The organism is Frankia canadensis, from assembly GCF_900197875.1.
GTDB lineage: Bacteria > Actinomycetota > Actinomycetes > Frankiales > Frankiaceae > Frankia > Frankia canadensis.
In genome coordinates this window covers 1-51,904 of the sequence record NZ_FZMO01000157.1, presented here as the reverse complement: position 1 = coordinate 51,904, position 51,904 = coordinate 1, and the positions used below count along the sequence as shown (strand labels likewise).

23 protein-coding genes and 2 pseudogenes are annotated in these 51,904 nt (G+C 75.1%); 21 read left to right on the top strand and 4 right to left on the bottom strand.

Annotated features, from left to right (window positions below; genetic code table 11):
- From C1A33_RS34930 to C1A33_RS14505, 3 genes are all read left to right on the top strand, one after another.
- A partial coding sequence (locus C1A33_RS34930; RefSeq protein WP_165818388.1) for a type I polyketide synthase occupies window positions 1–13,137 on the top strand: 13,137 nt, incomplete at its 5' end.
- Between the two features lie 67 nt (window positions 13,138–13,204).
- A complete protein-coding gene (locus C1A33_RS36595) occupies window positions 13,205–25,534 on the top strand; it encodes a type I polyketide synthase (protein ID WP_101832045.1) in 12,330 nt (4,109 codons plus the stop codon).
- A gap of 80 nt (window positions 25,535–25,614) precedes the next feature.
- Window positions 25,615–27,081, top strand: a complete 1,467-nt coding sequence (locus C1A33_RS14505; RefSeq protein WP_101832044.1) for an FAD-dependent monooxygenase — start codon at window positions 25,615–25,617, stop codon at window positions 27,079–27,081.
- Between the two features lie 68 nt (window positions 27,082–27,149).
- Here the strand turns inward: C1A33_RS14505 and C1A33_RS14500 are convergent, their stop codons facing one another.
- Both C1A33_RS14500 and C1A33_RS14495 read right to left on the bottom strand, forming a co-directional pair.
- Entirely contained in the window at window positions 27,150–27,923 is a 774-nt protein-coding gene (locus C1A33_RS14500; protein ID WP_101832043.1) for an AfsR/SARP family transcriptional regulator, read from the bottom strand.
- A 219-nt stretch (window positions 27,924–28,142) separates the two neighbouring features.
- Complete coding sequence (locus C1A33_RS14495; protein WP_101832042.1) at window positions 28,143–29,171, bottom strand: 3-oxoacyl-ACP synthase III family protein; 1,029 nt, start codon at window positions 29,169–29,171, stop codon at window positions 28,143–28,145.
- Between the two features lie 376 nt (window positions 29,172–29,547).
- On the opposite strand from C1A33_RS14495, the gene C1A33_RS14490 reads away from it, so the two are divergent.
- The 10 genes and pseudogenes from C1A33_RS14490 (at window position 29,548) to C1A33_RS14445 (ending at window position 42,691) form a co-directional block, all read left to right on the top strand.
- Window positions 29,548–30,354 carry an SDR family NAD(P)-dependent oxidoreductase gene (locus C1A33_RS14490; RefSeq protein WP_165818387.1) on the top strand — a complete coding sequence of 269 codons (807 nt, stop codon included), beginning with the start codon at window positions 29,548–29,550 and terminating at the stop codon, window positions 30,352–30,354.
- Window positions 30,355–30,413: 59 nt separating this feature from the next.
- On the top strand, window positions 30,414–31,700 hold the full coding sequence (locus C1A33_RS14485) for a cytochrome P450 (RefSeq protein ID WP_101832040.1): 1,287 nt from the start codon (window positions 30,414–30,416) through the stop codon (window positions 31,698–31,700).
- Window positions 31,697–31,903 carry a ferredoxin gene (locus C1A33_RS14480; protein WP_101832039.1) on the top strand — a complete coding sequence of 69 codons (207 nt, stop codon included), beginning with the start codon at window positions 31,697–31,699 and terminating at the stop codon, window positions 31,901–31,903. Before C1A33_RS14485 ends, C1A33_RS14480 begins: the two co-directional genes overlap by 4 nt.
- Window positions 31,904–31,969: 66 nt before the next feature.
- Window positions 31,970–35,497 (top strand): annotated as a pseudogene (locus C1A33_RS14475) (type I polyketide synthase); the annotation flags it as partial.
- The gene (locus C1A33_RS14470; protein WP_165818386.1) at window positions 35,494–36,084 is read left to right on the top strand and encodes an acyl carrier protein; all 591 of its coding nucleotides are present in this window, start codon (window positions 35,494–35,496) and stop codon (window positions 36,082–36,084) included. The pseudogene C1A33_RS14475 and the gene C1A33_RS14470, both read left to right, overlap by 4 nt.
- 54 nt (window positions 36,085–36,138) lie before the next feature.
- Complete coding sequence (locus C1A33_RS14465; RefSeq protein ID WP_207770313.1) at window positions 36,139–37,842, top strand: ABC transporter substrate-binding protein; 1,704 nt, start codon at window positions 36,139–36,141, stop codon at window positions 37,840–37,842.
- Window positions 37,842–38,774 (top strand): ABC transporter permease, encoded by a 933-nt coding sequence (locus C1A33_RS14460; protein ID WP_101832035.1) that lies wholly within the window; start codon window positions 37,842–37,844, stop codon window positions 38,772–38,774. The genes C1A33_RS14465 and C1A33_RS14460 overlap by 1 nt, the downstream gene beginning before the upstream one ends.
- Window positions 38,771–39,643, top strand: coding sequence for an ABC transporter permease (locus C1A33_RS14455; protein WP_243407554.1), 873 nt, complete (start codon window positions 38,771–38,773; stop codon window positions 39,641–39,643). Before C1A33_RS14460 ends, C1A33_RS14455 begins: the two co-directional genes overlap by 4 nt.
- Window positions 39,636–41,558, top strand: coding sequence for a dipeptide ABC transporter ATP-binding protein (locus C1A33_RS14450; RefSeq protein WP_101832034.1), 1,923 nt, complete (start codon window positions 39,636–39,638; stop codon window positions 41,556–41,558). Before C1A33_RS14455 ends, C1A33_RS14450 begins: the two co-directional genes overlap by 8 nt.
- 128 nt (window positions 41,559–41,686) lie before the next feature.
- On the top strand, window positions 41,687–42,691 hold the full coding sequence (locus C1A33_RS14445; RefSeq protein ID WP_207770312.1) for an LLM class flavin-dependent oxidoreductase: 1,005 nt from the start codon (window positions 41,687–41,689) through the stop codon (window positions 42,689–42,691).
- Between the two features lie 46 nt (window positions 42,692–42,737).
- Here the strand turns inward: C1A33_RS14445 and C1A33_RS14440 are convergent, their stop codons facing one another.
- Together C1A33_RS14440 and C1A33_RS14435 are read right to left on the bottom strand one after the other, a co-directional pair.
- A complete protein-coding gene (locus tag C1A33_RS14440; protein WP_101832033.1) occupies window positions 42,738–43,178 on the bottom strand; it encodes a nuclear transport factor 2 family protein in 441 nt (146 codons plus the stop codon).
- Between the two features lie 49 nt (window positions 43,179–43,227).
- On the bottom strand, window positions 43,228–44,436 hold the full coding sequence (locus C1A33_RS14435; RefSeq protein ID WP_101832032.1) for a cytochrome P450: 1,209 nt from the start codon (window positions 44,434–44,436) through the stop codon (window positions 43,228–43,230).
- A gap of 273 nt (window positions 44,437–44,709) precedes the next feature.
- Here C1A33_RS14435 and C1A33_RS14430 point away from each other — a divergent pair, with 273 nt between their 5' ends.
- The 8 genes and pseudogenes from C1A33_RS14430 to C1A33_RS35725 form a co-directional block, all read left to right on the top strand.
- Entirely contained in the window at window positions 44,710–45,915 is a 1,206-nt protein-coding gene (locus C1A33_RS14430; RefSeq protein ID WP_101832031.1) for an LLM class flavin-dependent oxidoreductase, read from the top strand.
- Between the two features lie 150 nt (window positions 45,916–46,065).
- On the top strand, window positions 46,066–47,574 hold the full coding sequence (locus C1A33_RS14425) for a DHA2 family efflux MFS transporter permease subunit (RefSeq protein ID WP_101832030.1): 1,509 nt from the start codon (window positions 46,066–46,068) through the stop codon (window positions 47,572–47,574).
- A gap of 61 nt (window positions 47,575–47,635) precedes the next feature.
- Window positions 47,636–48,235: a TetR/AcrR family transcriptional regulator gene (locus C1A33_RS14420; RefSeq protein ID WP_101832029.1), complete on the top strand. Its 600-nt coding sequence runs from the start codon at window positions 47,636–47,638 to the stop codon at window positions 48,233–48,235.
- A 69-nt stretch (window positions 48,236–48,304) separates the two neighbouring features.
- Window positions 48,305–48,628 (top strand): annotated as a pseudogene (locus tag C1A33_RS36590) (LLM class flavin-dependent oxidoreductase); the annotation flags it as partial.
- Window positions 48,629–48,830: 202 nt separating this feature from the next.
- Window positions 48,831–49,286 carry an LLM class oxidoreductase gene (locus tag C1A33_RS36585; RefSeq protein ID WP_243407553.1) on the top strand — a complete coding sequence of 152 codons (456 nt, stop codon included), beginning with the start codon at window positions 48,831–48,833 and terminating at the stop codon, window positions 49,284–49,286.
- A 208-nt stretch (window positions 49,287–49,494) separates the two neighbouring features.
- Window positions 49,495–51,405, top strand: a complete 1,911-nt coding sequence (locus C1A33_RS14410; protein ID WP_101832028.1) for an HAD-IIIC family phosphatase — start codon at window positions 49,495–49,497, stop codon at window positions 51,403–51,405.
- Window positions 51,402–51,653: an acyl carrier protein gene (locus C1A33_RS14405; RefSeq protein WP_101832027.1), complete on the top strand. Its 252-nt coding sequence runs from the start codon at window positions 51,402–51,404 to the stop codon at window positions 51,651–51,653. The genes C1A33_RS14410 and C1A33_RS14405 overlap by 4 nt, the downstream gene beginning before the upstream one ends.
- Before the next feature lie 9 nt (window positions 51,654–51,662).
- On the top strand, window positions 51,663–51,904 hold a 242-nt coding region (locus tag C1A33_RS35725; protein WP_207770311.1), incomplete at its 3' end, for a hypothetical protein.

Genomic DNA, 51,904 nt, shown 5'->3' with positions numbered 1-51,904 from the left:
GCCCACCACCTCCACCACCTCACCCGCCACCACCCCCTCGACGGCTTCGTCCTGTTCTCCTCGCTCGCCGGTGTCCTCGGCAACGCCGGGCAGGCGGCCTACGCCGCCGCGAACGCCGCGCTGGATGCCCTCGCCCAGGCACGGCGGCGGCTGGGGTTGCCCGCGGTCTCCATCGCCTGGGGTCAGTGGGCCGCCGGCGGGATGGCCGGGCGCCTGTCCGCCGCCGACGCGTCCCGCCTCGCCCAGGCCGGCCTCGCTCCGCTCGCGGACGAGGAGGCCACGGCGCTGTTCGACGCGGCCGTGCTCGCCGCCTCGCCACCGGCCCGGACGGACGCACCGCCCGCGGCAGTGGACGCCGCCCTCGTCGCCGCTCGCTTCGACGCCACCACGCTGCATCGGCTGGCGGAACAGGGGACGCTGCCCGCCGCGCTGCGCACCCTGGCACCGGCCCCCCGCCGCCCCGCGGGCCGCGCCGCGAAGGCCGAACCCACCCCGTCATCCTGGGCGCGGCGGCTCGCCCGTCTCGACCCGCAACGGCGGCTGGCGACCCTGGTGACCCTGGTGCGCGAGCAGGCCGCGGACGCTCTCGGCCACGGCGACCCACACCGGATCGACCCGGACACCGCCTTCCGGGACCACGGCCTGGACTCGCTGGGCGCGATCATGTTCCGCAACGCCCTGAGCGCGCGGACCGGCCTCACCCTGCCCGCGACGCTGGCGTTCGACCAGCCGACGCCGACGGCGGTCGCCGGCCTGCTGCTGGAACGCCTCGCCGGCTCGCGGCGGTCCGCCGGGGCCGCCGCGCCCACGTCGGCCACGGCCGCCGACGAGCCGATCGCGATCGTGGCGATGGCCTGCCGGCTGCCCGGCGCGGCGCACTCGCCCGAGCTGCTGTGGCGGCTGGTCACCGACGGGCGGGACGCGATCTCCGCCTTCCCCACCGACCGCGGCTGGGACGTCGGCGCGCTGTGGGACCCCGACCCGGACCGGACCGGCTGCTCCTATGTCCGCCACGGCGGTTTCCTGCACGAGGCCGCGGACTTCGACGCCGGCCTGTTCGGCATCAGTCCGCGGGAGGCGCTGGCGATGGACCCGCAGCAGCGCCTGCTGCTGGAGGGCACCTGGGAGCTGTTCGAGCGGGCGGGCATCAGCGCGGACACGCTGCGCGGCTCCGCCACCGGGGTGTTCACCGGCGTCATGTACGACGACTACGGCACCCGGTTCCGCCGGGCGCCCGCTCAGGTCGAGGGTCATCTCGGGGCCGGCAGCGCGGGCAGTGTCGCCTCCGGGCGGATCGCCTACACCTTCGGGCTCGAAGGCCCCACCCTCACGATCGACACCGCCTGCTCGTCATCGCTCGTCGCCGTGCACCTCGCCGCCCGGGCCCTGCGCGACGGGGAGTGCGACCTCGCCATCGCCGGCGGTGTCACGGTCATGGCGACGCCGGCGACGTTCGTCGACTTCAGCCGGCAGCGGGGGTTGGCTCCGGACGGCCGGTGCAAGCCGTTCGCCGCCGCCGCCGACGGCACGTCCTGGGGCGAGGGACTCGGACTGCTCCTGCTGGAACCGCTCGCGGCGGCGCGCCGCCGCGGCCATCGGGTCCTCGCGCTGGTCCGCGGCTCGGCGGTGAACTCCGACGGGGCGAGCAACGGCCTGACCGCACCCAACGGGCCGGCCCAGGAGCGGGTGATCCGCCGAGCGCTCGCCGCCGCCCGGCTGCGCCCGGACGAGGTCGACGCGGTCGAGGCGCATGGCACCGGCACGACGCTCGGCGACCCGATCGAGGCCCAGGCACTCCTGGCCACCTACGGCCAGGACCGCCCCGCGGGCAGGCCGCTGTGGCTCGGCTCGGTCAAGTCCAACGTCGGTCACACCCAGGCCGCGGCCGGCGCCACCGGGATCATCAAGATGGTCATGGCGATGCGCCACGAGCAGCTGCCGCGCACCCTGCACGTGGACGCCCCCTCCCCGCACGTCGACTGGTCGACCGGCGCGGTGTCCCTGCTGACCGAGGCGGTGCCCTGGCCCGCCGGGGACCGGCCGCGGCGCGCGGCGGTGTCGTCGTTCGGCATCAGCGGCACCAACGCGCACGTCGTCCTGGAGGAACCTCCCGCCGTCCCCGGGCAGCCGTCCCGACCGTCGCCGGACGCGGTACCGGCGACGGCGCCAACACCCGAGACGCCGGAGATACCCGAGACGCCCGAGAGGGCCGAGATACCCGAGGCGGCAGAGACGGCCGCGACGGCCGCGACTTCCGGCACGCCCGTGGCTCCGGCGATTCCCACGGCATCCGGGACGCCGGTGGCTCCGCTGCCGTTCGTGGTGACGGCGGCGTCCGCCGCGGCACTGCCCGGCCAGGCCAACCGGCTGCTCGAACGGCTCGACGAGGCGCCGGCGCTGGATCTGGCCGACCTCGGCCTGACCCTGCTGCGCGGCCGCGTGCCGCTGCCTCACCGCGCGGCTGTCCTCGCGGGCAATCACGACGAGCTGCGCGCCGGGCTGGCGGCGCTCACCCGCGGCGACGCGGCGACGAACGTGGTCCGCGCCGGCGGCCAGCCCGGCGGCGTCGCGTTCCTCTTCGCCGGCCAGGGCAGCCAGCGTCCGGGCATGGGCCGCGATTTGTTCGAGCGGGATCCGGTCTTCGCCGGCGCGCTGCGGGAGGTGGCCGGTCGGCTGGACCTCGGGCTGGAGCAGCCGCTGCTGTCCGTGATGTTCGCCGCCGCGGACACCCCCACGGCGCCTCTGCTCGACCAGACCCTGTACACGCAGAGCGCGCTGTTCGCCCTCGAGGTCGCGCTCTTCCGCTACCTGGAGTCCTGGGACGTGCGTCCCGCGCTGCTCGCCGGACACTCCATCGGCGAGCTCGCCGCCGCGCACGTCGCTGGCGTGCTGACCCTGCCCGACGCGTGCACGCTGGTGCTCGCCCGCGGCCGACTCATGCAGGACCTGCCGGCCACCGGGGCGATGGTCGCGCTGGAGGGCACCCCCGAGCAGGTCGCGGCCGCGCTGGACGCGGCGGGTGTCGCGCGCGCCGTCGACATCGCCGCCGTCAACGGGCCCACCGCCACCGTCGTGTCCGGGGACCGCGACGCCGTCACCGCGCTTGCCGAGAGCTGGCGCGGCCAGGGCCGGCGCGCCAGGTCGCTGCGGGCCAGCCACGCCTTCCACTCCGCCCATATGGACGCCATGCTGGCCCCGTTCGGCGAGACGGCACGGGCCCTGACCTACCACGACCCGGCGATTGCGCTGGTCTCGACGCTCACCGGCACGGTCATCGCCGACGACGAGGTCCGCTCGGCCGACTACTGGGTGCGGCAGGTGCGTGAGACGGTCCGCTTCCACGACGCCGTGCGGACGCTGCGCGCGCAGGCGGCCATGACGTTCGTCGAACTCGGGCCCAGCAGGACGCTGTCGGCCCTGGCCCGTGCTGCCCTGGCCGAAGATCCGGAGACCGACCGGCTCACGTTCCTCCCCACCCTGCCCGACGGCGCGGTCGAGGCCCGTGACGCGCTCGGGGCCGCCCTCGGCGCCCAGCTGCGCGCCTCCCGGCCGCGGTGGCCGCGGGCCGAGGCCCGGTTCGTCGAGCGCGGCGCCCGCGTGGTCCCGCTGCCCACCTACGCGTTCACGCGGACGCGCTACTGGCTGGACGACGACGCCGCCGGCCCGGGCGATCTCGCCGGCGCCGGACTCGAGGCGACCGGCCACCCGTTGCTGCGCGCCGCGCTCACCCTCGCCGACGGCCAGGTCATCCTCAGCGGCCGGCTCGGCCCCTCCCAGGCGCCATGGCTGGCCGACCATGCCCTCGGCGGCACGATCCTGCTGTCCGCCACCACCTTCCTGGACCTGGTCGCCGCCGCGGCCGACCATGCCGGGCGCGGCGCGATCGAGGACCTCGCGCTCGCCGCGCCGCTGGGCCTGCGGGCGGACGGCGCGGTCCGCATCGGCGTGTCGGTCGATCCTCCCGACGCGGACGGCCGCAGCCGGGTCGAGGTGTGGTCACGGCCCGACGACGGGCTCACCGACAGCCCGTGGACCACGCACGCGACCGGAACGCTGCTGGCGGGCAGCGGCGCGCAGACGCGGCCTGTTCCGCCGGCGGGCACCTCGCCCACGGCGGGCACCGCGACCGACGGCTGGGCGCGGGGCCCCTGGCCACCCGCCGGCGCCACCCCGATCCCGGTGGACGGCCTCTACGACGAGGTCGCCGACCGTGGCTACCACTACGGACCAGCCTTCCGCGGCCTGCGGGCGGCCTGGCGGGCCGGCGACGTCCTGTACGCGCAGGTGCAGCTGCCGGAGGGAACCGGCGCCGACAGTCACGCCGTGCACCCGGCGCTGCTCGACGCGGCGTTGCACGCCCAGCTCACGCTGCCACCGCGCGACGACGACCCCCGCCCGCGGCTGCCGTTCTCGTTCGGCGGCGTCCGGCTGCGGGCCGGCGCGGCCACCGCGCTGCGGGTGCGGCTGGCGCCCACCGGGTCGGACACCGTGTCCGTCGACCTCGCCGATCCGGCCGGCACGCCGGTGGGATCGATCGACCGGCTCACGGTGCGGCCCGTGGACGTCGAGCGGTCGGCGGCCAGCCTCGCGCGCGAGGCGCTGTTCGAGCTCACCTGGTTGCCCGTCATCCCCGCCGCCGCATCCCCCGTGCCACGCGGCCCCGTCGAGACACATCTCTGCCTGGCCGTCGAGCGGCCCGGCAGCGGCGACCGGCCGGACGGCGGCCCTGACGGCGCGGACGACGGCGCCGCCCGGGTGCGCGACCACACGCACCGCGCGTGGGCACGGACCAGGGAGTGGCTCGCCCACGCCGACGGGACGTCCACCCTGGTGGTCGTCACCCGGGGCGCGGTCGGCGTCCAGGCCGACGAGGCGCCGGATCCAGCCGGCGCGGCCGTGTGGGGCCTGGTGCGCGCCGCCCAGCAGGAACATCCCGGTCGGCTGGTCCTGGTGGACCTCGATCCGGAGCCGTCGGAGCCGTCGGAGCCGTCGGAGCCGTCGGAGCTGACGGAGCTGACGGAGCTGACGGAGCTGACGGAGTCGGACGCGCGGGTCACCGCGGCCGTCCAGGCGGCGCTGGCCGTCGGCGAGCCCCAGGTCGCCCTGCGCGACGGGCGCTGGCATGTGCCACGCCTGACCCGCGTCCCCGGCCCGGACCGGCCATCCGCCGCGCCGCCGTGGCACCGGGACGGGACGGTGCTCGTCACCGGGGGCACGGGGGCGCTGGGCCGCCTCGTCGCCCGTCACCTGGTCGAGGCCCACGGCGTGCGCCATCTGCTGCTCCTGAGCCGGCGCGGGCCGGATGCTCCCGGGGCGGGCGACGTCACCCGTGCTCTGCGCGAGCTCGGCGCCGAGGTCACGGTGGCGGCCGCCGACGCGGCCGACGCCCCCGCGCTGGCCGCGGTGCTGGCCGCCGTCGACCCCCGCCATCCCCTGACCGGCGTGGTGCACGCCGCGGGCGTGCTCGACGACGCCCCCGTCGACGCCCTCACCCCGGCCCGCCTCGCCGCGGTGCTGCGCCCCAAGGTGGACGCCGCGTGGAACCTCAGCGCGCTGACCCGCACCGCCGACCTGGGAGCGTTCGTGTTGTTCAGCTCGCTGGCCGGCGTTCTCGGCAACGCCGGGCAGGCGAACTACGCGGCGGCCAACGCCGCCCTCGACGCGCTCGCCGCACAGCGTCGCTCCCGCGGCCTGCCGGCCGTCAGCCTGGCCTGGGGACAGTGGGACGGCGACGGCATGGCCGCGCGACTGAGCCCGGCCGACCGCGCCCGCCTCGCCCGCGCGGGCATCGCACCGCTGTCCACGTCCGACGGGTTGGCACTGTTCGACGCCGCGATCACGGCGGGTCCCGCGCTGGTCGTGCCCGTCCGGATCGACACGCCGGCGCTGCGGGCCAGGGCCGCCGCGGGGGCGGTACCGCCGGTGCTCGGCGGGCTCGTTCCCCGCCAGCGGCGTGCCCCCGCGGCGGCGGGCGACCTCGCCGATCGGCTGGCCACCCTGGCCGACGCCGAGCGGCGCGCCGAGCTGCTCGCCCTGGTCCGGCGCCGTGCCGCCGAAGTGCTCGGTCACACCGACGCCGCCGCCATCGAGGCAGACCGGCCCTTTCGCGATCTCGGCTTCGACTCCCTGAGCGTCCTCGAACTGCGCGACGCGCTGTCCGCCGCGACCGGCCTGCGGCTGGCCAGCACCGTCGTGTTCGACCGGCCCACCGCCGCGCAGCTCGCCGCCCACCTGGACGCCGAGCTGCGCGGCGGGCAGCGGACGGTGGCGGTCACGGCCGCCGCGGCGTCCGACGAACCGATCGCGATCGTGGCGATGGCCTGCCGGTTCCCCGGTGGGGTCCGCACCCCCGAGCAGCTGTGGACGCTGGTCGCGCAGGGCACCGACGCCATCAGCGCGTTCCCCGACGACCGCGGCTGGGACGTCGAGCGCCTGTACGACCCCGACCCGGAGCGGACCGGCACCTCCTACGTGCGCCACGGCGGGTTCCTGCACGACGCGGGCGAGTTCGACCCCGCGTTCTTCGCGATCTCCCCCCGCGAGGCGCTGGCGATCGATCCCCAGCAGCGCCTGCTGCTGGAGGTGGCCTGGGAGACGCTCGAACGCGCGCACATCCCACCGGGCGCCCTGCGCGGCTCGGACACCGGCGTGTTCACCGGCGTCATGTACGACGACTACGGCACCCGGCTGGCCGCCGCCCCACCGGACGGCTTCGAGGGGCTGCTCGCCAGCGGCAGCGCCGGCAGCGTCGCGTCCGGCCGGATCGCGTACTCGTTCGGGTTCGAGGGTCCCACCATGACCATCGACACGGCCTGCTCGTCGTCCCTGGTCGCCGTGCATCTCGCCAGTCAGGCGCTGCGCGGCGGCGAGTGCTCGCTGGCCCTCGCCGGCGGCGCGACCGTGATGGCGACGCCGACCACCTTCGTCGAGTTCAGCCGTCAGCGCGGCCTGGCACCGGACGGGCGCTGCAAGCCGTTCGCGGCGGCGGCGGACGGCACCGGCTGGGCCGAGGGCGTCGCGCTGCTGCTGCTCGAACGGCTCTCCGATGCCGAGCGCAACCGCCACCCGGTGCTCGCCGTCGTGCGCGGCAGCGCGGTCAACTCCGACGGCGGTGGCAACGGGCTGACCGCGCCGAGCGGGCCGGCGCAGGAACGCGTCATCCGCCAGGCCCTCGCGAACGCCCGGCTGAGCCCGCAGACAGTGGACATCGTCGAGGCGCACGGCACCGGCACCCGCCTCGGAGACCCCATCGAGGCGCACGCGCTGCTGGCCGCCTACGGCCAGGACCGCCCGGCCGGGCAGCCGCTGTGGCTCGGCTCGGTCAAGTCCAACATCGGCCACACCCAGGCCGCGGCCGGCGCCGCAGGCATCATCAAGATGGTCCAGGCGATGCGTCACGGCGTGCTTCCCCGCAGCCTGCACATCGACGAGCCGACCCCCCATGTCGACTGGTCGTCGGGGGCGATCGAGCTGCTGGCGGACCAGCGGCCCTGGCCCGCGACCGGCCGCCCGCGCCGCGCCGCGGTCTCCTCGTTCGGCATCAGCGGCACGAACGCCCACCTCATCCTCGAGCAGCCTCCCGCCGCGGCGGACGCCCCGCACACCCCCGTCCCGGCCACCCCGGACGGCCCGCCGGCCTCGGCGGCGCATGACGGCCAGCCGGCTTCCGCGCCGGGCCTGCCCGTCGCCTGGTTGCTGTCCACCCGGGACGAGCGGGCGCTGCGCGAGCAGGCCGCCGGACTGCGCGCGTTCGCCGCCGCGCACCCCGACCTTCCCGCCCGCGCCGTGGGCCGCGCCCTGGCGCTGACCCGCACGGCGTTCCCGCACCGCGCGGTCGCCCTCGCCCGGCCCGACGCGACGGCGGGCGAGCTGGTGACCACGCTGGACGCGCTGCGCCGGGGGGAGCCGGCCGCGGGTCTCGTCGCCGCCCTGCCCACGACCGGCGGTGCCGAGCCCGGGCGGACGGTGTTCGTCTTCCCCGGCCAGGGCGCCCAGTGGGCGGGGATGGCCACCGAGCTGCTCGCGACGTCCCCGGTGTTCCGCGCGGCGATGTCCGCCTGCGCCGACGCCCTCGCCCCGCACGTCGACTGGTCCCTGTTCGACGTGCTCGCCGTCCCGTCCGACGCGGCCGAGTCCGCCCAGGCGGACTCCGCCGAGGCACAGTCCGCCGAGGCACAGTCCGCCGCGGGGCGGTCCGCGCCGCCCGGGGCCGCCCACCTGGGGTCCGGCCCGGCCGGACTGCACCGCGTCGACGTGGTGCAGCCGGCGCTGTTCGCCATGATGGTGTCGCTGGCCGAGGTCTGGCGGTCCCACGGCATCCGCCCGGACGCGGTCGTCGGCCACTCCCAGGGGGAGATCGCCGCCGCCTGCGTCGCCGGGGCGCTGTCCCTGTCGGACGCGGCCCGCGTGGTCGCGCTGCGCAGCAGGGCTCTGACCACCCTGTCCGGGCGGGGCGCGATGGCGTCCGTGGCGCTGTCCGCGCGGCACACCGCCGACCTGCTGCGGCGCTGGCCCGGGCACCTCGACGTGGCGGCCGCCAACGGGCCGGCGACCACCGTCATCTCCGGCGCCGCCGAGGCGGTGGCCGAACTGCTGGCCGCATGCGAGGCGGACGGGATCCGGGCCCGGCGCATCCCCGTCGACTACGCCTCGCACTCCCCGCACGTGGCCGAGATCCGCGCACGGCTGCTCGACGAGCTGCGTGACGTGCGGCCGACGCGGGCGCGCGTCGCGTTCTGGTCCACCGTGACCGCGGGCCCCCTCGACGGCACCGAGCTCGACGCCGAGTACTGGTACCGCAACCTGCGCGAGCCGGTCCGCCTGGCACCGACCATCGGTCAGCTCGCCGCCGCCGGTCGCACCGCGTTCCTCGAGGTGAGTCCGCATCCGGTCCTGACCGTGGGCATCGGTGACAGTCTCGCCGACGCGGACGTCGCCGGATCCGTGGTGCTCTCGACACTGCGCCGCGACGACGGCGGCCCCGACCGGTTGCTGACCTCGCTCGCCGAGGCCCATCTGCACGGCCTGCCGGTCGACTGGACCACGGTCCTCGGCGAGGCGCACCTCCCCCACGTCGACCTGCCGACCTACCCCTTCGCCCGGGAGCGGTACTGGCTCGAGCCGCGCGAGCACGCCGGCGGCGGCCTGCGGGCGGCCGGACTGGCCGGCACCACACATCCGTTCCTGGCCGCGGCGGTGCCGCTGGCGGACGGGGGGGTGCTGCACACCGGCCGGATCTCGCTGCGCCAGCAGCCGTGGCTCACGGATCACGCCGTGCTCGGCACCACGCTGCTGCCTGGCGCCGCGTTCGTGGACCTCGTCCTGCACGGCGCGGCGGCGGTGAGGGACGGCGCCGTCGCCGGTACCGGCCCGGACCTCGACGGGCCGGCCAACCTCCTCCTCGAGGAGCTCACCCTGCGGGCCCCGCTCCCGCTGCCCGCCGAGGGCGCGGTCGACCTGCAGGTCACCGTCCGGGCCGCGGCCGAGGACGGGTCTCGCGCCGCCGAGGTGCACTCCCGGCCGGCGGACCTCCCGGACGCCGGGTGGACGTGCCACGCGCGCGCCACCCTGCGGCCCGCCGGGCCCCCGGCCACGGACCCGGCGGCCACGGACGCGCCGGCGCCCGGGTTCGGCTGGCCGCCCGCCGGCGAGCCCGTCGACGTCGCCGAGCTGTACCGGCAGCTCGCCGAGCGGGGGTACGACTACGGCCCCGCCTTCCAGGGGCTGCGCGCCGCCTGGCGGCACACCGACGGGGTGGCCGCCGACGTCGAGCTCGCCGAGGACCAGCGCGGCGACACGGCGGCGTGCGTGCTGCACCCGGCGTTGCTCGACGCGGCCCTGCACGCCTGCGCGCTGGCTGCCAGCACCCCGGACGCCGGCACCCCGGACGCCGGGACCGGGGCAGGCATCGGGCGGATCCTGGTGCCGTTCACCTGGGGCGGCGTGCGGACGGGTGTGGTCGGAGCGGCGGCCGCCAGGGTTCTGGCCAGGGCGACGAGCCCGGACACGGTGGCACTGCGGCTTGAGGACGCCTCGGGACGCATGATCCTCACGGTCGAAGCGCTCACCCTGCGTCCTCTTGATCCTTCCCGGCTGCCCACGACGACGCCCGCCCTGTACGGACTGGACTGGACGCCCGAGCCCGCGGCGGCGTCGCCCGAGCCCGCCATTGCCGCCGCCGGCCCCGTCCTGGTGCTGGGCACCGGCCCCTCGACGACCACCGGATTCGATCTGCTGCCCACGGTGCCCGGCACGGACCTGGCGACCGCGGCCGCCTCGGCCCGGCCGGGCGAGCCGTTCACCGTGCTGGTGCCCTGCGTCGGCCTGGACGCGGCCGCCACACCGGCCCTCCCCGCGGCCACACCGGCCCTCCCCGCCGCTGGGCCGGCCGCCGCGACCCACGACGAACCCGATGCCACGGGCGACGTCGCGTGGCACCGCCCGACGGACCCGGCGCTGGCCGCCCGCGCCCGAGACGGCGCCGAGCGGGCCCGCCAGCTGGTCGCCGCCTGGCTGCACGACCCACGCCTGGCCGCGGGACGGCTGGTGTTCGTCACCCGCGGGGCGGTCGCGGTCCGCGCCGGCGAGCCGGTGACCAGCCTCGCCGACGCCGCGGTGTGGGGCCTGGTCCGCACGGCGACGGCGGAGAACCCCGGCCGCTTCGGCCTCGTCGATCTCGACCCCCGGGGCTCGGCACCGTCCCTGGAGCTGCTCCTGCCCACCGCGGACGAGCCGCAGCTCGCCGTGCGCGGGGACAGCCGCCTGATCCCGCGGCTCGCCCGGATTCCCGACACCGACTCGTTGCGCCCGCCGGCCGGCGCGGCGGGCTGGCGGCTGGAGCTCACCGGCGACGGGCAGGTCGACGGGTTCGTCCTGGCGGCCTACGGCGGCGCCGAGGAGCCACTGCCACCGGGCCACGTGCGCATCGCCCTGCGGGCCGCCGGGCTGAACTTCCGCGATGTGATCCTCGCGCTCGGCATGGTGACCGGCGATGCGAGGCCGCCCGTCGGTGAGGGCGCCGGGCTGGTCGTGGAGGTCGGCCCGGACGTCACCGCGCTGCGCCCGGGCGACCGGGTGGCGGGCCTGGTCACCGGCGCCGGTCCGCTGGTGACCACCGACCAGCGCCTGGTGGCCCGGATCCCGGACGCGATGACCTATGCCGAGGCCGCCACCATCCCCGTCGCCTTCCTCACCGCCTACTACGGACTCGCCGAGATCGCCGAGGTACGCGCGGGCGAGTCGCTGCTGCTGCATGCGGCCACCGGCGGCGTCGGGCAGGCCGCGCTGCAGCTCGCCCGGCTGTGGGGACTGGAGGTGTACGGCACGGCGAGCCCCGGCAAGTGGGACGTGCTGCGCGCGTGGGGCCTCGACGGGCGGCACATCGCGTCCTCGCGCGACCTCGGCTTCGAGGAGGCGTTCCGCGCGGCGAGCGCTGGGCGCGGCGTGGACGTCGTGCTGAACTCCCTCGCCGGGCCGTTCGTCGACGCGTCCCTGCGCCTGCTGGCGCCACGCGGCCGGTTCCTGGAGATGGGCAAGACCGACATCCGCGACCCCGCACGGGTCGCCCAGGTGCGCCCGGACGTGCGCTACCGCGCCTACGACCTCACCGAACAGGGGCCGGACCACGTCAGCGGCATGCTCGGATGGCTGCGCCCGAGGTTCGAGCGCGGCGAGCTCCACCCGCTGCCGGCGGCCGCCTGGGACCTGCGGCGTGCGCCGGAGGCCATCCGCTTCCTCAGCCAGGCCCGCCACGTCGGAAAGCTGATCCTCACGGTGCCGCGGGCGCCGTCGCCGGACGGCACCGTCCTGATCACCGGCGGGACCGGTGTGCTGGGCGCGCACCTCGCCCGACACCTGGTGGCCCGGCACGGGCTGCGCCATCTGCTGCTGACCAGCCGCCGGGGCGTCGCCGCCGACGGGGCCGGCGCGCTCGTCGCCGAGCTCACCGCCGCCGGAGCGTCGGTGCGGGTGGTGGCGTGCGACGCGGCGGACCGCACGGCGCTGTCGGCGGCCCTGGCGGGCATCGCGCCGGAGCATCCGCTGACCATGGTGGTGCACGCGGCCGGTGTCATCGACGACGTGCCCGTCCACGTCCTGGACGCCGACCAGCTCGACCGGGTGCTACGCCCGAAGATCGACGCGGCGTGGAACCTGCACGAGCTGACCAGGGACGCCGACCTGGCGGCGTTCGTCCTGTTCTCCTCGCTCGCCGGCACGCTGGGCACCCCGGGGCAGGCCAACTACGCGGCCGCCAACGCCTTCCTGGACGCCCTCGCCCAGCACCGGCGCGCCGTCGGCCTGCCCGCGGTGTCGATGGCGTGGAGCCTGTGGTCGCACGCCAGCGAGATGACCCGCCACCTCGGCGCCGCCGACCGGGAGCGGATGACCCGCACCGGCGTGCCACCGCTGTCCACGGCCGAGGGGCTGGCGCTGTTCGACGCCGCGATCGACACGTCGCGGGCCGCGGTGGTCACCGCCCGCCTCGACCCCCGGCGACTGCGCGACGCGCCCGCCCATCCGATGCTGCGCGGCCTCGTGACCCCGGGCCGCGCGCAGGACTCCGGCGCCGCGGATCGCGCGGACTGGCCGCGGCGGCTGGCCGAGGCCGCAAGCGAGAACCGCCCGGAGCTGGTGATGAGCCTGGTCCGCGCCCAGGCCGCCGCCGTCCTCGGTCATGCGTCGAGCGACACGCTGCGTCCCGATCAGGCCTTCCGAGAACTCGGGTTCGACTCGCTGACCGCCGTGGAGCTGCGCAACCGGCTTGCCGCGGCCACGGGCCTGCGACTGGCGAGCACCCTGGTCTTCGACCATCCCACTGCCGGCCACCTGGCCGAACACCTGCACGGCGAGCTGTTCGGCACCGACGGCGCGGGCTCCCCCGCCGGCACGGCGGCGGCGCGGGCCGCGGCGGTGCGGGCCGAACTGGACCGGCTGGCGGCCGCCGTCGAAGCGCTGGTCACCGGTCCGGACGACGACCCGGCCGACCCGGGCGCGCGGGAGAACCTCGCCGCCCGGCTGGCGGACCTGCAGGACCGGCTGCGCCAGGCACGAGCGGGCGACCGGGAACAGTCCGTCGCGGGCACGCTCGCCGCCGCGTCGGACGACGAGATCTTCGCCTTCATCGACAACGAGCTCTGAGTCCGGCCGGCTCCGTCGGCTCTCTCGGTGTCTCCAAGCCCCATTTCCTGGAGGGACTGACCGTCACATGGCGAACGAGGACAGGCTGCGGGAGTATCTGCGACGGGTCACCGCCGATCTGCATGAGACCCGCCAGCGGCTGAGCGCCGCCCAGGAGCAGGACCGCGAGCCGATCGCGGTCGTCGCCATGAGCTGCCGCTTCCCCGGCGCCGTCACCTCGCCGGAGGATCTGTGGCGGCTGCTCGACGCGGGCACAGACGCGGTCGGTGAGTTCCCGACCGACCGCGGCTGGGACCTCGAGGGCCTGTACGACCCCGATCCCGACCGCACCGGCACGATGTACGTGCGGCACGGCGGGTTCCTGCGTGACGCCGCCGGCTTCGACGCGGAGCTGTTCGGCATCCACCCGCGGGAGGCCGCGGCGATCGACCCCCAGCAGCGGGTGCTGCTCGAGTCGACCTGGGAGCTGTTCGAACGGGCCCGGATTCCGGCTGCCAGCCTGCGCGACAGCTCCACCGGCGTGTTCGTCGGGGTGATCGCCCAGGACTACGCCCCCGGCCTGGGCCGGGTGCCCGCCGCCCACGAGGGCTACCTGCTGACCGGGAACACCACGAGCGTCGCCTCGGGACGGATCGCGTACACCTTCGGGCTGCGCGGCCCGGCTCTCACCGTCGACACCGCCTGCTCGTCCTCGCTGGTCGGCGTCCATCTGGCCTGTGCCAGCCTGCGCAGCGGGGAGGTGACGCTCGCGGTCGCCGGCGGAGCCACCGTGCTGGGGTCCGCCGGGGTCTTCGTCGAGTTCAGCCGCCAGCGCGGCCTGGCCCCCGACGGGCGGTGCAAGTCCTTCGCCGCCGCCGCCGACGGCACCAACTTCGCCGAGGGCGTCGGCCTGCTCCTGCTCGAACGCCTCGGCGACGCCCGCCGCAACGGGCACGAGATCCTCGCGGTCATCCGGGGCAGCGCGGTGAACTCGGACGGCGCGAGCAACGGACTGACCGCCCCGAGCGGACCCGCCCAGGAACGGGTGATCCGCGCCGCCCTCGCCCGCGCCCGGGTCACCGCCGCCGAGGTGGACGCCGTCGAGGCGCACGGGACGGGCACCACCCTCGGCGATCCCATCGAGGCGCACGCGCTGCTGGCCACCTACGGCCGCGAGCACTCGCCGCAGGCACCGCTGTGGGTGGGCTCCGCCAAGTCGAACCTCGGCCACACCCAGGCCGCGGCCGGCGTCGCCGGAATGATCAAGATGATCCTGGCGATGCGGCATGCACGCCTGCCGGCGACGCTGCACGTCGACGAGCCCACCCCGCACGTGGACTGGAGCGACGGGACGGTGCGGCTGGCGCGGCAGGGACGCCGCTGGGAGGCGAACGGTCGTCCGCGCCGTGCCGCGGTGTCCTCGTTCGGCATCAGCGGCACCAACGCCCACCTCATCCTCGAGGAGGCACCCGCGGGCGCCGGACAGGGCGAGGCCGCGCGGCCGGTCACCGCGGACCGCGCCGCCGCACCCGCGCACCCGCTGCCATGGCTGCTGTCCGCCGGCTCGGCGGACGCGCTGCGAGCGCAGGCCGCCCGGCTGCTCACACATCTGACCGCCGGTCCCGCGGCCTCGGACGGCCCCGCGGCTGACGACACCGCCGTGACCGCCGACACCGCCGCGGCCGCCGACGACGTCGCGCTGTCCCTGGTGGCCACCCGTTCCCCGCTGGACCATCGGGCCGCGCTCGTCGGCGGCGACCGGCCGCAGTTGCTCGCCGCCCTCGCCGCCCTCGCCGACAGCGCGACACCGCCGGCACCGGACGCCCTGCGCACGGACGTGGCGGTGCCGGCCGCGCGCGTCGCGTTCCTGTTCACCGGACAGGGCAGCCAGCGCCCCGGCATGGGCCGGGAGCTGCACGCCGCGTATCCCGCGTTCGCGGCGGCCCTCGACGCCGTCGCCGAGGTCCTCGACCCACATCTGGACCGGCCCCTGCGCACGGTCATGTTCGCCGAAGACCAGTCGGCGGACGCCGCGCTGCTCGGCCAGACGCTCTACACCCAGGCGGCGGTGTTCGCCTTCGAGGTCGCCCTCGCCCGCCTGCTCGAGTCGTGGGGCCTGCGCCCGTCCCACGTCGCCGGCCACTCCATCGGCGAGATCGCCGCGGCGCACGTCGCGGGGGTGCTCACCCTCGCCGACGCGGGCACTCTCGTGGCCGCCCGCGGCCGGCTCATGCAGGCCCTGCCCGCCGGTGGCGCGATGGCGGCTGTGCAGGCCACCGAGGCCGAGGTCCGCCGGACCCTCGCCGACGCGCCGGGCGCGGTGACCATCGCCGCCGTCAACGGCCCGACGGCGACGGTGATCTCGGGTGACGCGGGCGCCGTGGACGCCGTCGCCGGGCAGTGGCGGGAGCGGGGCCGGCGCGTCCGGCGACTGCGGGTCAGCCACGCCTTCCACTCCCCGCACATGGACGGGATGCTCGCCGAGTTCGAGGCCGCCCTCGCGCCGCTGACTCTCACCGCGCCCACCGTCCCGCTGGTGTCCACCCTGACCGGGCGGCTGGCGACACCGGACCAGCTGACCAGCGCGCGGTACTGGGTGCGCCACGTCCGGGAGCCGGTGCGGCTCGCCGACGCCGTGCGGGAGCTGCACGCCCTGGAGGCCACCGCCTACCTGGAGGTGGGACCCGACCGGGCGCTCGCCCCGATGGCGGCCGACACGCTGGCCGAGCAGGGGGTGAGCGCGCCCGTCGTCGCGACCTCGGGCGCCGGGCGGGACGAGCGGAGCACGCTGCTGTCCGCGGTGGCGGCCCTCGCGGTCCACGGGCGCGAACCCGACTGGCCGGCGCTGTTCGCCGGGCGCCCGGCGCGGCCGATCGACCTGCCGACCTACCCGTTCCAGCATCAGCGCCACTGGCTCGAACCGGCGCCGACCGGCGGGCCGCATCCGGCCTCGACCGGCCATCCACTGCTCGGCTCCGCGATCGTCCTCGCCGAAGGCGGCACCACCGTCTTCGTCTCCCGGCTCGACCGGCACTCCCATCCGTGGCTCGCCGATCACGCGATCGGCGGCGTCACCCTGCTGCCCGGCACGGCCGTCGTCGAGACCGTGCTGCAGGCGGGTCTGCGGTTCGGTTCGGCACAGGTCGAGGAGATCGTGCTGCAGGCACCGCTGGTGGTCGACGGGCCCGGCCCGATCGACCTGCAGGTGACCGTCGGGCCCGTCGACGACCAGGGCCGGCGTCCCGTCCAGGTCCATTCCCGCCGCCTGCCCGATCCCGCGGACAGCACCGGCCCGGACCTCGACGAGTCCGACTGGACCCGGCATGCCACCGGCTCCCTCGCGCCCGCCTCGGCGCCCGACGCGGCCGCCGCGCCCCCCGATCCGGGCTCGGCCTGGCCGCCGACGGGCGCCGAGGCGCTGGCGGAGGGAAGCCCCTATGCCTGGCTCGACGAGCAGGGGTACCGGTACGGTCCGGCGTTCCGGCTGGTGCGCGGCGCCTGGAAGCGTGGCACCGAGCTGTTCGCCGACGTCGAACTGCCCGAGGCCGTCACGACGGACGGCTACGGCATCCACCCCGCGCTGCTGGACGCCGCCCTGCACCCCCTCGCCGCCTCGGCCACCGCACCGGCCGAGGCGGCCGCACCGGAGGCGGTGGACGCTCCAGGCGCGACGGCACAGCCGCGGACCCCGACCGCGGGCGTCGACGGCGCGACGGTCCGGCTGCCGTTCTCCTGGTCCGGGATCCGGCTGCACGCCATCGCCGGCACCCGGGTCCGGGTGCGCCTGCGACTCGCCGACGACGGCACGGCGGCGGTGCACGTCGCCGACCCCGGGGGCGCGCCGGTCCTGACCGTGACGGGACTGACCTTCCGCGGCATCCCGGCCGCGGCGCTGGCCGCCGCGGCGGCGCGAGTCCCGGGGCACGACGCCCTGCATGTGCTGGAGTGGACCCCGACCACCCCGCTGGACGAGCCCGACCGCACGGACGCGCCGGCCGCGTGGGTGGGCGCCGACGACGAGCCGGCGCGCCACGCGCTGGCCGCCACCGGCCGCGACGTCACGCCGTACCCGGACCTGGTGGCGCTGGGCCAGGCGGTGGCGGCGGGGCATCCGGCGCCGCGTCTCGTCGTCGTCCGGGCGTCGGCCGAGCCGGGCCAGCCCGCCGCCGCGGCCGTTCGCGCCCTGGCGGCGTCCGTTCTCGGGCACCTGCGTGCCTGGCTGGACGCCCCGGCCCTCGCCACGGCGCGGCTGGTGGTCCTCACCCGCGGCGCGGTCGCGGCCGGCGAGGGGCACACCGACCTGCCCGGCGCCGCCCTGTGGGGGCTGCTCCACGCCGCCCAGAACGAGCATCCCGGCCAGCTCACCCTGCTGGACCTCGACGGGCACGACGACTCGGCCCGGATGTGGCCGGCGGCGCTCGGCCTCGACGAGCCGCGGGTGGCGATGCGGGCCGGGCGTGCGCTGGTGCCGCGCCTTCGGCGGACCCGCGACGTGCCGGCGCTGGCGCTGCCCGCGGGAGAAGGTCGCTGGCATCTCGGCGCGTCCGGCACCGGGATGCTGGAGGGAGTCGCCGTCGTCACCGCGGGGCCACCCGAGCCGCTGGGCCCCGGCGAGGTCCGGGTCCGGGTGCGGGCGGCCGGCCTGAACTTCCGCGACGCGCTGATCGCCCTGGGCATGTATCCGGGCGCGGCGACCCTCGGCAGTGAGGCCGCCGGGGTGGTGGTCGAGGTGGGCGCGGACGTCGCCGGCGTCGCGCCCGGCACGCGGGTGATGGGGCTGTTCGCCGACGCGGTGGCACCCGAGGCGGTCACCGACCACCGCCTCGTCGCCCCGATCCCCACCGGCTGGTCGTACGCGCAGGCCGCGGCGGCCCCCATCGTCTACCTGACGGCGTACCACGCGCTGGTCGGTCTCGCGCGGGTGCGGACGGGGCAGTCGCTGCTGGTCCACGCGGCCACCGGCGGCGTCGGGACGGCGGCCCTGCGCCTGGCCCGCCACCTCGGGCTGCGGGTCCACGCCACCGCGAGTCCGCCCAAGTGGCCGGTCCTGCGCGCGGCCGGCCTGCCACCCACCCACATCTCCTCGTCGCGCACCACCGACTTCGAGGAGACCGTCCGGGCGGCGACCGCGGGCCGCGGCGTCGACGTCGTGCTCAACTCGCTCACCGGCCCCTTCGTCGACGCCTCCCTGCGCCTGCTCGGTCCCGGTGGCCACTTCCTCGAGATGGGCAAGACCGACGTCCGCGACGCCGAGACGGTGCGGGCGGCGCATCCCGGCGTGACCTACCAGGCCTTCGATCTGATGGACGCGGGACCGGACCGGATCGCCCAGATGCTCGCCGAGCTGGGCGGGCTGTTCGAGGACGGCACCCTCGCCCCGCTGCCCGTCACCGCCTGGGACGTCCGCCAGGCACCGACCGCGCTGCGCTTTCTCGGCCAGAGCCGTCATGTCGGCAAGGTGGTGCTCACCCTGCCCCGCGCACTCGATCCGGCGGGCACCGCCCTGATCACCGGCGGCACCGGGGAGCTCGGCGGGCTCGTCGCCCGTCACCTGGTCGTCCGGCACGGCGTACGGCACCTGCTGTTGGCGAGCCGGCGCGGGCCGGCGGCGGACGGGGCGGGGCGGCTGGTGGCCGACCTGGAGGCGCTCGGCGCGCGCGTCACGACCCTCGCCTGCGACGTGGCCGACCGCGCGGCCCTCACCGACCTGCTGGCCGCCGTGCCCGTGGCCCACCCGCTGACCGCGGTCGTGCACACCGCGGGAGTGCTCGACGACGCGCCCGCCGCGACGCTGGGCCCCGACCAGCTGGATCGGGTGCTGCGTCCGAAGGCCGACGCCGCCGTGCACCTGCACGAGCTCACCGCCCACCTGGACCTGGCCGTCTTCGTGCTCTACTCCTCCTTCGCCGGCATCGCCGGGAACCCGGGGCAGGGCACCTACGCGGCCGCCAACGCCATCCTGGACGCGCTGGCCCGGACGCGGCACACCGCCGGGCTGCCTGCCACCTCCCTGGCGTGGGGCCCCTGGGCGCCGTCCGGGGGCATGACCGGCATGCTCGGTGCGACCGGCCTCGCCCGCCTGCGCCGCGCCGGCCTGCGGCCGCTGCGCGCGGCCGAGGGAACGGCGCTGTTCGACGCCGCGCTGGCCGACGGGCGCGCCGAGCTGATCCCGGTCGGCCTGGACCTGTCCCGTCTCGGCGGGAGCGACGTCCCGCCGCTGCTGCGCGCCCTGGTCCGCAGGGAGATCCCGCGGGCGGCCGGCGCGGACGGCGCCGGGGACCTCGCCGGCCGGCTGCGGCGCCTCGCCGCCACCGCCCGCGTCGGCGTGCTCGTCGATCTGGTCCGCGCCCAGGTAGCCGCCGTCCTCGGGCACGGCACCCCCGGCGCGGTTGAGGTCGACCGTCCCTTCAACGCCCTCGGGCTGGACTCCCTCACGGCCGTGGAGCTGCGCAACCGGCTCGGCGCGGCGACCGGCCTGCGCCTGCCGGCGACACTCCTGTTCGACTACCCGACGACGCTCACCCTGGCCGAGCACCTGCTCGCCGAGCTGCTCGGGCCGCGGGCCGACGGCGGCGCCGAACCGGCCACCCACGACCCGGACGGGGACGGGAAGTCCGCGCGGCCCGAGGACGGGGACCCCATCGCCATCGTCGCCATGGCCTGCCGCTTCCCCGGGGGCGTGCGCACGGCCGAGGACCTGTGGCGGCTGGTCGCGCGGGGAACCGACACGATCACGTCCTTCCCCGTCAACCGGGGATGGGACGTCGACGCGCTCTACGATCCCGACCCCGGCCGGCCCGGCCACACCTACGCGACCCGCGGCGGCTTCCTGCACGACGCCGACGAGTTCGACGCGGCCTTCTTCGGGATGAACCCCCGCGAGGCCGTCGCCACCGACCCGCAGCAACGCCTGCTGCTCGAGACCGCCTGGGAGGTCCTGGAGCGGGCCGGCATCGACCCGACCAGCCTGGCGGGCAGCCGGACCGGCGTGTTCGCCGGGGTCATCGCGCAGGACTACGGCTCCTGGGCCCCCCAGACCCCGCCGGAGCTCGAGGGGTACCTGTCCACCGGAACCACCACCAGCGTCGCGTCGGGCCGGATCGCCTACGTCCTCGGTCTCGAGGGCCCGGCGATCACCGTGGACACCGCGTGCTCCTCGTCGCTGGTCGCGCTGCATCTGGCCGGGCAGGCGCTGCGGGCCGGCGAGTGCACGCTCGCCCTCGCCGGCGGCGCGACGATCATGTCGACCCCGCGGTCGTTCGTCGAGTTCAGCCGCCAGCGCGGACTGGCCCCGGACGGGCGCAGCAAGGCGTTCGCCGCCGCAGCGGACGGCACGAGCTGGGGCGAGGGGGTGGGCGTGCTGCTCCTCGAACGGCTGTCCGACGCCCGGCGCAACGGTCATCCCGTCCTCGCGCTCGTGCGCGGCACGGCCGTGAACCAGGACGGCGCGAGCAACGGCCTCACCGCCCCCAACGGCCCCTCCCAGCAGCGGGTCATCCGCCAGGCGCTGGCGAACGCCCGGCTGGCACCGCACGAGGTGGACGCCGTCGAGGCGCACGGGACGGGCACCCCGCTCGGCGACCCGATCGAGGCCCAGGCCCTGCTCGCCACCTACGGACAGGGCCGACCGGACGACGCGCCGCTGCGGCTCGGCTCGATCAAGTCGAACATCGGCCACACCCTGGCCGCCGCCGGGGTCGCCGGGATCATCAAGATGGTCATGGCGATGCGGCACGGCGAACTGCCCCGCACGCTGCACGTGGACGAGCCCTCGCCGCACGTCGACTGGTCGGCGGGCACGGTGTCGCTGCTCGTCGACGCCGCACCCTGGCCCCGCGGCCCCCGCCCCCGGCGCGCCGGCGTGTCGTCGTTCGGCATCAGCGGGACCAACGCGCACGTCATCCTCGAGGAGGCGCCCCCGGACCCCGCCGCGCTCCCGGACCCGGCCGCCCCGGCCAACCCGGCCGACCCGGCGGCGACGTCCGAGGCGCAGGCGACTGCTGAGGTACAGGCGACTGCCGAGGCGGTCGTCGCGTGGCCGCTGTCGGCCCGGGACGGCCTCGCCCTGCGGGCCCAGGCCGACCGGCTTCTGACCCACCTGGACGCCCGGGTGGACACCCCGCCTGACCCGCGGGACGTGGGACGTTCCCTGGCACTGGGCCGGGCCACGCTGGCGTACCGGGCGGTGGTGGTCGCGCCCCCGGGCGAGCTGCGCGCCGGCCTGCGAGCGCTGGCCCGCGGTGAGGACGCCGCGGACGTGCTCACCGGCATCGCGCAGGACGACCCCCGGGTCGTGTTCGTCTTCCCCGGTCAGGGTTCGCAGTGGCCGGGCATGGCCACCGCGCTGCTCGACGGGTCCCCGCGTTTTCGCGCCCACCTGCACGACTGCGCCGACGCCCTGGCCGCGCACGTCGACTGGTCCCTCGTCGACGTGCTGCGCGGGGCGCCCGGTACGCCGGGTCTCGACCGGGTCGACGTCGTGCAGCCCGCTCTGTTCGCCATCCTGGTCTCGCTCGCCCGGCTGTGGCGCGACCACGGCGTCCATCCGGCGGCCGTCGTCGGCCATTCCCAGGGGGAGATCGCCGCCGCGCACCTGGCCGGGGGGCTCACCCTCGACGAGGCCGCACGGGTGGTGTCGCTGCGGGCCCGCGCGCTGGCCGCGCTCGCCCGCGACGCGGAGTCCGGCCGGGGCGCGATGGTCTCGCTGTCCGAACCCGTCGAGCGGGTCCACGCCCGCCTCGCGCCCTGGGCGGGACGACTGTGGGTCGCCGCGGTCAACGGGCCCGCCTCGACAGTCGTCTCCGGCCAGGCTGACGCGATCGACGAACTGCTCGCCGACGCCGGGGACGATCAGCGGATCAGGCGGATCCCCGTCGACTACGCCTCCCACTCGCCGGCGATGGAGGCGCTGCGCGACGACCTCCTCGGCGCCCTCGACGGCCTCACACCCCGATCGGGCGACATCCCCTTCTACTCGACGGTGACCGCCGGCGTCCTGGACACCGCCCGGCTGGACGCCGAGTACTGGTACACCAACCTGCGCTCCACCGTGCGCCTCGACGAGACCGTGCGGGCGTTGCTGGCCGACGGGCACCGGATCCTTGTCGAGTCCGCACCGCACCCGGTCCTGGTCCCCGCGCTGCGGACCACGGTCGAGCACGCCGGTGCCCGCGCCGCCGTGGTGGAGTCGCTGCGCCGCGACGACGGCGGCCCCGACCGCTTCCTGCGCTCGCTGGCCACCGCGTTCGCCCACGGCGCCCGCATCGACTGGGCCGGCGTGTTCGCCGGCGCGGGACGGGTCGAGCTGCCCACCTACGCCTTCGCCCGGCGGCGGTACTGGCTGGAGGCGGCCCCGGGACCGGCCGACGCGAGCGGGCTTGGGCTGCGCCCCACCGCCCACGGCCTGCTGGGCGCCGTCGTCGAGGAGGTCGACGGGGAGGGCACCACGTTCACCGGTCGGCTCTCGGCACGGACCCACCCGTGGCTCGCCGACCACGCCGTCGGCACCACCGTCCTGCTGCCGGGCACCGCGTTCGTGGAGATGGCCGCCCACGTCGCCGACCACCTGGGACACACCGCGCTGGACGAGCTGGTCGTGCGGGCGCCGCTCGCCGTGCCCGACCGCGGCGGGGTTCGGCTGCGGGTGCGGGTGGAGGCCGCGGACTCCGCCGGCAGCCGCCGGTTCGCCGTGTACTCCCGTCCGGACGACGCGGACACGCCCGACGCCAGCGCGCCGGACGGCCTGGCCGACACCCCGTGGATCCGCCACGCGACCGGCCTGCTCGGTGACCGTCCCGCCGGCGCTTCTCTCACCGGCGCGACCCCCACCGGCGCGCCCCCCACCGGCGCCTCACCCGCCGCGACCGGCTCCCCTCGTGACCAGAACGGTGGCGGCCCGGGCGGCGGCGCGCACGACGGCGACGCCTGGCCGCCCCCGGGCGCCATCCCGCTCGACGTCACCGACGCCTACGACCGGCTCGCCGACCTCGGCCTCGACTACGGCGCCGCCTTCCAGGGACTGACCGCCGCCTGGCGGCTCGGCGACGACATCCTGGCGGGGGTGCGCCTGCCCGCGTCCGAGCACGCTCGCGCGCGATCGTTCGTCCTGCACCCCGCCCTGTTCGACGCCGCCCTGCACGCCGTCGCGCTCGCCGGTGTGGGCGAGCCCGCCACGGCCGGCGGGGCCGGCGGCGTGCCGCTGCCGTTCGCGTGGTCGGGGGTGTCGTGGCGGCGTTCGGCGGCCACCAGCGTCCGCGTGCGTCTGGGCCTGCGCGGGCCGGACACCGTCGCCGTCACGATCCTCGATGAGGCGGGTGCGCCGCTGGTCACGGCCGACGCGCTCACCGTGCGGCGCGTCGAACCCGCGCAGCTCCCGCCCGCCGCCGCCTCGCGTGATCCACTGTTCGGGGTCGACTGGCAGGAGCTGTCGGAGCCGGCTCCCACGGCGGAGCCGCCCGCGGGATGGGCTGTGCTCGGCGACGACCTTCTCGAGATCGCCGGCACGTCGGACGCCGACCCGCCGGTGCCGCCGGTGACCCGGTACGCCGACCTCGACGCGCTGCTGGCCGCGGACGGGCCGCTGCCGCCGGTCGTCGTCGTCCCGGTCACCGGCGCCGGCGTCCACACCGAGGCGGGCGCGGGCTTCGGCACGGACGTTCCCGCCGCGGTGCGCGGCGCGGTCGATCGGGTCCTCGAGCTGGTGTCCCGCTGGCAGCGCCAGCCGGACTGCGCCGAGTCCCGCCTGGTGCTGGTGACCCGCGGCGCCGTGCCCGCCCCGGCCGGGCGGCCGGTGACGGACCTGCCGGGCGCCGCGGTGTGGGGCCTGGCCCGCACGGCGCAGACGGAGGTGCCCGCAAGCGTCGTACTGCTCGATGTGGACGCCTCGCCCATGTCGGCCGCGGCGCTCGCCTCCTGGCTGGGCACGGACGAGACGCAGCTCGCGGTCCGCGCGGGAGTCGTGTACGCGCCCAGGCTGGTGAGGCTCACCGCGCCGCGGGACCAGGACCGCCCGCACCCGGACGATCCGGCCCGCGCTGGCGGGGAGGCGCCGGCCCGGGCTGCGGAGGACAGGCCGGGCCGGGCGGCCGAGGACGGGCCGTGGTCGGCGACGGGGACCGTTCTGATCACCGGTGGCACCGGGCTGCTCGGCGGGGAGCTCGCCCGCCATCTGGTCACGGCCCGGGGCGTGCGGCACCTGCTGCTGCTCAGCCGCGGCGGGGCGGCCGGAGCGGACACGCTGGTCGCCGGGCTGCGGGAGCTCGGCGCCGAGGTCGACGCCGTCGCCTGCGACGTGGCCGACCGCCACGCCCTGGCCAGGGTGCTGGCCGGAGTGCCGGCCGCCCACCCGCTGAGCGCCGTGATCCACGCCGCCGGCGTCCTGGACGACGGCGTGCTCACCTCACTGACCTCAGCGCGGGCGGCGGCGGTGCTGCGGCCCAAGGTGGACGGCGCCTGGAACCTGCACGAGCTCACCCGGCACGCGAACCTGCGGGCGTTCGTGCTGGTGTCGTCCTTCGCCGGGGTGTGGGGCAGCGGCGGGCAGGGCGCCTACGCCGCGGCCAGCGGGTTCCTCGACGCGCTGGCGGCCCACCGGCGGGCCGAGGAGCTGCCGGCCACCGCGATGGCCTGGGGCCTGTGGGCACCGGACAGCGCGATGACCGGGCAGCTGGGACAGGCCCGCCGGGAACGGATCCGGCGTTCGGGGCTCGTGCCCCTCACCGTCGAGGCGGCGCTGAATCTGTTCGACGCGGCGATGGACACCGACCGGGCCCTGGTCCTCCCGGTCGCGCTGGACCTGCCGACGCTGCGGGCCCGGGCCCGCGAGGGTGACCTTCCCCCGCTGCTGCGCCGGCTGGTGCCGCAGCGGGCACGGACCGCGCCGTCCGAGCGGGCGCCGGTCGGCGTCGCCGACCTCACCGGGCCCGACCGGGACCAGGCGGTCGGCGACCTGGTCCGCTCGGTCGTCGCCGCCGTCCTCGGTCATCCGAACCCGGCCGACGTCGACATGACCCGGACGTTCGCCGGTCTCGGCCTCGACTCGCTCACCGCGCTCGAGCTGCGCAACCGGCTGGGCGCGGCGGTCGGCCGCCGGCTGCCGGTGACGCTGGTCTTCGACTACCCCACACCGGAGGCACTGGCCGCCTATCTGCTCGCCGAGCTCGCCGCGGCGGATCCGCGGCCCGCCGTGCTCGAGCAGCTCGACCGCCTGGCGAGCATGCTCGCCGCCGTGCCCGACGGCGACGTGGACCGCCCGGCGGTCACCAGCCGGCTGCGGGCGATCATCGCCGCCTGGACGGGCGAGGGCGGGGCCGCCGGCCAGCCGGACGGCGCCGAGGCGCGGGTGAGCGAGCGGCTGGACGGCGCCGACCCGGACGAGCTGCTCGCCTTCATCGACCAGGAGCTCGGCCGCACCCACTAGCGACCAGCCGGCGCGCGGCGGGCGGACCGGCGCGCGCCGGCGACGAACCCACCCGGAATCCGACAGACACGGGAGGCACCATGAGCGGGACGGTCATCATCGCGGGCGGCGGACCCGCGGGTCTCATGCTCGCCGGCGAACTCGCCCTGCGCGGCGTGGGCGCCGTCGTCCTCGAGCGCCGCGAGCGGCCCGCCGACGCGTCGGCCGGCATGGCCGTGCACGGCCGCACGGTGGACGTGCTGCGTCAGCGCGGCCTGACCGACCGGTTGACCGCGGACGAGATGTTCCCCTGGCCCCTCACCCCGTTCGCGCTGCTGTGGCTGGACATGTCCACGGCCACCGACCAGGAGCACACCTACGCCCTGCCGCAGTGGCGGCTCGAGCGGCTGCTGGCCGGGTGGGCGGGCGAGCTCGGAGCCGACCTGCGCCGCGGGCACGAGGTCGTCGGCCTGGTGCAGGACGACGCCGGGGTCAGCGTCCGGGTCGCCGGGCCCGCCGGGACCTATCAGGTGCGCGGGGACTACCTGGTGGGCTGCGACGGCACCGACAGCACGGTACGGACCCTGGCCGGCATCGACTTCCCCGCCGGCTCGGAGCCCTACTACGGCGTGCTCGGCGACATGACCCTCGTCGAGGGCACGGACACCAGCTTCGACGCCGGCGTCCACCCGAACGGCATGTTCGGGGCGATCCCGCTCGGCCCGCAGGTGCTGCGGCTGATGACCATCGAGTTCGACGTGGCACGCCCCCCGGACAGCGAGCCGGTCACGGTCGACGAGCTACGCACCCGGATCACCCGGATCACCGGGCGGGAACCGAGGCTCGGACCGGTCGGCTTCCTGCACCGGTACGGGGGCGCCACCCGGCTCGCCGCGTCCTACCGGGCGGGTCGGGTGCTGCTCGCCGGCGACGCCGCCCACTCGTTCTTCGTCTCCGGCACCCAGGGCACGAACACCGGCATCCAGGACGCGGTCAACCTCGGCTGGAAGCTCGCCGCGACGGTGTCCGGCTGGGCGCCGCCCGGGCTGCTGGACACCTACGACGGCGAGCGGCGACCCGTCGGCGCGCGGATGTGCTGGCACGCGAACGCGTCGATGGCGCTGCTGCACCCCTATCCCCGCGTCGCCGCGCTGCGCGAGCTGATCACCGAGCTGATCCGCTTCCCGGCGGTCAACAACCACCTGCTCCAGGCCACGACGGCCACCCGCTACCCGATGCCCGGCCCGGCGCGGGCGGACGACCCCCTGCTCGGCGCCCCGGTCCCGGCGCTGGCCACCGCGTCGGGCGTCGACCAGGTCGCCGCGGCGCTGCGGGAGGGACACGGCGTCCTGCTCGACCTCTCCGCCGGCGCGGCCGACCTCGTCGGCCTCGAGCGCTGGTCCGAGCGGGTTCGGGTGGTGACGGCCCCGCCCACCCCCGAGATCGCCGCCGCTGCCGTCCTCGTCCGGCCGGACGGCCACGTCGCGCACGTGGATCCGACGGGCGGCGACCGTGCGGGCCGCCTGGCGGCGCTGGCCACCTGGTTCGGTGACCGCGACGGCGCCTGACCCGGACGCCCCGCGCTCCGGCGCCGCACGCGCGCGGCGCCGGAGCGCAGTCGTGATCGGCGCCGAGGTCAGGACACGTCCCGGATGTCCAGGTCGTCGTCCGCGGTGAGGATCGCGCCGTGCAGGTCCCGCAGCTGCCGACCCGGCTCCAGACCCAGCTCCCGGTCGAGGGTGGAGCGCACCGCCCGGTAGACGCCCAACGCCTCGGCCTGCCGTCCGCAGCGGTACAGCGCCAGCATCAGCCGATGATGGAAGAACTCCCGCAGCGGATACTCCGCCGTCAGTGCCAGCAGCTGCCCGACCAGCTGGCGATGACGCCCCATGGCGAGCTCGGCGTCGATCAGCAGCTCGACGCACTCCAGGCGCGACTCCTCCAGCCAGCCGACGAACCCACTGACGATCGGCCCCTCCCGGTACTCGTTGAAGGCCGGGCCCCGCCACAGCTCCAGCCCGGCGCGCAGGCACCGGGCGGCCTGCTCGTAGCGGCGCTCCCGCACATGGCCGCGTCCCTGTTCGACCTCCCGCTGGAACGTGTGCAGGTCCAGCTCGTCGTCCCCCATGGTGAGCATGTAGCCGGGATTACGGGTGTAAATCGGATTATCGTCTCCATCGGGCCATGAGAGAAGCTTTCGGAGATTCGAGACGTACACGTGCACCGATGCCGTCGCGCGGCGCGGCGGGGCCTCCCCCCACAGCTCCGCCATCACCTGACTGAGCGAGACGACCTGGTTGGCTCGAATCAGCAGCACCGCCAGCAGGATCTCCATCTTCCTGGCGCTTATCTCGATCTCGCGCTCTTCTCCGAAGACGCGCAGCGGCCCAAGAACCGCGTACCGTCGCATGATGTCTCCCGTCCGCGGGTATCACGGCGAATGACTCGGTCAGGATCATTGTCAGGAAACGGCACGCAGGCCGCATCAGAGGAACTACGTAGTCGGTAGCAATCCGAAACGTGAGAAGGACCACCCGCGAAAGACCGGACAGGCGGCCCGCGCGGCAGTATCCGCGGGCGCGCGCCGCGAGCGAAACCCGGCCGGCACCGGCCGGTCCGCACACGTGGATCAGACACGCTCGAACGCGAAGCCACCTTTGATCCACTTGCTGGACTCGACCGCGATGCCCAGTGCGCGGTCACCGGGCTGCATTATGGCCAGTGCGCGGTCCAGCTGCAGGAAGGGCAGTGCATTCCCGGTGTTTCCGGTCTCCGTCACGCACGAGACCGGCTGCGCCGCGGGGACGTCGAGCTGCTCGACGATGCGGTCGGTCATCCGCCCGGACAGCTGCGGCGGCAGCAGATAGTCGAAGTCGGCGCTCGACCAGCCCAGCTCGGCCAGCATCTCCGTGAGGATCTCGCCCGCCATCCGCGGCACGGCCTCCTCGATCGCCTTGTAGTTCTCGCTGGCGGGCGGGCGACGACCGTCGCGGTCGGCCAGGCCGTACCACTCCAGGGTCTGGCCGGCCTCGCGGCCGAGTCCGGTCAGGCGGGTCGTCACCCGCCGGACATCCGCGAGGCCGGGCTGCTCGCTCGTGCCGAGCACGACCGCGGCCGCGGCGTCGCCGAACAGCAGCAGGTTGACCAGCTGCGCCGGCGGCACGCCGGCGAGGTCCGCCCTGGTGTCGAGATGCTTGGCACACGTGTCCCCGCCCAGCGCGAGGACGGTGCGGCTCCCGGTGGCCAGGAACCGGCTGGCCACCTCCAGCGCCTGGAGCGCTCCCGTGCACCCGGACTGGATCTGGAACGTGGGCACGTCGTTGATCCCGAGGGTGTCGGCGACGACGTTCACCGTCGCGGGCATCAGCATGTCGGGAGTGGCCGTCGCCATGACGATCAGGTCCACGTCGCCGGGGCCGACTTCGGCGGCGGCCAGCGCCCGGCCGGCGGCGGTGGCGGCGAGGTCCGCGAGCGAGCTGAACCGCTCACCCGTGGACAGGTCGGTGGCCAGATAGCGGCTGCGGGTACCCACGAAGGCGTCAATCCACTGCTCCCAGATCTGATCCAGGCCGAACGCCCGCGCGAGCCGCGCGTTGTCCACAGGTTCTCCGGGCAGCGCGATCCCGGTCGAACGAATACGAACGTCGTTGCAGGGCATGACGAAAACCTTCCGGGCTGTCGACGGGGTCGGCCGGAATACGCGGGAGGCGACTCGCCACCCGTACCGATTCACCGGAGCCGGCCGAAGTCCGCGGCGGCGCGAGGCCTCTGCCGCGTATCCGGGATGACGATACGTAGCCGGCGAACAATTCTCAAGCGATGTGATCAACCCGGTTCCCGGGCTCTTTTCCCAGGTCCGCCGGCCGGCCGGGGCGCGGTCAACGGCGCTGTGCGCCGGCGGATGTCGGCACTTTAGGTCAGCTCAAGCCTCACGTTGGCCGGCGCTGGAAGACTCGGACCCGGTTCGCGCCCCGAAGGGGGCCTGTGAGCGACGGCAGACCACCGCGCCGATGCCATTCTTTCCGGGAGCACACATGAGCCAGAGCCATTCCCGCAGTACCCTGCTCGCCGGCCAGGTCGCCCTGGTCGTCGGCGGCAGCAGGGGCATCGGCGCCGCGACGGCGCGGGCCCTCGGGGCACATGGTGCCGCCGTCGGCGTCAATTATCACACCAGTGCCGAAGCGGCGAGCAAGCTCGTCGCCGAGATCGAGGCCGCAGGCAGCCGCGCGGTGGCCGAACGGGCCGACGCGACCAGTGCGGCCGATGTGTCGGCGCTGGTCGCGTCGGTCAGCGCCGCCCTCGGCGACATCAGCGTCCTGGTGTGCAACACCGTCGGGTTCGTCGAGGCCAATCCGTTCGACCGGATCGAGTCCGGCAGCACCCTCGCCGTGGACAACGCCGATGCCATCAAGGACCGCGCGGCCATCCAGCTCGCCACGACGCTCTACCCGATCCGCGAGGTCGTGCCGGGGATGCGCCGGCTCGGCGGCGGCAGTGTCGTGCTGATCGGCGCCACCGCCTCCCGCGGCCGACCGACCCGCGGGATCGCCGAGGTGTCCGTGGCCAAGGCGGCCCAGGACGCGGTGGCCCGGGCGCTGGCGAACGAACTGGGCGCCGACGGCATCCGGGTCAACACCGTCGCGCCGGGCATGGTACCGACCGACGCCAACGCGGGCGCCCGCCGCGACGCCGTCGTCACCGAGCTGGGCAAGGCCACACCGCTGGGCCGAGTCGCCCAGGTCGACGACGTGGCCGGTGTCGTCGTCGCGTTGGCCTCGGATCTCACCCGCCACCTCACCGGCGCCTATCTGGGCGTCGACGGTGGCCGCAGCATGCTCTGACGTCGTTGCCCGCCGCCGCCCGCACCGCCCGCGCGGGTCGGCGACCGAAAGGACTCGACATGGCGCTGCCCCGACCTCAGGACGCCCCCCCGATCCCCGCCACTCCCGAGCAGCGCGCCGCCCACTGGAGCCTGTACGCACCGTGGCTGCAGGACGACCCGGTCTCCTACTGGAAGGAGATGCGGGAGAACCAGCCGATCGTCCGCTCGCAGGAGCTGGGCGGCTACTGGATCCTCACCCGGTACGAGGACATCGAGTGGGCGGCCCGCAACCCCCAGCTGTTCTCCAGCGCCCAGGTCGGGATCCCGCACCGGACGATCTTCCCGGAGAAGCAGATCCCGATCCAGCTCGACGGCGACGAGCACCGTTCCTGGCGGCAGACCCTGGCGGAGCTGTTCAACCCGTCCATGGTCAACCACTTCACCCCCGCGATCCGGCAGGCCGCGGCCGAGGCGGCCGACGCGCTGGTGGGTCGGGACTCGTGTGACTTCATCGCCGAGTTCGCGACCGCACTGCCCGCGGAGACGTTCCTCATCACCTTCGGCATCGGCCGCGAGCACCTGCAGACCCTGCTCGCCCACAAGACCTGGCTGCGCCGCGAGGGAATCCCGAACGCCCGGACCGACGAGGACATCGTCGACGCCAACCGGCCGCTGCGGGAGTTCTTCGCCGACGCGATCGAGCGCCTGCGCGCCAGCGGGATCGAAGGCCGTCGCGACGTGCTCAGCCAGCTGCTGCGCAGCCGCCATGACGGGCGGGAGCTCACCCAGGACGAGATGACGAACGTGGCGTTCGTGACCATGGGCGCCAGCCTCGACACGACGACGGCGTCCCTCGGCCTGCAGTTCCTCCACCTCGCCGAGCATCCCGAGGTGCGCAGGGCCGTGGCCGCCGCGCCCCCGGACCGGATTCCCGTGATCGTGGAGGAGCTGCTGCGCCACGAGCCGGTGTCGAGCACCGGCCGCATCCTCACCCAGGACGTCGAGCGGCACGGCATGCTGCTGCGCCGGGGGGACCGGGTGCTGCTGTCCTGGGGGATGGCGGGCCTCGACCCGCGCGTCTTCGACCACCCCGACGACGTCGACTTCGACCGCCCGTCCACCCGCCACCTGGGGTTCGGGGTGGGTCCGCACCGGTGCCTGGGCATGCACCTGGCCAGGCGGGTCATCACCATCGCGATGCAGGAGTGGCACGCGCGCTTCCCCGAGTACCGCGTCGACCCGGACGCCCCGCTCATCCGGCACTACTCCCCCGGGCGCGGCCTGATGGCCCTCGGCCTGCGCCTCGACGCGCCGCCCGCCGGCGGGCCCGCGGTGGCCGGAACGGACCCGCGGGACCCGCGATGAGGATCCGGGTCGCCGGCGAGCTGTGCATGGGGCATGGCCTGTGCGCCATGCGGGCACCCGAGGTCTTCGAGCTCAGCGAGCTCGGCACCAACGAGATGGCGGAGTTCGAGGTACCGGCCGGGCTCGCGGAGCAGGCCCGCGGCGGCGTCCTGGCCTGCCCCGAGCAGATCATCTCGATCATCGAGGACGCACCGGCGTCCTGACCCGCCACGGCGCACGCGCCGATCCGACCCCGGCGACGATCACGGAGGGCAGCAGGACCGATGGCGACCGAAGAGAAGCTCGTCGACTACCTCCGGTGGGTCACCGCCGAGCTGCACCAGGCTCGGCGGCAGCTCGCCGAGGTCACCTCCCGGGCCAGCGAGCCGATCGCGATCGTCGGCATGAGCTGCCGGTTCCCCGGCGGGGTGCGCGACCCGGAGGACCTGTGGTCGCTCGTCGCCCGCGGCGAGGACGCCGTGTCCGCCTTTCCCGACACCCGCGGGTGGGACGTCGACGACCTCTACGATCCCGACCCCGACGCGCCCGGACGCTCCTACACCCGGCACGGCGGGTTCCTGCACGACGCGGACGAGTTCGACGCCGGGCTGTTCGGACTCAGCCCCCGCGAGGCGATGGCGACCGACCCCCAGCAGCGCCTGCTGCTCGAGACCGCCTGGGAGGCCTTCGAGCGCGCCGGCATCGACCCCCGGTCGCTGCACGGCACCGACACCAGCGTGTTCGCCGGGGTGATGTACAACGACTACGCGTCCAGGCTGCGCGTGGTCCCGCCCGAGTACGAGGGGTTCGTCGGCAACGGCAGTGCCGGCAGCGTCGCCTCGGGCCGGGTGGCGTACACCTTCGGTCTGGAGGGTCCGGCGGTCACCGTCGACACCGCGTGCTCCTCGGCGCTGGTGGCCGTCCACCAGGCCTGCCGGTCGCTGCGCGCCGGCGAGTGCTCGCTGGCCCTCGCCGGCGGGGTCACGGTGACCGCCACGCCCGGCGTGTTCACCGAGTTCAGCCGGCAGCGCGGGCTGGCCCCCGACGGCCGGTGCAAGTCGTACGCGGCCGCCGCCGACGGGACCGGCTTCAGCGAGGGCGTGGGCCTGCTCGTGCTGGCCCGCCTCGCCGACGCCGAACGCGACGGGCGGCCCGTGCTCGCCGTCATCCGCGGCTCGGCGGTCAACCAGGACGGCGCCAGCAACGGGATGACCGCGCCGAACGGGCCCGCCCAGCAACGGCTCATCCGCCGGGCCCTGGCAGACGGCCGGCTCACGCCCGAGGACGTCGACGCCGTCGAAGGCCATGGCACCGGCACCCGGCTCGGTGATCCGGTGGAGGTCCAGGCCCTGCTCGGGACGTACGGGCGCGGCCGCCCCGCCGACCGGCCGCTGTGGCTCGGTTCGGTCAAGTCGAACATCGGCCACACCCAGGCGGCCGCCGGCGTCGCCGGGATCATCAAGATGGTCATGGCCCTGCGCCACGGCGTCCTCCCCCCGACCCTGCACGTCGACGCGCCCTCCCCGCACGTGGACTGGGACAGCGGCGCGGTGTCCCTGCTGACCGAGGCCGTGCCGTGGCCGCGGTCCGCCCGGCCGCGCCGCGCGGCGGTGTCCGCGTTCGGCATCAGCGGCACCAACGCCCACGTCATCCTCGAGGAGGCACCGGCGGCGCCGGACGGGCTGGCGGCGCCGGACGGGCTGGAGCCGGCGGGGGAGCCGACCGTGGCGAGCCCGCCGGCCATCCGCCCGCCGGTGGCGGTCACCGTGTCCGGACAGACCGGCCCGGCGCTGCGGGCGCAGGCGGCACGGCTGCTCGCCTTCATCGAAGCGAACCCGCGGACCGACCGGGCGGACATCGCGGCGGCGCTGCTGCGCAGCCGGCCGCTGCTCGCGCACCGGGCCGCGGTGATCGCGCGGGACGACGACGACCTGCGCCGGGGTCTGGCCGCGCTCGCCGCCGGGGCCCCCGACCCGGCCGTCGTGCGCGGCCGGGGCACGACCTCCGGCCGGGTCGCGTTCCTGTTCACCGGCCAGGGCAGCCAGCGCCCGGGCATGGGCCGCCAGCTGTACGCGACCTACCCGGTGTTCGCCCGCGCCTTCGACGACTGCTGCGCACACCTCGACCGCCACCTCGACCGTCCGCTGCGCCCGCTGGTCCTCGACGGCGCGGGCGGGCCGGGCGCGGGCGCGCTCGACGAGACCCGTCTCGCCCAGCCGGCCCTGTTCGCGCTGGAGACCGCGCTGTTCCGGCTGCTGGAGAGCCTGGGGTTCATCCCGGACCGGCTGATCGGCCACTCGGTGGGTGAGCTGGTGGCCGTGCACGTCGCGGGCGGACTGGACCTGGCCGACGCGTGCACGCTGGTGTCCGCGCGGGCGGCCCTGATGCAGGCGGCGCCGAGTGCCGGCGCGATGGTCTCGCTGCGCGCCTCGCGGGCGCAGGTCGAGGACCTGCTGGCCGAGCACGGCGGCCGGGTGGAGATCGCCGCGGTGAACGGCCCGGAGGCCGTCGTGATCACCGGTGACCGGGAGCCCGTGCTCGCTCTGAGCCGGTCGCTGCGCGCGCGGGGCGTCGCCGCCCGCCGGCTGCGGGTCAGCCACGCGTTCCACTCGGCGCACATGGCGGCGGCGATGGACGAGGTCGCCGCCGTCGCGGCCACCCTGACGTTCCGCCCGCTGACCATCCCGGTCGCCTCCAACGTGACCGGCGCCCTCGCCGGCCCCGACGACCTCGGCGACCCGCGGTACTGGGCCGAGCACCTGCGCCGCACCGTCCGGTTCCACGACGGCGTGCGCGCGCTGTCCGACGACGGAACCCGGGTGTTCCTCGAGATCGGTCCCGGGGCGGTCCTGACCCCGCTGGTGCACGACGCCGTCGACGCCGCGCCCGGTCTGCTCGCCGTGCCGACGCTGCGGGCCGAGCGGGGGGAGGCCGAATCCCTGGTGGCGGCGCTCGCCCAGGCCCGCCTCGCCGGGCTGGCGGTGGACGACCGCGCCCTGGTCGGCGCGGCGGCGCGGCCAGCGCGGGTGGCGCTGCCCACCTACGCGTTCCAGCGCCGCCGCTACTGGCTGGACGCGGGCCCGGCCACGCCCACGCCGGCGTTGGACGACCGGTTCTGGTCGGCGGTCGAGGAGGCGGACGCCCAGCGCCTCGCCCACGTGCTGCGGCTGCCCGAACAGCGGGTTCCGGCGCTGCTCGACGTCCTGCCGGCGCTGAGCTCCTGGCGGCGCGCCCACGGCTGGCGGTACCGGATCGACGAGACACCCCCCGACCGGTCGGACGCGGCGTCGACCCGGCGGCTCGCGCGCCTGCCGGCCGCCGGCGGCGGCTCCGGGCGGGACTGGCGCCCGAGCGGGACCGTGCTGGTGACCGTCGACCCGGCGGGACTGGGCGCGCACGCCGCCCGCTGGCTGGCCGCCCACGGCGCCACCGGCCTGATCCTGGTCGGCGCCCGCGCGACGGACATCGACGCGTCCCTGGCGGACGAGCTGGTCGGCCTCGGCGCGAAGGTCGGCACCGCGGTCTTCGACCCCCGCGACGCCGGTGCCGTCGCAGCCCTGCTCGCCGACCTCCCGGCGGCCGCAGCGCCGCGGGCGGTCGTCGTCGCCGACGGCACCGGCGGCGCGCCGCGGTTCTCGACGAGCACACCCGCGCCCTCGACCTCGAGGCGTTCGTGGTGTTCACATCCCTGCCCGCGCCCTTCGCCCCCGCCCAGCCACCCGAGCCCGGCCCGCCGGCCTCCCCGACGTGCGACCGGGACGGCCGGGACGGCGGGCACGGCGGGCACGGCGGGCACGATCTCGAGCCGGACCAGGTGATCCGCACCCGGGTCGCGGCGGGTCTGCCCGCGCTGTGCGTGGCGTGGGGGCCCTGGGACGAGCGCGAACCGTCGGCGCCGGGCCTGCGCCGCGTCGAACCGCGGCTCGCGATGGACGTGCTGGCCGAGGCCCGCCGGGACGGCGCCGCGTTCCTGGTGGTCGCCGACATCGACTGGACGGCGTACCTCGCCGGCCGCGATCAGGTCGACCCGTTCTTCCGGGGTGTCGCCGACGTCGCCATCCCAGCCGGGACGGTCGACTCGAACGACGACGACGGCGGCCCGGACCTCGTCGAACGCCTCGCCGCCGCGGACGAGGCGCAGGCGCGGGCGGTCCTGCTCGACGTGCTGCGCACGCACGCGGCGGCCGTCCTCGGCCACCCCAACCTGGACGACCTGGCCGCCGACACCCCGCTGACCGACCTGGGCTTCACCTCGTTCACCGCGCTGGAGCTCGGCAACCGACTGACCGAGCTGACCGGCGTGGCCGTCCCCGCGACGGCCATCATCGAGCACCCCACGCTCGAAAGCCTTGCCGAATTCCTACGCAATTGTTTCATCGCGCAAAACCTCGTATCTGGCCAGTAACCGTTCGATACCATTTCGGGAATCGATCGGCCACGCACCGCGAGGGGGACGTCTGTGGTTTCGACGCAGCTGGTCACGGGCACCGCAGCGCGGCGGCGACGTCGGTGGAGCCGGGTGCGGCGGGACCGTTGGGGGCGGCGGGCCCCGGCCGGGCTCGCGGCACTGCTGGTGCTGGTGGGACTCCTCGCCAGCGGCTGTGGGGGAAACGACGCACCGACGGCGGCGGCGAGCCCGCGCTCCGGCGGCACGCTCACCTTCGCCGCCGAGACCGAGCCGGGCTGTCTCGACCCGGGCTACGACCCTCTGAACGTCACCGCGCTGATCGACCGGAACATCTTCGACTCGCTGGTCTACCAGGCACCCGACCTGAGCTTCCACCCGTGGCTGGCCGAGCGGTGGACCACGTCGCCGGACAGGCGGACCTACACCTTCACGCTGCGCAAGGGGGTCACCTTCCACGACGGCGCGCCGCTGACCGCCGACGCGGTGCGGGCGACGCTCGACCACGCGGTGGCGCCGGCGACCAAGTCCCTCTACGCCGGCAGCCTGCTGCGCACCTACCAGGGCGCGGACATCGTCAACCCGACGACCGTGGCCGTGCGGCTCGCCCGTCCGGATGCGAGCATCCTGCAGGCGTTGAGCACCCCCTTCCTGGGCATCCAGTCGCCCCGTGCGCTCACCCGCCCGACCACGCAGCAGTGCGTCCACCCGGTGGGCAGCGGGCCGTTCTCGTTCGTGTCGTGGACGAAGACCCAGCGCCTCGCCCTGCGCCGCAACGCCGCCTACACCTGGGGTCCGAACGCCCCCGGCGCCCGTCCCGGCGCCGCCTACCTCGACGGGATCACCGTCTCGTTCATCAAGGAGGACGCCGCCCGGCTCGGCGCGCTGACCAGCGGCCAGGTCAACGCCATCGCGCAGGTACCGCCGGTCAGCGCCCGCACGGTCCGCGGCAACGGCCTGCGGCTCCTGACCGACCAGGCCCCCGGCGGGGTCTTCACGCTGTACCTCAACACCACCCGCGGGCCCCTGACGGACCTGCGGGTACGCCGCGCGCTACAGCGGGGCGTCGACTTCACCGCCCTCACGACATCGGTGTACTTCGGGCAGTACGCGCGCGCGTGGAGCGCGCTGAGCCCCACCACCGCCGCCTACGACCGCGCACTGGAGAACAGCTGGCGGCCGGACCCGGCGCTCGCCGGACGACTGCTCGACGAGGCGGGCTGGACCGGTCGCGACGGGCAGGGCTACCGGACCCGCGACGGACAGCAGCTGAGGATCTTCCTGCCGTACCCGGCCCAGTTCCTGCGTGAGCAGCGGGACGTGCTCTACCAGGGCATCCAGGCCTCCGCCCGCAAGCTCGGCATCCACCTCGACGTCGTCGGTCAGGACTCCGGCACCTACACGCGGGCGGTCGCGACGCGCACCGCGGACATCGTCGCGGTGAGCACCCAGCGCGCCGAACCGGACATCCTTCGCCTGCTGTTCGGTTCGGCGGAGGTGCTGTCGAAGGGCGGCTACAACGTCCTCGGCCTGCGCGACCCGACCCTGGACAGGCAGCTCGACGAGGCCGCCGCCAGCAGCGACGGCACGGTGCGCAGGCGTGACTACGCCGCGGTCCAGGCCCGGGTCATCGATCAGGCGTACGCCATCCCGATCTACGTGCCCACCTACCTGCTGGGCACGAGTACCCGCGTCCACGGGCTGTCCTTCAGCGCCAGCGGCGATCCGGTGCTCACCGGCGCCTGGCTGAGCGGCTGATGACCGTGTCGCGACGACTGGCGAAGCCGTTCCTGCGGGCGCTCGGCGTCCTGCTGGGCGCCGAGACCGTCACCTTCGCCGCGTACCACCTGCTGCCGGGTGACCCGGCCGAGGTGTCGCTCGGGGTGCCCAACCCGTCGGCCGAGCTGGTGGCGACGACCCGGCACGAGATGGGGCTGGACCGTCCGCTGGCCGTGCAGTACGTCGTCTTCCTCGGCCGGCTGCTGCGCGGCGACCTCGGCACGTCCTACCAGCTGCACGAGCCGGTCACGCGGGTGCTCCGGGAGCAGGTGTGGGCGACGGTCACCCTCGCCGTGGCGGCGCTGGCGATCGCCTTCGCGGTGTCGGTGCCGCTCGCCGTGGCCACGGCGGGGCGCCGCCCGGCGATGCGCGGACTGTCGTCGGGCGGCGAACTGCTGCTGACGTCCAGCCCGAGCTTCTGGATCGGCATCCTGCTCCTCAGCCTGTTCTCGTTCCGACTCGGTTGGTTCCCGGTGATCAGCGGCACGAGCGTACGCGGGCTCGTGCTGCCGGCGGTGACCCTCGCCGTCAGCATCATTGGAGTTCTCACCCAGGTGCTGCGAGACGGGCTTGAGCGGGCCCTCGACGAGCCGTTCACCGTCAGCGCCCGCGCCCGGGGAACCGGGGAGACCATGGTGCGGCTGCGGCACGGTCTGCGGCACGCCCTGATCCCGCTGCTCACCGTGTCGGGATGGATCCTCGGCGCGCTTCTCGGCGGCACGGTGGTGGTCGAGACGGTCTTCAGCCGACAGGGCCTGGGGCGGATCGCCGCGACCGCCATCACGTCGCGGGACCTGCCGACGGTCACCGGCGTCGTGCTGGTGTCCGCGCTGGTGTTCTGCGTCCTCAACCTGGTCATCGACGTTCTCTACCGCGTCGTCGATCCCCGGCTGCGCACGGCGACGGCGTGACCGCGCCACCCGAGGCCGCGACCCTGCGGATACGCGGCGGCCTGGCGGGGCGGATCGGTCGGGCGCCGCTGGCCGTGTCCTGGGCCGTGGTGGGGCTGATCCTGGTCGCCCTGGCCTGGCCGGGCGCGTTCACCTCGCTGGCACCGGACGCCGCGGATCCCGCCGTCGCACTCGCCCCGCCGGGAGGCGGCCATCCGCTCGGCACGGACGAGCTCGGCCGCGACATCCTCAGCCGGATCGTCTACGGGGCCAGGCCGTCGCTGCTGATCGGCGTCGGATCCACCCTGATCGCACTCGTGATCGGCGCGGCGCTCGGTGTCGCCGCCGCGACCTGGGGCCGGCGGGCGGACACCGTGATCATGCGCCTGGCCGACGTGCTGCTCGCCTTTCCCGGCCTTCTGCTGGCGCTGCTGGTCATCGCGACGCTCGGACCGGGCTCCACCAACTCCGTGATCGCGCTGGCCTGCGCGACGATGCCGGGATTCCTGCGCATCGCACGATCGCAGAGCCTGGTGGTCCGCCGGTCCGACTTCGTCCGCGCCGCCGTCGTCCTCGGTCGCCCGCCCCTGTCGATCCAGCTGCGCCACGTGCTGCCGAACGCGCTGCCTCCGCTGCTCGTCTTCTCGATGATCAACATCGGCTCGGCAATCATCGCGGGGACGACGCTCAGCTTCCTCGGCCTGGGTCCGCGCGCGCCGCAGGCCGAGTGGGGGTCGATGCTGTCCACCAGCCGCAACTACCTCGCCGTCGCCTGGGCCCCCGCGGTGTTTCCCGGCGTCGCCATCGCCCTGACCGTCGTCGCGCTGAACATCGCCGGCCGGGACCTGCAGCGCCGCTTCGAGCGCCGGGAGTCGGTGCCCCGTGCCTGACTCCGCGACCGGGCCACGGCGCCCGCCAGCCCCCGCGCCGGGCCCGCCCGGGCGGCCGTTGCTGGACGTGCGCGACCTGCGAGTCACCTTTCCGGCGCATCGCTCCCGCGTTCGCCCCGTGCGGGGCGTGGACCTCACCCTCGCCGCAGGCGAGTGCCTGGCCATCGTCGGCGAGTCGGGGTCGGGCAAGAGTGTGACGGTGCGCTCCCTGCTCGGCCTCGCCGGACCGCGGGCGCGCGTCGAGGCCGAAAGGATGGACCTCGACGGCGAGGACCTGCTCTCCATGTCCGCGCGTCGCCTGCGCCAGGTCCGCGGCGGCAGCATCGGCCTGGTGCTCCAGGACGCGCTGGTCTCGCTCGATCCGTTGCGGCCGGTCCGCGCCGAGATCGCCGAGGCGCTGCGCAACCATCGGGTGGTCGCCGGTCGGGACGTCCCCGGCCGCGTCGTCGACCTGCTGGACCAGGCCGGAGTCCCCGAGCCGGAGGTGCGCGCCCGCCAGTACCCGCACGAGTTGTCCGGCGGACTGCGCCAGCGAGCACTGATCGCCGCGGCGATGGCCGCGGAGCCGCCCATCCTCGTCGCCGACGAACCGACCACCGCGCTCGACGTCACCACCCAGGCGAGGCTGCTGGCCTCGCTGGCAGGCCGCAAGTCCGCCGGCACGGCCCTGTTGCTCGTCAGCCACGACCTCGCGGTCGTCGCCGGGATCGCGGACCGGGTGGCGGTGATGTACCAGGGCCTGATCGTCGAGCAGGGACCGGCGGCGGATCTGCTCAGCACACCGGCGCACCCCTACACCCGGCTCCTGCTCGCGGCCGTGCCCTCGGCGGCCAACCGGGGCCTGCCGCTCGCGCCCCCCACGACGGCCGCCGCCACCCCGCAGCCCACCGGCGGATGCGTGTTCGCGCCGCGATGCCCGCAGGTGACCGACCGGTGCCTCGAACAGCGACCGACCGCGGTACCGGTCGGGCCCGGTCGGTCGGCCCGCTGCTGGTACGCCGAACCCGCCCGGCCCACCGCACCCGCGGCGCCCGCCCGGTCCCTGCCGGTGCAGGCCCGGCCGGTGCAGGCCACCGCGCCCATCCTGACCGCGAGCGGGCTGACCAAGTCCTTTCCCGGGCCGGACGGCTCGGCCCGCCGCGCCGTCGATGACGTGTCGTTCGAGCTTCGACCGGCGGAGATCCTCGGGGTCGTCGGCGAGTCGGGATCCGGCAAGACCACGGTCGCCAACCTCATCCTCGCGCTGCTGGCACCCGACTCGGGCACGGTGCTTCTAGACGGCGAGGCATGGTCGCGACGACCCGAGCCACAGCGCCGCCCGCTGCGGCGACGGATCCAGCTCGTGCCGCAGGATCCGCTCGGCTCCTTCGACCCGCGGTACACCGTCGCGCGCATCGTCGGCGAGGCCGTGCCGGAGCGGGGCGACCAGCGGCGCCGCCGCGTCGCCGCGTTGCTGGACCGGGTCGGTCTCGCCGCGGGCCTGCTGGACCGCCGTCCGGCGCAGCTGTCCGGTGGGGAACGACAGCGGGTCGCCGTCGCCCGCGCCCTGGCCCCCGAGCCCGCGGTGCTGGTCTGCGACGAGCCGGTCTCGGCGCTCGACGTGTCCGTCCAGGCCCAGATCCTCGACCTGTTCGACGGCCTGCGCCGCGACCTGGGCACCGCCATGCTCTTCGTTTCGCACGACCTCGGCGTCGTCCAGCATCTCAGCGATCGGGTGATGGTCATGCGCGCCGGCCGCGTGGTCGAGGCGGGCGACGCCGACGAGGTCTTCGAACACCCGGGCCATCCCTACACCCAGGACCTGCTCGCGGCGCTGCCCCGGTTGCGGCCCGGACGCGTCGACCTCGCCAAGGACGGTGGTGCGCGACGGGACACGACCGGCTACGCAAGGACAACTGGCGAGCCACTACCGTAGTCGTGGGCCCGCCTGCGCGACATCGAGACCGCGCATCGCACGCACGACCCGGCACGCCCTTGCCGTCAGCAGTGTGACCGTCGCCCGACAGCAATCCCCTGCAGATCCGCGCCACGGAGGGAAGCAACGTGACCACTGCATCCGGCCTGCGCCTGTCAGTCCTCGACACGGCCCCGGTCTGGTCGGACACCACGCCCGCGACCGCGCTCAACGAGGCCGTGGAACTCGCGCGAGCGGCCGAGTCCGCGGGCTACGTGCGCTACTGGCTGGCGGAGCATCACAACACGCCAAGCGTGGCGAGCGTGACACCCGCGGTCCTGGCCGCCCGGCTGGCCGCCGCCACCACGAGCCTGCGCGTCGGCTCGGGCGGGGTGATCCTGCCCAACCACCCGCCGCTGATCGTCGCCGAGCAGTTCGGGACGCTGCAGGCCCTCTTCCCCGGGCGGATCGACCTGGGCATTGGCCGAGCCGGCGCGCTGGACGGCCCCACCGCGACGGCGCTGCGCCGGGGTGCGGACCGCGACTTCCCTGCGCATCTGGCCGAGCTGTTCGGCTACTTCTCCCCGGCGGACCCGCGGCACCCGCGTCCGGTCCAGGCCGTCACCGCGGTGGGCAACGCGCCGGACGTCTGGCTGCTGGGGTCGAGTCCCGACAGCGCGCGGCTCGCCGGCAGGCTGGGCCTGCCCTACGCGTTCGCTCATCATTTCAACCCCGCCGGCGCGGCGGCCGCCGCGGCGGAATACCACCGCGCCTTCGAGCCGTCGCCCGTGCGCGCCCGGCCCGATCTCATCCTGGCCGCCACCGTCGTCGTCGCGCAGACCGATGCCGAGGCGGCCCGGCTGGCGCTCCCGGTCGCGGTCAGCATGGTGCTGCTGCGCTCAGGGCAACCGCCACAGCTGCTGCCGACCGACGCCGAAGCCGCGCGGTATCCGTTGACCCCCGCGCAGCGCGCGGCTGTCGCCGAGCGCCTGGAGACCCATGTGATCGGGGGGCCGGATCGCGTCCGGGCGAAGATCGCGCAGCTCGTCGAGGCGACCGGCGCCGCCGAGGTCATCGCGACAACGTCGACCCACGACTTCGGCGCGCGGGTGCACTCCTACGAGCTCCTCGCGAAGGTCGCCGAGGAGCTCTGAGCGCGGGGCCGGCGCCGAGCGACCGGCGCGGCCCTCGCGGCGCCGGTCAGCCGGCGGGGGTGGTCGAGGCGATGATCGCGGCGCCGCTCTCGTTGTACTGGCGGTAGTAGTGGATCAGGCCGTCACGGATGCGCAGCATGACGAAGTACGTCGTGCGGTACGAACCGCCGGTCGTCGTCACCGTCCCGGTCGCCGTGTACTCGACGAACCACAGCTCCGCGTCGCTGGTTTCGTAGACCACCGGCGACCTGACCTCGCCGAGCTTGATCGGGCTGGCCGCCTCCGCACCGGCGATCGTCGCCTTGATCTTCTCCCGGCCCTCGATGTGCCGCAGGACGGGAACCGTCATGAACGGCATGTCACAGACAGCGTCCTCGGCGAAGATGTCGGCGAAGCCCGAGTAGTCGTGCCGGCCCAGCAGCTCCAGCATTCGGTCAATGATGGTCCGGGGCGAGGCGTGGGGCACCGTCGTGCTGACGTCGGACATGATGGACAGACCTTTCGTCGAAATCGGGGATCGGAGGCGGTTCGGGCTGCTACCAGGTCACCGGCAGCGCTTCGACGGGCCGCATGAGATCGCCGCCCGTGAACCTGACCTCCTCGGGCTCGACGGCCAGCCGAAGTCCCGGGAGACGCGACGACAGTTGCTCGAGGGCGATGCCGATCTCCGCTCTGGCCAGATAGGCGCCCACGCAGTAGTGCGGTCCGGCCCCGAAGGCCAGCACCGGCGGCGCGTCCCGGTCGAGGCGGACCGTGTCGGGCTCGTCGTACACGGTCTCGTCCCGCATCGCCGAGGCCGTCGCGACGAACACCGCCTGCCCCTTCTCGACGGTGCCCGAGGGCAACGTGACCCGCTCGGTGGCGAGGCGCAGCGAGCCACCGTTGCCCAGCGGGTTGTACCGCAGCATCTCCGCGACGGCCGACGGCACGAGCCCGGGATCGGCGGCCAGGCTCCGCCACAGCACCGCGTCGTCGCGCAGCAGGACGAAGAACGACTTCCCGAGGACGTTGGACGTCGTCTCGTTGCCGGCGCCGATCAGGCTGAGGACGAGGTTCTCGAGCTCGGCCTCGGTCAGTTTGTCCTCGCCGTCGCGCGCCGCGATGAGACTGTCGAGGAGGAAGTCCTGCGGCTCCCGCCGGCGCTCGGCGATCAGCTCACGTACGTAGCCCATGAACTCGACCATGCGCCGGCCGCGCTCGGCGGGTTCCATCACGACGGCCGAGGCCAGCGCCATCGACCACGTGCGGAACCGGTCCGCGTCCCGCTCGGGCACGCCCATAAGCTGGCAGATGATGCGGATCGGCAGCGCGAGCCCGTAGGCCCGCACGAGATCGAGGGGACCCCCCTGCTTCTCCATGTCGTCGATCAGCTCACGGGCGGTCGCGCGGATCACCGGCTTCCACCGCTCGATGGCCCGCGGGGTGAAGGTGGCCGCGATAATCCGCCGTAGCCGCAGGTGGTCCGGACCCTCCTTGTTCAGGATGAACTCCGGGTCGTCCAGGGCGCTCGGCCCACGCATCACGCGCGGCGATCCGGGGGCGGTCAGGTTGTGGCTCAGCCGGGGATCGGACATGGCAGCGGCCACGTCGCGGTAGGTCACCAGCAGCACGCCGCGATCGCCACTGGGCAGCTGCACCTCGCCGAACGGGCACCGCGCGCGCCGCTCGGCGTACTCGTGCGGGGGGCTGCCCTGCGGGCCGTCGGGAAAAGGAAAGCGTGGAACCTCGTCGACGGACTCGGTCATCGCGCGGCCTCCGCACAGTCACTGGGAAACGGGTCAGGAACTCCGGGGTCCGCGGGCAGACGCTAATAGGAACGCCTAAAGCGTCACTTGGTCCACACGAATCACTCCGATCACATCCGATCGGCGCGACCCTGCCGTACTCTGTTCGCAACCCGAAACGGACCAAGTGTCCCTTTCGCGTCTGACGTGACCGTGGGATGCCCATGACCCGCGGTCCACCACCACCGCCCGACCCGGTGCCCGCCCATCCCGGGCACCTCCCAGGAGCCGCACATGACGACGGACCAGTCCCTGCACCTCGCGGTCGCGCTCAACGACGCCGGGTGGCATCCCGCGGCGTGGCGCGCGCCGGACGCGCGTCCGGCGGACCTGTTCACCGCCGCCTACTGGCAGGACCTCGCCCGCGAGGCCGAGCGGGGCCTTCTGGACTTCGTCACGATCGAGGACAGTTCGGAGATCCAGTCCGTCCAGGCCGGCCAGCCCGACGACCGGCACGACCAGGTGCGCGGCCGGCTCGACCCGCTGCTGGCGGCCACCACGATGGCGCTGGCGACCTCCTCGCTCGGCATCGTCCCGTCGGTGACCACGCGGACCGACCCGTACCGGCTCGCGACCGGCCTCGCCACGTTGGACCACCTCAGCGGCGGCCGGGCCGGCTGGCGCACGATCGCGGTCCACCGCGGCGCCGCCGGGCCGCTGCCGGCACACCGGGAACCACGCCCGTCCCCGCCGCGCACCCTGGACAATCCCGAGGTGGTGGCGTATCTGCGGCGCGGTTTCGCCGCGGGCTCACAGACCGTCGACCTGGTCCGCCAACTCTGGGACACCTGGGGCGATGACGCGCTCGTCCGTCAGCCGGACGCCGGATGGTTCGTCGACCCGGCGAAGGTGCGGGCCCTCGACATCACCGGCGACTGGTTCAGCGTGGACGGCCCCGCCACCACGCCGCGCCCACCCCAGGGGCATCCCGTCGTGATCACGCTGTCCCACACCCGCTACTCCCACGAGTTCGCGGCCCGGTCGGCCGACCTCGCCATCGTGACCCCGCCGGGCCTCGATGGCCTCCCGCAGATCCTCGCCGACCTGCGGGAACAGGAGGCGACCGTCCCGCGGCCGGCTCCCCTGCGGGTGTACGCGGACCTGCTGGTACTGCTCGAGGACACGCAGGCGGCGGCGGACGAGCGCAGGGCCCGCCTCGACGAGCTGAACGGCACCCCCCTGACCTCCGATGCCCTGATCTTTACTGGCACCCCCGGCGATCTGGCCGATCTTCTCCATTCCTGGCGGTCACTGGGGGTGACGGGCTTCCGACTGCGGCCGGCGGCGCTGCCCCACGACCTTCTCGCGATCACCCAGGGCCTCGTCCCCGAGCTGCGCGACCGTGGCGTCCTGCGCTCCCGGTACGGGAGCGGATCGCTGCGCGAGCGGCTCGGCATCGCGGCCGCGGCGCCGGCCCGGCTGGCGGCCTGGGCCAGCTGACCGACCCGGTCAGGATCGGGTAGCCGGGCGCTCGCTGACCGCCGCGCCTGCTTGAAAAGCGGACTGGCGGTCCGTATCGTCGAAACGGACCACCTGTCCGAATCGCCTGGCCACCCATCCGGCCTCGATCTCCGCCCGGAGGCACGTGTCATGACCAGCCAGGACCAGCAGGCCGCACTGGCCGGGCCGGCCCAGCCAGTGATCGTGGAGCCCGCCACCGATCCGGCTGCCGAGGCGCGACATCGACGTCGCCTCGCCGTCGCACTGGCGCTCATCGTCACCTGTCAGCTCATGGTGGTGGTGGACGGCACGATCGTGAACGTCGCACTACCCAAGATCACCGAAGACCTGTCGCTGTCCACCAGTGGCGCAGCCTGGGTCCAGGTCGGGTACTCGCTCGCCTTCGGCGGCCTGCTGCTGCTCGGCGGGCGCGCCGGCGACGCGTTCGGGCGGCGTCGGCTGTTCGTCGGCGGGCTCGTCGTGTTCACACTCGCCTCCCTCGCCGCCGGGCTGGCCGGCAACGCCGAGATGCTCATCGCCGCGCGGGCGGTGCAGGGCGCCGGAGCGGCGTTCGCGGCACCCGCGTCACTCGCCCTGCTGGCGACCACGTTCGCCGACGGGCCCGCGCGCCACCGGGCGCTCGGCGTGTTCTCCATGATGGCCGGACTCGGACTGACCCTCGGCCTGATCCTCGGCGGGCTGCTGGCCACCGCCTCCTGGCGCTGGGTGTTCTTCATCAACCTGCCGTTCGGCGCCGCCACCGCGCTGCTCGCCCCGCGGTTCCTGAAGGACACTCCGCGCCACTCGGCCCGGTTCGACGTCGGCGGTGCCATCACCTCCGCGCTGGGGGTGGCCTCGCTTGCCTACGGCTTCATCCGCGCCGCCTCCGACGGATGGTCCGACGGCCTCACTCTGAGCGCGTTCGGCGCCGCGGCGGTCCTGCTCGTCGCCTTCGCACTGATCGAGCGTGGCGCCGAGCAGCCGATCGTCGCCTACCGGCTGCTCGGCCAGCGCACCCGCGCCGCCGCGTACACCAACATGCTGCTGCTGGGCGCGGCCATGGGCGGCGTCATGCTGTATATGTCGGTCTTCGTCCAGCAGGTGCTGGGTTTCAGCGTGCTGCGCGCCGGGCTCGCGTTCCTGCCCATGGCGGCGCTGCAGTTCGTCTGCGCGCGCACCGCGCCGACAATGATGACCAAACTTGGCGGCAAGCGGCTCACCACGATCGGCACAGTGATGCTCGCCGGGGCGGCGGTCTGGCTGGTGCTGCTGGACGACCGGTCCAGCTATCCGGCGAGCGTGCTCGGGCCGCTGTTGCTGTTCGGCGTCGGCATCGGGTTGACGTTCATGCCGCTGAACTCGGTGATCCTCGCCGGGCTGCCGCCCCAGGCCACCGGCTCCGCCTCCGGCCTGCTCCAGTGCCTGCAGCAGGTCGGCTCGACCATGGGCGTCGCGGTGCTGACCACGGTGTACGGCACCTCGCTGCGCGACTCCGCCGCTCACCCGGTGCCAGGGCTCAGCCCGGCCGCGCAACTCCGGCACGCGTGGGCCGAGGGCATCGCCTCGGCGATGTACGTGCCCGCGGCACTGGCCGCCGCCGCCGTCGTCCTCGCGGTGGTCGTCATCCGTGACCCCGCACGGTCCGCTCCACAACAGTGACCGGTCCCGACCGGCCGCGCGTCTGTGCGATTCTGGCGGTGCACACACCAAGGGGGCCACGATGACGCCGACAGCGACCCCGCGCATCCACGCGGACCAGTCAGCACAGGGTCAACCTGTCCGGGCGGACGCGGCCCGCAACCGCGCCCGGGTGTTGTCCGCGGCCCGGTCGGTCTTCGCGGCCCAGGGGGCGGACGCCTCGCTGCACGAGGTCGCCCGGTTCGCCGGCGTCGGCGTCGGCACCGTCTACCGGCACTTCGCGACCCGCGAGGCCCTGCTGGAGGCCGTGCTCTCCGACCGTTTCGAATCCCTGCGGCAGCTGGCGGCCGAGCCCGCCGCGGGGCTGAGCGCCGAGGACGCGCTGCTGGAGTGGATCGGCGCGTTCGTCCGGCACCTGACCGCCTACCGGTGGCTGGCGTCGTCGCTGATGCCGACCCTGCACCACGAGTCATCCCTGCTGTACCAGGCGTGCCGGGAGATGCGGATGGCGGTGGACGGCCTGCTCCGGGCGGCCCAGGCCGCCGGCTCGTTCCGCTCCGATCTGGATACCTCGACACTGCTGAAGCTGATCAACGCCATCGCGCTCACCGCCGAGCAGACGTCGGACGACGGTGCCCGACTGCTCGACTTCGTCATGACGGGACTGCGCCCCCGGAGCTGATCCCCTCCGGACCCCACCGAGCACGCGGACGACCAACGGCGGCGGCCAGCCGCCATCTGGAGGCGCGCCATGCCCGAAAACAGCCGCTTACACCTCGCCGTCGCCCTCGCCGATGCCGGGTGGCACCCGGCGGCCTGGCGCGACTCCGACGCGGGCGGCGGCGACCTGCTCACCGCCGACTACTGGGGCGAGCAGATCGTCGAGGCGGAGCGGGGACTGCTGGACTTCGTGACGATGGAGGACTCCCCCGCCCTGCAGTCCGCCCGCCCCGGCACTCCCGACGACCGCGCCGACCAGGTCAGCGGCCGCCTCGACACCCTGCTGGTCGCCGCCTACACCGCCCGGCTGACCACGCGCATCGGACTGGTGCCCGCCGCCACCATCCACTCCGACCCCTTCCGGCTGGCGACCACGGTTGCCACGCTCGATCACCTCACCGGCGGCCGCGTGGGCTGGCGTCCGCTGTCCGCCGCGCACGGCGTGTCCATGCCCGGTCCCCGCCGGACGCCGCCGCGGTTCACCAGCCCCCGCGACCCTGGCGTGGCCGAATACCTGACCGGCGCTGTCGCACGCCGAGCACTCGCACCGGTTCGCCGTGGGCAACGCCGACGTCGTCTTCCTCACCCCGCGGGAGACCGACGCGGTGACCGCGACCGTGGACTGGGTCCGCAAGCTCGAGGCGGAGGCGGGCCGCAGGTCACCCCTGCGCGTCTTCGCCGACCTCGTCGTCTTCCTGGACCGGACCGAGCAGGAGGCGCGGACCCGCCTGCGACGGCTGGACGCGCTGGCGGGCGCGGAGACCACCTCGGACGCACTGATCTTCACCGGAACCCCGGAGGGCCTCGCCGACCTGCTCGCCGACTGGCACGGCCTCGGGGTCGAGGGGTTCCGGCTCCGCCCCGGCGTCTCGCGCCACGACCTGCCGGCCATCACCCGCGGCGTCGCCCCGGCCCTGCGGGAGCGCGGGCTGTTCCGCGGTGGTTACGAGGCCACGACCCTGCGGGAACGGCTGGGCCTGCCCCGCCCGGCCGTCGGCGCGGGCATCCCCTGACCGGACGGCACGACCGAAACACTGACCCGGGTCGGCGTGCCGTCCTGGCTGGCGGCACGGGCCGCGAGCTTAACCACACCAAAGCCGGGTTTTAGCCGCCCGGGCGACGATCGAGAGGTAGCGGCCCCGGGCCCCTCGATCGTGGTGCGCAGGCGTTCCTGCCTCACTCCTGGGCGTCGGCGGGGCCAGCCGCCGACCAGGAGTGAGGATGGACGACACCCAGACCGCCGTCCCCGAATCCGCCAGCCAGCTGTTCGCCGCGTTCCAGCGTGGCGACCTGGCATCTCGCTATGCCGAGGTGCCAGGTTGGCTCGCCGCCCTGCCGGACGCCGAGCGCCTCCGCGCCGGCCACCTGCTCGCCCGCCTCGATCCGGACGACGTGCTGCGAGCCCATCCGACGACACCGGTCCTCACCTTGGCGATCACCGGACATGGCACCCTGGCGCCGCTGCTGGCGCCGCTGACGATGCAGCTGGCCCGGCATGGCCTGCTGCTACGCCCGGTGGTCTCGGCGTTCGACGGCTACGTCTTCGACCTCGCGGACCCGACAAGCCGCCTCTACGCCGAGAAGCCCGACCTGACGCTGTGCGTGCTGGATCCGATGGTCGTCCTCGACGAACTGCCCGTGGAGTGGCAACCCGCGGACGTGGCCCGCGCGTTCGACGAGAAGGTCCAGCTCCTCGAGCACCTGGTGACCGAGTTCGAAGCGCGCGGACGGGGAGTGCTCGTCCTCAACACCCTGCCGCTGCCGCGGCTGTGGCAGGCGCAGCTCGTCGACCTCGGCGCCCGCGCGACACTCGGCGCGCTGTGGCGGGAGGCGAACGCGCGGCTGCTGCGGCTGGCCGCGGGCCACCCGAGCCTGGTCGTCGTCGATCTCGATCCGTTCCTCGCCGACGGTGTCGCGCTCATCGAGCAGCGGCTGAGCACCTACGCCAGGGCGCACCTGTCCCCGGCCCTGCTCGCCGTCTATGCCGCGGAGGTGGGGCATCTCGCCCGGCACCTCGCCGGGCGCACCCGCAAGTGCCTGGTGCTCGATCTCGACGGCACGCTGTGGGGAGGAATCCTCGGCGAGGACGGCGTCGAGGGCATCGAGGTCGCCGACGCGCCGCGGGGCGAGGCGTTCGCCCGCTTCCAGCGGGTGGTGCGCCAGCTCGGATCCCAGGGCGTGCTGCTGGCGATCGTGAGCAAGAACGACCGTGACCTGGTCCGGGAGGCCCTGCGCCGCCGCACGGACATGCCGCTGCGGGAGGACGACTTCGTGCGTGTCACGGCGAGCTGGCGGCCCAAGCACGAGGCCCTGGCCGACCTCGCCGAGGCGCTCAACCTCGGGCTGGACAGCCTCGTCTTCGTCGATGACAGTCGCTTCGAGTGTGAGCTGGTCAGCCGGGAGCTGCCCGCCGTCGCCGTCGTGGCGCTCGACGACGAGCCGGCGTCGCACCCGACGCGGCTGCTGTCGGACGGCTGGTTCGCCACCCGGGGGCTCACGGCGGAAGACCGGACCCGCGTGACGAAATACCGCGAGGAGGCCGACCGGAACGATTTCCTGCAGAGCTTCGACTCGCTGCAGGGATACCTGCGCGAACTGCGGGTCTCGGTCCGCCTGGCGGACGCCGTCGAATCCGACGTACCGCGCGTCTCCCAGCTCAGCCTGCGCACGAACCAGTTCAATCTCACCACCCTGCGGATGCAGCCCGGGGACGTCCACCAGCTGCTCGCCGACCCGCACTCCCGGGTGCTCACCATCCGCTCCCGCGACCGGTTCGGCGACAACGGACTGGTCGGCGCCGTGTTTATGCGGCGCTCCGGCCCGGACGTTCACATTGACAACTTCGTGCTCAGTTGCCGGGTCTTCTCCCGCGGCATCGAACAGGCCTGTCTTTCCACGATTCTGGACCAGGCCCGGGCCAGTGGCGCGCGGGCCGTGCACGGCACCTACCGGCCCTCCGCCCGCAACGGATTCGTCCACGACCTCTACCCGCGCTACGGATTCGAACGGGTGCCCACGGCCGGCGACCACGCGGACGGCGACATCGCGTGTTTCCGGCATTCCCTCGCCGAGCCGCTGGAGACGCCCGAGCATCTGCACGTCGACGCCGACCCCGGAGAGGGCACCGCATGATCACCATCGACGAGTTCGTCGAACTCCTGCGCGGCGAGCTGGGCCTGCCGCTGACCGAGGCCGACACGGAGCTCGACCTCGACCAGGTGCCCGGCTGGGATTCGGTGCACCTGCTGGCCCTGCTTTCCGTCCTCGAACAGCGGACCGGCGCGCCCATCTCGCTACCCGACGTCCTGGCGGCCACCAGCCTCCGCGACGTGCACACCGTGGTCTGCACGTCCGCGCCGTCTCCTCGTCCGGCCGGCTGACCAGACGAGATGACGCGACTGACGCGACTGACGCGGTCGATCAGGCGTGCCGCGGCGTGGCTGTTCGAGGGCTGGACCGCGATGGTGACGGTCCGCGGGCCGCACGGAGTGGTCGCCGGCTGCTTCGCCCCCTCGTGGACGTTTCCGCTCTGCTGGCTGGCACCGGTCCCCGGGGAGGCGGAACCCGAGCCGGGCGCTCCCGCACCATCGCCCCCTCCCGCCGACTCCCCGGTGACCGGCCTGGACCTGGC

Coding starts and splice junctions, on each gene's coding strand:
- C1A33_RS14500 (WP_101832043.1), bottom strand. CDS start 27,923: ATGCGACGGTACGCGGTTCTTGGGCCGCTGCGCGTCTTCGGAGAAGAG.
- C1A33_RS14420 (WP_101832029.1), top strand. CDS start 47,636: ATGACGCCGACAGCGACCCCGCGCATCCACGCGGACCAGTCAGCACAG.
- C1A33_RS14430 (WP_101832031.1), top strand. CDS start 44,710: ATGACGACGGACCAGTCCCTGCACCTCGCGGTCGCGCTCAACGACGCC.
- C1A33_RS14410 (WP_101832028.1), top strand. CDS start 49,495: ATGGACGACACCCAGACCGCCGTCCCCGAATCCGCCAGCCAGCTGTTC.
- C1A33_RS14405 (WP_101832027.1), top strand. CDS start 51,402: ATGATCACCATCGACGAGTTCGTCGAACTCCTGCGCGGCGAGCTGGGC.
- C1A33_RS14440 (WP_101832033.1), bottom strand. CDS start 43,178: ATGTCCGACGTCAGCACGACGGTGCCCCACGCCTCGCCCCGGACCATC.
- C1A33_RS14495 (WP_101832042.1), bottom strand. CDS start 29,171: ATGCCCTGCAACGACGTTCGTATTCGTTCGACCGGGATCGCGCTGCCC.
- C1A33_RS36595 (WP_101832045.1), top strand. CDS start 13,205: ATGGCGAACGAGGACAGGCTGCGGGAGTATCTGCGACGGGTCACCGCC.
- C1A33_RS14435 (WP_101832032.1), bottom strand. CDS start 44,436: ATGACCGAGTCCGTCGACGAGGTTCCACGCTTTCCTTTTCCCGACGGC.
- C1A33_RS14460 (WP_101832035.1), top strand. CDS start 37,842: ATGACCGTGTCGCGACGACTGGCGAAGCCGTTCCTGCGGGCGCTCGGC.
- C1A33_RS14480 (WP_101832039.1), top strand. CDS start 31,697: ATGAGGATCCGGGTCGCCGGCGAGCTGTGCATGGGGCATGGCCTGTGC.
- C1A33_RS14425 (WP_101832030.1), top strand. CDS start 46,066: ATGACCAGCCAGGACCAGCAGGCCGCACTGGCCGGGCCGGCCCAGCCA.
- C1A33_RS14485 (WP_101832040.1), top strand. CDS start 30,414: ATGGCGCTGCCCCGACCTCAGGACGCCCCCCCGATCCCCGCCACTCCC.
- C1A33_RS14490 (WP_165818387.1), top strand. CDS start 29,548: ATGAGCCAGAGCCATTCCCGCAGTACCCTGCTCGCCGGCCAGGTCGCC.
- C1A33_RS14505 (WP_101832044.1), top strand. CDS start 25,615: ATGAGCGGGACGGTCATCATCGCGGGCGGCGGACCCGCGGGTCTCATG.